The following is a 56,792-nucleotide window of genomic DNA, read 5'->3' on the forward strand; positions in this document are numbered from 1 at the left end:
CGCCGCCGTGCGCTCGATGCTCTCGGCGCACGCCTCGGTACTGCGCGACGGCACGCGGGTGACCTTGCCGGCGACCGATCTGGTTCCCGGCGACGTGGTGCTCTTGGAAGCTGGCGACCGGGTGCCGGCCGATCTGCGGCTTCTCGACACGCGTGGGCTTCGCGCCCAGGAGGCGGCCCTGACCGGTGAGTCGGTGCCGGTGGTGAAGGATACGGTGCCGGTCGCCCACAATGCATCGCTGGGAGACCGCGACTCGATGGCGTTTTCCGGCACGCTCATCACGTCAGGTCGTGGTGTTGGGCTCGTCGTCGCGACGGGCTCTCGCGCCGAGATCGGGCGGATCGGCGCGATGCTGGAGGGCATCGAGGAGATCACCACGCCGCTGCTACGACAGATCGATCGCTTCGCCCGTTGGCTGACACTCGTCATCCTCGCCGCCAGCGGTGCCGTCTTCGCCTTCGCGGTGCTGGCGCGCGGCTATGCGCCGCAGGATGCCTTTCTGGTCATGGTGGGCATGGCCGTCGCCGCGATCCCGGAAGGATTGCCGGCCGTTTTGACTATTACGCTTGCGCTCGGGGTGCAGCGTATGGCGCGACGGCACGCGATCATCCGCAAGCTGCCAGCCGTCGAGACACTGGGTGCCGTTTCCGTCATCTGCACCGACAAGACCGGTACGTTGACGCGCAACGAGATGGTGGTGCGCGCGGTCGTCATCGAAGCGGATGGCGAAGCAATCGCGGTCACCGGCGACGGCTATGCCCCCGACGGCGAATTGCGCGGCGCGGGGGTGCGATCGACCTTTGACCAGACCGATGCGCTTCGTGGCTTCGCGCGCGCCGCCTTGTTGTGCAACGACGCCCAGCTGCATCGCGGCGACGATGGCGCGTGGAGCGTCGCCGGCGACCCGATGGAGGGTGCCCTCCTCGCTCTCGCCCACAAAGCCGGTCTCGATCCCATCGCCGAGCGAGCCCGCCATCGCCGGCTCGATGACATCCCCTTCGACGCGGCGCACCGGTTCATGGCGACGCTCAATCAGGATGGCGCCGGCGGCAACACTATTACCGTCAAAGGCGCGCCGGATCATGTCATCACGCTCTGCGCGAACCAGATCGCTGGTGACGGGGTCGCGCCGCTGGAGCATGAGGCATGGTTGAAGCGGATCGACGCATTGGCCCGCGAGGGCCAGCGCGTGCTGGCCTTTGCCGTCAAATTCGTCGGCGACCAAGCAACGCTGGGCATGAACGACATGGCGGAGGGCTTCACCCTGCTCGGCATTGCCGGCTTCATCGACCCACCGCGTCCGGAAGCCATCGAAGCGGTCGCCGACTGCGCCCGCGCCGGCATCGACGTCAAGATGATCACCGGCGATCATGCGGTCACAGCGCTCGCTATCGCCGGCCAGCTCGGGCTCAATACGCGCAACGGCGTTTTGACCGGCAACCAGATCGAGGCGATGGACGACGAGGAGCTACGTCGTCGCGTCGCGGATGTCGATGTGTTCGCCAGAGCCGCGCCGGAGCACAAGCTGCGGCTCGTCGAAGCGCTGCAGGCTTGTGGCAAGGTCGTTGCCATGACCGGGGACGGGGTCAACGACGCCCCTGCCCTCAAGCGCGCGGATGTCGGCGTCGCGATGGGGATCAAGGGCACCGAAGCCGCCAAGGAGGCCGCGCGGGTGGTGCTGGCCGACGATAATTTCGCCTCGATCGTTGCCGCCGTGCGCGAGGGGCGCACGATCTACGACAACATCCGCAAGGTCATCGCCTGGACGCTGCCGACCAATGGCGGCGAGTCGCTGGTGATCGTCGGGGCGATCCTTCTGGGCTTCGTGCTGCCGGTTTCGCCCGTACAGATCCTGTGGATCAACATGGTGACGGCCGTCGCGCTCGGCCTGACCCTGTCCTTCGAGCCAGCCGAGCCGGCGGTGATGGAGCGGCGGCCGAGGCCGGGCAACGCCTCGCTGCTCGACATGGAAATGGTCTGGCGGATCGTCCTGGTTTCCATCCTGTTCGCGGGCGCCGTCTTTGCTCTCTTCTTCTGGTCGATCGAACGCGGCGACGAGTTGGCCTACGCTCGAACCCTCGTTGTCAACCTGATCGTCGTCATGGAGATCTTCTATCTGTTTTCCGTGCGCTATCTGCACCTGACCTCGCTGACCTTCACCGGTGTCGTCGGCACCCCGGCGGTGCTGCTCGGCGTCGGCCTGACCGTCATCCTGCAACTGGTCTTCACCTACGCACCCTTCATGCAGGCCGTGTTCGAGACGCGCCCGATCGCACTGGCCGATGGAGCGATCGTCATCGGCATCGGCGTCGGGTTGCTGCTTCTTCTGGAAGCGGAGAAAGTGGTGCGGCGTCGCCTCTTGTGACCGCCCGACTACTGACCACCTCTTGACCTCGATCAACGCGGCAATCCCCGCGGCGTGAGCACCTATCCGACACGGACAAAACGGAAAGGGACAAGGCCATGCCAGAGAAGATGCGAGCGACAATTTTCATCGAGCCGGGCCGGATCGCGCTCGGCGAAAAGCCGATTCCGGATGTCGGCGCGAACGACGCGCTGCTGCGCATCACCACGACGACGATCTGCGGCACCGACGTTCATATCCTCAAGGGCGAATACCCTGTCGAGAAAGGCCTGACCATCGGTCACGAGCCGGTCGGAATCATCGAAAAACTCGGGTCCAACGTCAAGGGCTACCAGGAGGGACAGCGGGTCATCGCCGGCGCCATCTGTCCCAGCGGCTATTCCAACGCCTGCCTGTGCGGCCAGCACTCCCAGGATGGGCAGAGCCATCCCCATGGCTACAAGCCGATGGGCGGCTGGCGCTTCGGCAACACGATCGACGGCACCCAGGCCGAATATGTTCTGGTTCCGGACGCGATGGCCAACCTTGCGCCGGTTCCGGACGGGCTGACCGACGAACAGGTGCTGATGTGTCCGGACATCATGTCCACCGGCTTCGGCGGTGCCGAACGGGGCAACATCCAGATCGGCGACATCGTCGTCGTCTTCGCCCAAGGGCCGATCGGCCTCTGCGCGACGGCGGGCGCCAGATTGCGGGGCGCCGGCCTGATCATCGGGGTCGACACGGTTCCCGAACGCCTCGACATCGCCAAGAAACTCGGCGCCGACGTCGTCATCGACTTCAAGACGGCCGATCCCGTCGACGAGATCATGAAGATCACCGGCGGACGCGGCGTCGACGTTGCGATCGAGGCGCTCGGCACGCAGAAGACCTTCGAAAGCTGTCTGCGCGTTCTGCGGCCGGGCGGCACGTTGTCCAGCCTCGGCGTCTATTCCTCCGATCTCACCATCCCGCTCGGTGCGTTCCACGCCGGGCTAGGTGACAACACCATCGTCACCTCGCTGTGTCCCGGCGGAAAGGATCGCATGCGCCGCCTGATGAACGTGATCGAATCCGACCGCGTAGACCTCGGCGCGTTGGTCACCCACCGCTACGGCCTCGACCAGATCGAGGAGGCTTACGAGCTGTTCGCCAACCAGCGCGACGGCGTGCTCAAGGTTGCGATCACGCCATGAGCTGGCGGGCCGATCAGGGCGCAAGCTTCAACGCGTCGCTCGGATCCAGCCGCTCGGAAGCGAGGCCGAGTTGGAGTAGCGGACCAAAGAGACCTTGACCTCACCGGCCGGGGTCCCCTACCCGGTCGGACATCGGCAGAGCAGAGGATCCCTGATGAAAAATCGCGCGCTCATTCTAACGATCGTTCTCGTGGTCACGGCCCTTGCCATCTGGTGGCGTCTCGACGGTCGCGGCGCGGACGAGGCCGGCCTGGGGGCGGCGCTGGCGGACGTGACCGTGCCGGAACTGAGCGCCGTCGAAACGAGGGGCGAGGCGCTTTTCAATACGAACTGCGCAACCTGCCACGGAACCAGCGCCGCAGGAAAAAGCGGCACGGCCCCTCCCCTTGTCCATAAGATCTACGAACCTAACCATCACGCCGACGCGGCTTTCCAACTGGCCGTGCAGAACGGCGTGCGTGATCATCACTGGGGCTTCGGCAGTATGCCGCCGATCGAAGGGATATCGCCGAAGAGCGTCAGCCAGATCGCCGCCTATGTCCGCGCGCTACAACGCGCCAACGGGATCGAATAATCCCGAAGCGGCCAGAATTCGCGAAATTCACGATTCATTGATGTGCTTGGATAGGGAATACTTAAGCAGGTACTGTTACCGTGCGGCGCATGAGGCTGTTGTTCCTTATCCTAATCGTGACGATATTGGCGGCGACGCCTAAAGGCATCGCGGTCGCCGTGGCCGGGAATGCCGCCCATGGCGGCTCGATCGTCGCGAATGTTTTGTCGGCAACGGCTGATGACGGCGACGGTGTCGCCGCGGCCGCGGATTGCTGCGACAACGAAATCAGGGCTTGGCACGGGGCGCCCCACTGTCCCTTGGATTGCGGGGCCACCCTGTCCGCAATCACTGCTGTGATCCCTGGCGACGGACGGGAAAGCCTTTTCGTCCCCGTCTTCTCTGGCGCTTCAGGAAGCCGTACTGGCTTATTCCGTCCTCCGATCAGCTGACGTCCCCGCTTCGGACATCCACTGCGGTGTTCCGCTCCCTTCGACGACTAGATGATCAGGATGACGAAAATGCTCTCAAGACGTGCTCTTCTTCTGGCTGGCTTTGGCGGCTTGCTGACGTCCGCGATGCCGGCTCTGGCCCACGGTCCCCGCAAGGCATTCCAGCTCAATCCGAAATACCTGCCCCAAACCGTGAAGTTCGGTGGCTACCAAGCGGGCACGATCGTGGTCGATCCGCGCAACCATTTTCTCTACCTGGTTCTCGGCGATGGTCTGGCGCGACGCTACGGCGTCGGTGTCGGCAAGGCGGGACGCGCCTTCAAGGGATCTGCGCGGATCGGACGCAAGGCCAAGTGGCCGAGTTGGACGCCGACCAAGAACATGATCCGCCGCGAGCCGGGGAAGTATGCACGCTATGCCAGCGGCGTTCCCGGTGGACCGAGAAACCCGCTTGGCGCCCGCGCGCTCTATCTCTATCGCGGCAAGCGCGACACCTATTACAGGATCCACGGCACGACCGAGCCCTGGTCGATCGGACGGTCCGTCTCCAATGGCTGCATCCGGATGATCAACGATCACGTGATCGATCTCTATAACCGGGTTCCGGTCGGCGCACGGGTGGTCGTTATCTAACCGAGCCCGATTGTCGGCGGCCACGCGGCTGGAAAAGAGGTCGCCCGCATCCGGCGGAGTGCCGGGCGGGCCGCCACCGCGCGACGGCAAGAAGGCGACGCCGCCAAGGAAGCGGATGTTGCCTCGGCCGTCGTGTCGGGAGACGAACGGCGCGCTTGGAAGGTCGGCCATCCTGTTTCGGTCAGGCACCGGACAGGGTCGCCGGCGAGCGTCGGAATGCGCTCATCGTCTTGTCGCGATTCTTGACGTGCCCAGGAGATTGCGCCGGGTCAGCTCGACGACCAGCAGCGGCACGACAATCCATTGAAGCAGCGGCGAGAGACCGGTTCCGAATGGCGGCACCAGCGGCATCAGCTCGGAATAGGACCAGCGGTTGGATATTTCGACGTAATAGAATTCGAGCCCGACAGTGATGGCGAGGCCGACGGCCAGGAAGACCAGCAGCTGCCATGCCTTCTTGTCGATTATCCAATGTCGCGTGCGCGCCGCGAGCGACGTGATCCAGAAGGCGGCCAGGGCGATACCCACATCGCCGATGGTGGCGTAGGTGCATATCTTCACGCCCTCCCAGTGCCGAAGGTTCGCCATTCCTTCGAATGTCGGAATCTGCAGGAACTCCCAAATGAAATGGAAGGCGAAGGAGAACAGGGCGAGCGAGACCTCCGGAACCGCCCACAGCCCCTGCCTCGTGTCCCGCTGCTGCGGCTCTGACGTGATCATTCGGTCCCCTTGATCGGGTCGCTGGCGGTGCGGCCATGTGGGCCGCCGGTTCGAATGGCCCCGCGCCGGCTACCCTGATACGCTAAACTTGTGTCGTAAACTGCCCCATCATCCCGGCGTCTTCATGTTCCAAAATATGACAGTGGAAGACGAACGGCAGTCCCTCGCTGGTTTCGGCGTCAATGGAAACCGCGAGTTCGGCCTCCCCGTTCACCAGGACTGTGTCCTTCCATCCCCGTTCCTCGGGGCGTGGTTCGCGGCCGCCGTTCCTCAAGACCTGGAACTTCGCGCCATGGACGTGGAACGGATGCGCCATCTGGTTGGCAACGACGGTCCAATGCTCCTGTGCGCCGACCGGGGTTGAAAAATCGACGCGGTCGATCTCGTAAGGTTTGCCGTTGATGGTCATCACCGGGGAGCCGCCGAGCAGACCGCGCACCATGTTCATCGGCCCCATGCCTTCGTCAAGGAGGAAACGACGCCGCGCGCCGGTTGCCGCGATGGAAACCATGGAACCCGGCAGGCGCTCCGGCATCGTGGTGACGGCGGCTTCCTGGCTGTCGTCGGGCACAAGCGTCAGGAGGACTGCGCTCCCGTCATCACTGCCCATCATGCCGCCCATGCCTCCCATCATGCCGCCCATGCCCATGGATGACTGCGATGCCGCCATAAGGCGGTCTTCGCCAAGCCTCAGGTCGACCAGTAGTTCAACGCGTTCGCCGGGTGCGAGCAAGACCCTGCTCACTTCTACCGGCGCATCGAGCAGGCCTTGATCGACACCGATCAGCACGAGCGGCCGGCCGCTTTCGAGCGACAGATCGAAGGGACTCGAAGTCGCCGCATTGATTAAACGCAGCCGCGCCAGACCGCGCGGCGCCTTGGCAATCGGTCGAAGCTGGCCGTTGACGAGGATCGCGTCGCCGCGAAAGCCGTGCATGATGTCCATCATGCCCGGCTCGTAGATCGCCCTGCCCGAACTATCGAAACGCTTGTCCTGCAGGATTAACACAAAATCGTCGACGCCGTAGGTCCTGGGAAGTTCGATGCCGGCCTCGTCGTCGTCCTGGAGGATCACGGCACCGGCCAACCCGGCATAGACGTCGGGTGCGGTGCGGCCGTGAACATGGGTGTGATACCAGTGCGTTGCCGCCGGTTGGTTGACCGGCAGCTCGACCTCACGGCCAGCGCCTGGAGCGGTTTCGGTGCCCGGGCCGCCATCCGCCGAGCTGGGGACTGTCAGGCCATGCCAATGGAGGGTGATCGGTACATTGACGCCGTTCTCGATTCGAACCGGGATGTTCGTTCCGCGCCGCAGCAGAACCGTCGGCCCGAGATAGGTCTGATTGAACCCCATGGTCGATGACGGAGCGCCGCCGGCGAAAACCGTCGTCCCGGCTGTGGCCTCGAGACGGATCGGGCCGGACCGCGCGTCCAGTAGTGGCGGAAGGCTAAGTTCCTCCCCGTCCATCCGTTCCGCGGCCACCTGGGCATTGGCAGCCGACACCAAGCCGGAAGTTGCCATCCAGGCGAGAAGCGAGGAGCCGCTCATCAAAAGTTCACGTCGGTTCATATCAAATCCTTCTCAGCGCGGGGCCGTCCGCTGATTTGCAGGATCGGCATCGCACCTGAAGGAACTGCCGCCGCGCAGCGAGCCTTTGCGAGAACCGAATTCGAGGAAGTGCTGGCGTCACAGTGCGGCGTGCCGCTTCCTGTGCGCACAGAATACATCATACAGGCTCGCCATGATCGCGCGAACTTCGTCGCTTGCGAGAGAGTAGAAGATCGTCTGAGCGTCACGTCGGGTGGTGACCAATCCACCAGCCCGAAGCTTTGCCAGATGCTGCGACAAAGCGGATTGGCTGAGGCCGACCTCGGATACGAGGACTCCGACCGACGCTTCGTCCTCGGCGAGCTTGCAAAGAATGCGTAGCCGATGGGCGTTGCCCATGAGTGCGAGAATGGCCGCCACGCCGGCGGCACGCGCATCCAACTTGGACATATTAGATTTGACTACTTTAGACATGATTCATATATGGGCTTCCTAGGGCCACCAGTAAAGAGTCGATTGTCAAAGGGAACCGCGCGATGCCACCGACCATGACCGAGTTCACCCCCTGGGCCTCCTTATTCGGAGGCGGGCTGATCGGCTTGTCAGCGGTCATGGTCATGGCATTCTTCGGCCGCGTCGCGGGCATTTCCGGGATAACTGTCGGCGCCTTGCCATCCATCCGCTCTGATTGGAGCTGGCGCTTGGCGTTCTTGATCGGCCTAGTGGCCGCGCCGCTCCTGCTCGTCTTGCTCACGGGTGAGCCGGTCGTACAAACCGTTTCCGACAATCTGGGCGTGATGATCCTGGCCGGGCTGCTGGTCGGCTTCGGGACGATCTGGGGCTCTGGTTGCACTAGCGGCCATGGTGTCTGCGGTCTGGCGCGGCTGTCGACGCGATCGCTTGTTGCGGTCGCGACCTTCATGACGACCGCGTTCCTCACGGTCCTTTTCCTCCGGCACATACTCGGGTGACGAACATGCGATTTGTATTGGGACTTGTGTCGGGCCTCGTCTTCGGTCTGGGTCTGGTGATTTCCGGCATGTCGAATCCCGCGAAGGTTCTCAACTTCCTGGATGTATTCGGCTCATGGGACCCGAGCCTTGCCTTCGTCATGGGCGGCGCATCCCTGACCACCTTCGTCGGCTACCGGCTGATCTGGCGGCGTGAAAGGCCTTTGATGATGCCGCGTTTCGAGATTCCGACGCGCGCGGATATCGATGCGCCGCTTTTGACAGGCGCGGCGATATTCGGGATCGGCTGGGGAATCGGCGGCTTCTGCCCCGGCCCCGCCTGGACAGCCTTGCCGCTGGCTGCCCCGGGCACGCTTGCTTTCCTGCCGGCGATGGTGATCGGCATGCTGGCCGGCTTATGGATCTCATTGCGGCTGAGGGCCAAAAAGCCAAGATTTGCGACCTGACTTCACGCTGTAGCGCCGCAGACGTGTCTGGTAATTTTTGAACGAGCGGTCAAATCTCGGCGCGTACCGATATTGGCGTTAAGCGGCGGCAAACGAAGCGCGCCGCCGCGCCGCGCCTCACTTCGCGCTGTCGACTGGGGTCTTCAGATAGGCGATCAGATCCGTCATATCCGCGTCCGTCATCGACCACCGCGGCATCACTGGATCGAGGCGCTCGCCGCCGGGATCGATGCCGTCGGTGATGGCCCGTCGCAGCGTGTCGTCGGTATAGTCGTCATGATCGCCATGACTCTCGGTCGCGCCTTCCGTTCCGGCAGCCTCATCGTGCTCACCGAATAAAGCGGCGGCTGTCAGCGGTGGCGCCGACTGCCAGAAACGTGGCATCAGCCGCCCGCCACCCCGGTCCGCACCATGGCAGGCGACGCATCCGCCGCCGGACATCATCATATGCATGCTTCCGCCCTGAGGCGCGATCGGCTGGCCCGAAGCACTGGTCGCGGTGAAATAAATTCGCTCGCCATTGCTTCGAAATTCGGACGGCCAAGCGCCGCGATCGGTCAAAGGGCCAGAGCCGAATAGCCGCACGCCCGCCAGCACGACAAGCAAAACCATTGCGATGCCGACTACTCTGACGATGCGCGACGATAAGGACCGATGTTGTCGAAGCATTTGGTGTCATTCTCCCGCATCAAAACCGCGTGACTGGCATCGGCATGTCTTATCCCTGGCGGACTGCCCCAGCAACGCTCCCGTTGCTCGGACTGACGATTATCACTTGAAATGGCCTGGCGGTCGATCATTCCGCTCGAATGGCGCAGGGGGCGACAAATCTGCCGCTGGGGCGTATGCTGATCAACGGTGCAGGTCGCGGTTTCGCGTGACCCAGTTGCGTACGCAAAACGGCAGCACCATGAACCGCGGCCATACCAGACCTGATTCAGGAGGAATGGTCATGGCCAATTTTCATGTTCTCGAAGGCGGCGAGAAAACCGTCGCTCGTCCCGTCGTGCGTCAGATTGAGATCGCGGACGTCTTCGATGCACTGCGTCGCGGATTCGACGATTTCTGGGAAAAACCCTCGCATTACGTGTTTTTGTGCCTGATCTACCCGGTGATGGGTTTGATCCTGATCACTTGGTCCTCGGGCGGCAATGCACTGCAGCTCATCTATCCGCTGATGTCCGGTTTCGCCCTCCTCGGTCCCTTGGCGGCGATTGGCCTTTACGAAATCAGTCGGCGGCGGGAACTCGGTCTCGATACGTCCTGGCTGCATGCGCTCGAGGTGCGCAACTCCCCCGCCATTCCGGCGATCATTGCCGTCGGTCTGTTGCTCCTCGGTCTGTTCATCGCCTGGATTTTCACGGCGCAGGCGCTCTATCAGTGGCTCTACGGTTCGGCGGAACCAGCCTCCATCACCGCTTTCATCTATGACGTCCTGACGACGGGCCGCGGGTGGGCCCTGATCATCCTCGGCAACTTCCTCGGTCTGCTGTTCGCCCTGGTCGTCCTCAGCACCACCGTCGTCGCATTTCCGCTGCTTCTCGATCGGGACGTGGGGGCCTATGCGGCCATTCAAACATCGGCGGAAGTCATGCTCGCCAACCCGGTCCCAACCATGCTGTGGGGATTGATCGTCGCGGCCGGCCTGCTCATCGGTTCGCTACCGCTTCTCGTCGGCCTGGCGATCGTCATCCCGGTTCTCGGGCATGCGACATGGCACCTTTACCGCAAGGCTGTTGTGCCGCCAGTTGCCGATGCCGAGAAGCGGGTCGCACCTCGCTGAGCTGTGCTCTGGAGCAGACCGGCGCGCCAGGCGCCGGTCTTCGGCAATGGGATAAGAGCCTTACGGGCCAACGCCGAAAAATGTTATGCGCGTCAGCAGCGTGTACTCGGATTCAAAAACCATCATCGCGGTAAACACGAGCACCGCCAGCGGCGGCAGCAGGATCGCATAGGTCAATGCCAACCGCTCCCAAGCGATGTGCATGAAGACGGCGACGATCAGCCCCGCCTTGAGCATCATGAACAGCAGGATCAGCGACCATCTGAGATAGCCCTGAAGGCCGGCGTAATCGACGAGATACGAAAACGCGCTGAGCACGAATAGGCTACCCCACACCACCAGATAGAGTCTGATGGGATGCTGCTGATGTCCTTCGGCGGCAGGCGCTTCCGCCGGAATGGGGTCGTGGGCATCGCCCGCCACTTCAGGATGGCCCCGGTTGTCCACTGTGATGTCGGTCATGTCCGCTCCTCACCAGAGATAGAAAAATGCAAAGATGAACACCCACACCAGATCGACGAAGTGCCAATAGAGCCCCATGATCTCGACGCTCTCGTACTGGCCTTTCCGGCTGGTGAAAAAGCCGCGCCGCCCGGTATCGTAATCGCCGCGCCAGACCTTGCGCGCGACGATCAGCAGAAAGATCACGCCAAAAGTGACGTGGGTGCCGTGGAAACCGGTGATCATGAAGAAGCTCGCGCCGAACTGCTCGGCGCCCCAGGGGTTGCCCCACGGACGGACGCCCTCCGAAATCAGCTTCGTCCACTCGAAGACCTGCATACCGACGAAGGTCGCGCCGAGCGCAGCAGTAAGAAGCAACAGGGCGGCGGTCTTCTTTCGCTGGCGCTGGTAGCCGCAATTGACCGCCATCGCCATGGTGCCGCTCGATGAGATCAGCACGAAGGTCATGATGGCGATCAGGATCAGCGGCAGATGCGCCCCCCCAATCTCGAGAGCGAACACTTCGCTCGCATTGGGCCATGGCACTCGCGTCGACATACGGGCGGTCATGTAGGACAAGAGGAACGTTCCGAAAATAAAGGTGTCGCTGACGAGGAAGATCCACATCATGGCCTTCCCCCAAGAGACGCCCTTGAAGGAGCGTTGATCGGAGGCCCAGTCCGCCAAAACGCCCCGCCATCCTATAGGCCGGTGCTGTGCCCGGCTCGCGTTCGTCAGAATGGTCTCGGTCATCCGCCCGGCCCTCCTAAATCAACAACTGGCGGCAAACGGCAATGAAATCAGCCGCCCAACCTGCCAGGAGAACGAATACGGCCAGCCAGATGACAAGCAGGAAGTGCCAGTACATGGCGCAGAGTTCGATGTTGAGGCGAAGCCGCTCCGGTCGATCCCTGCCCCATGCTCCCGCGGCCGTCCGGCCGAGAGCGACCAAGCCGCCAATGATGTGGAGCCCATGCAATCCGGTGATCAGGTAGAAGAAGCTGTTGGCGGGATTGCCAGCCAGAACATATCCGTCGGCAACCAACTGCCGCCACGCGATGAGTTGCCCGATCAGGAAAATAACGGCGGCGAGACCGCCGACCATCAATCCAAGGCGCATGAGATCGCGTTGGTCACTGCGAGCGGCGATCAGCGAAAATTGCAGCGCGACGCTGCTGAGGACCAGTACACCGGTGTTGAGCCACAATAGGCCGGGCATCGGCAATGGACGCCAATCCGACAGCTCCATGCGCATGAAATAGGCGCTGGCGAACAGCGCAAACAAAGCACCGATGACGGCGAGGAAAACGCCCAATCCGATCTTGGCTGTCGGAAGGGTGGATCGGTCGGAACCCTCAAATCCGCCAAGCGGACCTTGCTCGAGCCAGGGTTTGGCCGTCATTCGTTGGTGAGACAGCCACCAAGCGGCGAATCCGGCCATGACCAAGAGAAAGACCAGAATGACGCTCATCGCGGCGCCTCGGCGAGACCCAGGGCACCGGGATCGTTCTGTGCCAGAAAATCCTGCTCGGCGTTCGGAACGCTGTAATCGTAGGCCCAGCGATAGACCACCGGCAGATGCTTGCCCCAATTGCCGTGCGGTGGCGGCGTCTCGGGCGTCTGCCACTCCAAAGTGGTGGCCCGCCAAGGGTTGCCGCCAGCGTCCCGGCCGTTGCGAATGCTCCAGATCAGGTTGAAGAGGAAGACGATCTGGGCGAAGCCGACGATGAAGGCCATGACGCTGATGAAGGCGTTCAAGGTTTGGACCGAGTCGGGAATGAAGGCTGTTTCCCCCAATTCGGGATAACGCCGCGGGACGCCCACCAACCCCACGTAATGCATCGGAAAGAAGATCAGATAGGCACCGAGGAAGGTGACCCAGAAGTGGAACTGGCCGAGCACCTCGTTCAGCATTCGCCCGGTGACCTTCGGATACCAGTGGTAGATCGCCCCAAAGATCACCAGGATCGGCGCAACCCCCATGACCATGTGGAAATGCGCCACCACGAACATCGTGTCGGACAGCGGCACGTCAACGACCACATTGCCCAGGAACAGTCCCGTCAGGCCACCGTTCAGGAAGGTGACGATGAAGGCCAGGGCGAACAGCATCGGCAGGGTCAGATGAATGTCGCCCCGCCACAGGGTCAGCACCCAATTATACACTTTGAGGGCGGTAGGAACGGCGATGATCAGCGTCGTGGTGGCGAAGAAGAAACCGAAATACGGGTTCATGCCGCTGACATACATATGATGGGCCCAGACGACGAAGCTGAGCGCCCCGATGATGACGATCGCCCAGACCATCATGCGATAGCCGAAGATGTTCTTGCGCGCGTGCGTCGAGATCAGGTCGGAGACGATGCCGAAGGCCGGCAGCGCGACGATGTAGACCTCGGGATGACCGAAGAACCAGAACAGGTGCTGGAACAGGATCGGGCTACCGCCGCCATAGCTGAGTTGCTCGCCCATCTCGACCAGCGCGGGCATGAAGAAACTGGTGCCGAGCACCCGGTCGAACAGCATCATCACCGAGGCGACGAAGAGCGCCGGAAAGGCGAACAAAGCCATTACCGTGGCGGTGAAGATGCCCCACACCGTCAACGGCATCCGCATCAAGGTCATGCCTCTGGCGCGGCCCTGGAGGACGGTCACGACATAGTTCAGGCCGCCCATGGTGAAGCCGATGATGAACAGGATCAGCGAGACCAGCATCAGAATGATGCCGGCGCCCTGACCGCCCGGCGTGCCGCCGAGGATGGCCTGCGGCGGATAGAGCGTCCAGCCGGCGCCGGTCGGACCGCCGGGTGCGAAGAAACTGACGACCAGCACGAGCACGGCGAGGAGATAGATCCAGTAGCTCAGCATATTGGCGTAGGGAAAGACCATATCCCGCGCGCCGACCATCAACGGAATCAAGTAGTTGCCAAATCCACCGAGGAACAGCGCGGTCAACAGATACACCACCATGATCATGCCGTGCATGGTGACGAACTGGTAGTAGGCTTCCGGCGTGATGAAGTCGAAGGTGCCGGGAAAGCCGAGTTGCAGCCGCATCAGCCATGACAGCACCAGGGCGACGAGCCCGATGGCGAGAGCTGTGGACGAATATTGGATGGCGATGATCTTGGCGTCCTGCGAAAAGACGTATTTCGTCAACCAGCTTTTCGGGTGGTACAGTTCGACATCCGCGACTTCGGCGGGCGGGATCGCTTCGCCGCCGCCTGACGTGACATCGACCATCGCTCTGCCTCCCTGTTCCGTCCGGCGCACCCTGTTGTCCTGCCCCGGGTTGCTGGCACGCTTACGTCGGCGTTGCCCCCGCCCTGCTCATCATTTGACCTCGTCCACCGAGCTGACCTGCTCGGGCGTCGACAATTGCGCGAAGGTCGACTGCTCCTGCAGCCAGGCAACGTAGTCCTCTTGGGTGTCGACCACGGTGATGCCGCGCATGAAGCCGTGTCCGATGCCGCAGAGTTCGGCGCAAAGGATTTCGAAGCTGCCGGTTCGCGTTGGGGTGAACCAGAAATAGGTGACGCTGCCTGGGACCATATCCATCTTGGCCCGGAACTCCGGGACGTAGAAATCATGCAGCACGTCGATGGAGCGCAGCAGCATCTTGACCGGCTTGCCGATCGGCAGATGCAAATCGGCAGCCTCGATCACGACGTCGTCCTGGCCGGCCGGATCGTCGGGATCGATTCCCAAGGGGTTGTCCGGCCCGATCTTGCGGCTATCGGACGTGCCCAACTGACCGTCCTTGCCAGGCAGGCGGAAGCTCCACTGCCACTGCTGTCCGACGACCTCGACTTCGGTCGCGTCATCGGGAACAGTGACGAATTGCCCCCACACCACCAGCCCCGGCGCCAGCATCGCCGCAACGCCCAGCGCGGTCGCGGCCGTGAGCCAGGTCTCGAGCTTTTTGTTTTCCGGCTCGTACGCGGCCCTGGATCCCTCCTTGTGGCGGAAGCGAAAGACGCAATAGGCCATGAACAGGACGACGGCGACGAAAACGAAGCCCGTAATCCAGAAAGTGACGATGATGGTTGTGTCGATATAGCCCCAATTTGAGGCAATAGGTGTCCACCACCATGGGCTCAGAAGGTGAAACAGCACCGAGCCGACAGCGACGAGAACGAGCACGAGCGCAATGGCCATGGTACCCCTCCCCACCTCGCACTGGCCTGAGAGGTCCAGCGAGATGACGACTGCATGATAGCGTGATTCCGGGAGGAATTTCCAGAGCCACGATAATAATCGTCAAGTTGACGCGGTTTCCCCTTCGGAAGTTTCGCGAGCTTCCGTTGGACGCCCGTGGGAGCGGCGTTCCAGCGCGGTGGCGCTTCGCAGTGCACAAAAATTCATCGGGCAAAAAATATGACCACCGTCTGTTGCCAGCCGATATTTTATGCGTAAACTAATTTTCGTGTGGGGCGGAAGTTCCGATGTCCACTGATTTCCGGCGCGGATCGTCAACGCTTGCGCCGGCCCGATCTCCGGTTGGGGACGGACCATTGTTAGCGACCTTTTTAAATGGAGATCAAGAGATGAGTTCGATCCGCACCGCCACTATCGCCCTTATGACTGCGGCCACCTTGGCCGGGGCGGCAATGGCGCAGACCGCCGACGACGGAAAACTGAAGATCGGCCTGATGTTCACTTTGAGCGGGCCCGCCGCGGTGCTCGGAGAGCAGGGCCGTGACGGCTTCCTGCTTGCGGTCGAGAAGATGGGCGGCAGGCTCGGCGGCCTGGAGACAGAGATCACCACCGTCGACGACGAGCTGAAGCCCGATATCGCCGCCAACAAAGCGCGCGAACTGGTTGAGCGCGACGATGTCGACTTCGTCGTCGGCCCGATCTTTTCCAACATCCTGATGGCGATTAACAAGCCGGTAACAGACGGTGGCGCCTTCCTGATCAGCCCGAATGCCGGCACCTCGAATTTCGCCGGGGCCGAGTGCAACAAGAATTTCTTCGTCACCTCCTACCAGAACGATCAGGTCCACGAGGTTCTCGGCAAATATGCTCAGGACAAGGGCTACAAGCGCCTGTTCCTCCTGGCCCCGAACTATCAGGCGGGCAAAGATTCGCTGGCCGGATTCAAGCATTCCTACAAGGGCGAGGTGGTCAACGAGATCTACACGCCGCTCGGCCAGCTCGATTTCTCGGCCGAGCTCGCGCAGATCGCCGCCGAGCAGCCGGACGCCGTCTTCACCTTCATGCCGGGCGGCATGGGCGTGAACCTCGTCAAGCAGTATCGGCAGGCCGGGCTCGACAACATTCCGTTCCTGTCCGCCTTCACCGTCGATGAGACCACCCTGCCCGCCCAGCAGGATGCGGCCGTCGGCTTCTACGGCGGCGCCAACTGGGCGCCGGACATGGACAATGAGCAGTCCAAGGCCTTCGTCGCGGCCTATGAGGAAAAATACGGCAGCGTTCCAGGCACCTACGCCATGCAGGCCTACGATGCTGCGCAGCTGATTGACAGCGCGGTCAAGGCCGCCGGCAAGCTCGACGACAAGGATGCTTTGCGTTCAGCGCTTGAGGCAGCCGACTTCCAGTCGCTGCGTGGCGATTTCAAGCTCGGTAACAACCACTACCCGATCCAGGACTTCTATCTGGTCAAGGTGGCCAAGCGCGACGACGGCAAATACCAGACGCAGATCGCCGAGAAGATCTTCGACGACTACCAGGACAACTACGCCGCCGAATGCAAGATGCAGTAGCGGCCCGCTCGGCGCCGGCCGGGCGAAAAACCCCGGCCGGCGCCGAGCGGGTGTTCGATTTTTGACGTCGAGCGCCGCCGTTCTGGACTGGCGGTGCCGAGATGGCATCATGGCCGCTTGCCGAGATGAACGAGCCGCCGAAGGGCACGGATGTTCAACCTCTTTCTTCTCCAGGCGCTGAACGGGNTGGCCGCTTGCCGAGATGAACGAGCCGCCGAAGGGCACGGATGTTCAACCTCTTTCTTCTCCAGGCGCTGAACGGGATCCAACTCGGCATCCTCTTGTTCCTCGTCGCCGCCGGGCTGACCCTGATCTTCGGGGTCATGGACCTGATCAATCTGGCGCACGGCGTCTTGTACATGGTCGGCGCCTATCTGGCTGCGACCTTCACCGCCTTCACCGGTGACTTCTTCCTCGGGCTGGCCCTCGCTCTTCCGGCGACGCTCGCCTTCGGCATCGTTCTGGAATTCCTGATCTTTCGGCGACTCTACGACCGCGATCACCTCGATCAGGTGCTCGCTACTTTCGGGCTCATCCTGATCCTCAATGAGGGGGTGAAGATGATCTGGGGCGCGGCACCGATGAGCGTGCCGATCCCCGATATCCTTTCTGGCTCGATGCCGCTCATCGGCAACATGCGCTATCCGTTCTTCCGGGTTGCGATCATCGCCTCCGGTCTCGTCACTGCCCTTGGCCTTTATCTGATGGTCAATCACACGCGGATCGGCATGCTGCTCAGGGCCGGCGCCACCAACGGACCGATGGTCTCGGCGCTCGGCGTCGACATCGGCCGGCTGTTCATGATCGTCTTCGGCCTCGGGGCAATGCTGGCGGGCTTTGCCGGCGCCATGGTCGCACCGATCCTTTCCGTCGAGCCCGGCATGGGCGACAGCGTCCTGATCCTGACCTTCGTCGTCATTGTCATTGGCGGCGTCGGGTCGGTCCGTGGCGCTTTCGTAGCAGCCATCCTCGTCGGTCTGGTCGACACGCTCGGCCGCACCTTCGGGCCGATCCTGTTGCGCAGCCTGATGGACCCGTCGGCCGCTTCGCAGACCGGCCGAACCCTGGCGCCGATGCTGATCTACATCCTGATGGCGGCGGTCTTGTTCTTCAGGCCCTCCGGGCTGTTTCCGACCAAAGGGACCGTCCAATGACCTCGGGCCTGTCGGACGCTGCTGTCTCCAATTCGCAGATCGACGTCGGAGCCGTTCGTCGCCCGCTCCTCGGCCGTCACGGCTCCAGTGTCGCGGCCGCAGTGATTTTCGCCGGTCTCGGGCTCCTGCCGCTGCTGGCATGGGCCCTCGACGATCCGTTTCTGCTCGTTACTGCCACCCGCCTGACGATCTTCGCGATCGCAGCGCTCTCGCTCGACCTCGTACTCGGCTACGGCGCGATGGTGTCCTTCGGCCATGCGGCCTTCATCGGGCTCGGAGCCTATGCCGTCGCGATCCTGGCGGCGAACGGCATCGAGGACATTTTGCTTCAGACGCTCGCCGCTATCCTGGTTTCAGCGCTCTTCGCCCTGATCACCGGGGCGATCTCGTTGCGGACCAAGGGCGTCTATTTCATCATGATCACCCTCGCCTTCGGCCAAATGGCGTATTTCTTCATGGTCTCGCTGTCGGCCTATGGCGGCGATGATGGCATCACCCTCGCCAACCGCTCGACGCTGTTCGGTACGGACTTGTTGGAGAGCGATCACGTCCTCTTCTACGGTGCGCTCGGTTTCCTCGTCGCCGCCTTTGTCGGCCTGAGAGCGCTGGTCGCCTCACGCTTCGGCAGGGTGCTGCGGGGAACCCGCGACAATCGGCTTCGCATGCAGGCGATCGGCTTTGCCCCGTTCCCGTACCAACTGACCGCCTATGTCATCGCGGGTGCGATTGCCGGCGTCGCTGGCGTCTTCCTCGCCAATCAGGCCGAGTTCGTCTCCCCCGCCTACATGACGTGGCAACGCTCGGGCGAGCTGATCGTCATGGTCGTCTTCGGCGGCATGGGAACCCTCGTCGGCGCGATCGCCGGGGCGATCGCGTTTCTGCTGCTGGAGGATTGGCTGGCGCAGTTTTCCGAACACTGGAAGCTCTGGCTCGGAATTCTCCTCGTGCTCCTCGTCCTCTTCACCCGCGGCGGCATCGCCGGTTTCGTTTCCCGTCTATCCGAGGGCGCGCGGTCATGACGACGCCGTTGCTCGATGTCCGCAATCTCCGAAAATCCTATGGTGCGCTCGCTGTTACCGATGATGTCAGCCTCGATGTCGCACCCGGCGAACTCCATGCAATCATCGGACCGAACGGGGCCGGCAAGACGACGCTGATCCATCAGCTCTCGGGAAACCTCCGCGGTAATTCCGGCACCGTCCACTTCGCCGGCGAGGACATCACCCGGCTCGGCATGGCCGAGCGGGTGCACCGTGGTCTTGCGCGGTCATTCCAGATTACCTCGATCCTCGACGGTTTCACCGTCTTGGAGAACGCCGCGATGGCCGTCCAGGCGCGGTCGGGCTCGAGCTTCCGCTTCTTCACGCCGGCGGCGCGCGAAACCCGGCTCAACGACGAGGCGATGGCGGCGCTGGCACGCGTCCGTCTGAATGACCGCGCGGACCGCCGCGCCGGCAGCCTGTCGCACGGCGAAAAGCGTCAACTCGAGATCGCGATCGCCTTGGCCACCGGGGCGCGATTGCTGCTGCTGGACGAACCGCTCGCGGGAACGGGCCACGAAGAATCCGCCGTGCTCGTCGCGCTGATGCGGGAGCTGAAGTCCACGCACACCGTCGTTCTCGTCGAACACGACATGGAGGCGGTGTTCGCTCTCGCCGACCGGGTGAGCGTTCTCGTCTATGGGCGGCTGATCGCCACCGGCACCCCGGAGGAGGTGCGCCTGGACCCCGAAGTGCGCAGTGCCTACCTCGGCGAAGAGGAGGCCGCCTGATGTTGGCGATAGAAGGTCTCGAAAGCGGCTATGGCGACTCCCGCATTCTGTTCGGGATCGATCTCACCGTCGCTGCGGGCGAGGTCGTCACGCTGCTCGGCCGCAACGGCATGGGCAAGACCACGACCGTCAGATCCCTGTTCGGGCTCTTGAAGCCGCGCGGCGGCCGAATTCTCATCGACGGCGCCGACGTCACCGGGCGCCCGCCCCACGTCATTGCCAAGCACGGCCTTGGCCTGGTGCCGGAAGGCCGGCAGATCTTTCCGACGCTCTCGGTCGAAGAGAACCTCGTGGCTACCCATCGCGCCGGCACGGGGCCCGCCGAATGGACTCTGACCAAAATTTACCGGCTGTTCCCACGCCTTCAGGAACGCCGGCGCAATATGGGCAATCAGCTGTCCGGGGGCGAACAGCAGATGCTGGCGATCGGCCGCGCGCTGATGACCAATCCCCGCCTCGTCGTCCTCGACGAGGCCACCGAAGGGCTGGCTCCGCTCATTCGCGAGGAGATATGGACCTGCCTCGCCGCCATCAAGGAGGCCGGGGCGGCGATCCTCGTCATCGACAAGAACGTCGATGCGCTCGCCCGTTTTGCCGACCGACACGTCGTCATCGAAAAGGGTCGCGTCGCCTGGACCGGAACGACGGATGAACTCAGGTCGACGCCGGAGATCAAGGACCGGTTTCTGCATGTTTGACACTGACCAACTCGCAACGTCGAAGGGAGATATTCGATGACGATCATGACCGCCGGGGTGACCAAGGCCGACGAAGGCATCGACGGCATCCGCTGGAACATCCTTGGCCAGACCTACATCCCGAAACACCACTGCGAGAGTTCGCTGTCCTGGCACGCGACGTTTCCCGTCGGCACCTTCGTGCCGCCGCACATCCATCCGACCCAGGACGAGTTCATCTACATGTTTCAGGGTCGGTTGGACCTGGTCCTCGACGGCCAGGAGACCTTCGCCCAGCCGGGTGACACGATCCGCCTGCCACGCGACATACCGCACGGTATCTTCAATCGCAGCGATGCCGACGTGAAGTGTCTGTTCTGGGTTTCGCCGGCGCGTCGGCTCTACGATCTCTTCTGGGCGCTACACAATCTGGGGCCGGCGGCCGATCCGGCCGAGGTCGTCGCCATCTCCGCCAAGCACGAGGTGGATTTCCTGCCGCCGCCGGATGCCGAGTGATCCACACGGCCCCAGGACTGGAGGACAGACCATGAAAGTGATCATCGTCGGGGCCGGCATCGGCGGTCTGACCACCGCGCTGATGCTGCACAAGCGCGGCATTCGGGCCGAGGTCTACGAGCAATCTCCCGAGGTTCGCGAAGTGGGGGTCGGCATCAACACCCTCCCCCATGCAATCCGGGAACTCGCCGAGGTCGGGCTGCTGCCGGCGCTCGACAAGGTCGGCATCCGCACCCGCGAGCTGGTCTACTATAATCGCCAGGGCCAGGAGGTCTGGCGCGAGCCGCGCGGCACGGACGCCGGCCATCCGGTGCCGCAGTTCTCGATCCATCGCGGACGGCTGCAGAAGGTCATCCACGACGCCGTGATCGAGCGGCTCGGGCAGGAGTCAGTGAAGACCGGGCTGAGCCTTTCCGGGTTCATGCAGGACGAAGGCGGCGTGACTGCGCATTTCACCGACGCGGTGAAGGGCGACGCCGGGACGACGGTGCGGGGAGATATCCTCGTTTGCGCCGACGGCATCCATTCGGCCGGCCGGCGTCACTTCTACCCTGACGAGGGAGCACCATGCTGGAACGGCGTCCTGATGTGGCGCGGCGCGGCCGAGTGGACATCATGGGGCGACGGTCGGACGATGGTGATCGGCGGCGGCATGGGCGCCAAATTCGTGCTCTATCCCATCGCCGAACTCGGCGACGGCAAGCAGCTGATGAACTGGGTCGTCAACGTCAAGATGGCCGACGGCAAGACCTCGCCGCCGCCGAAGGAAAGCTGGTCGCGACCGGCGTTGCGCTCGCTGGTGCTGCCCTACGCCAAGCGCTTCACCATTCCCGATTTCGATGTCGCCGCGCTCGTCGAGGCGACGCCGCAGGCTTTCGAATATCCGATGTGCGACCGCGATCCCCTGCCCCGCTGGACCTTCGGGCGGGTTACGCTACTCGGCGACGCGGCCCATCCGATGTATCCGGTCGGCTCCAATGGCGCCTCGCAGGCAATCCTCGACGCCCGCTCCCTTGCCGACGCCCTGCACCGCGCCGAGCACCCCTGCCAGGCCCTGTGGGAATACGAACGGGAGCGGCTGCCGACGACCGCCGAGGTGGTGCGACTCAACCGCAAGGGCGGCCCCGAGCGGGTCATCGACGAAGTCGAGAAGCTGGCGCCCGGTGGCTTCGATCAGGTCGATTCCGTGCTGAGCCGCGCCGAACGCCAGGCAATCGTCAGCGGCTATGCGGGAAAAGCCGGCTTCGCCGCTCAACCCGGCGGTCAGGCGGAGCGCAGAGCCGCCAACGCCTGAGACGTGTTGTCCCGTGACAGGACGGGCCATGCAGGATGCCGATTGCAAGTCCGATTTATTAGTTTAATATTAAAATAGTTTCCGGATGCAGGATGATCCCGTGACCATCGAACGACGGCCCCGACATATCCTCGTTACCGGCGCCTCCCGCGGCATCGGGCGGGCGATCGCCGAGCGCTTTGTCGCTTCTGGCGATACGGTGACAGTGCTCGCACGCTCTCAAGATGGCGCCGAACAGGTCCGCGCCGAACTTGGAGCCGCGGCCGCGGTCGCGGCGGACGTCACCAATGCCACCGCCTTGGAAGAGGCGCTCGACACCGCCGCCACACGCTCTGGCCCCATCAACATCCTGGTCAATAACGCCGGCGGGGCCGAGACCGCACCGATCTCCCGGCTCGATGTCGACCAGCTACGCCGGATGATGGCGCTGAATGTCGAGCCGGTGCTGACCGCCATACGCTCGGTACTACCGGCCATGAAGGAGCGCGGCTTCGGCCGGATCGTCACGATTGCCTCGACCGCCGGGCTCAAGGGCTATTCCTATGTCGGGGCTTATTGCGCCGCCAAACACGCTGTTGTCGGGCTCACCAGGGCGCTGGCGCTGGAACTCGCGCCGACGGGCATAACCGTCAACGCCGTCTGTCCGGGCTACACGGACACCGACCTCGTGTCGGGGTCGCTCGATCGGCTGGAGCAGAAGACCGGGCGCGTCCGCGCCGACCTTCTCGCTGAATTCACCAGCGCCAATCCTCTCGGTCGACTGATCCGTCCCGACGAGGTGGCGGATTGTGTGCATTGGCTGGCTGGCGCCGGCGCCTCGGCAATCACCGGACAGGCGATCGCGGTCGCGGGAGGTGAGCTGTGAGCAACGCCCGACGCGAGACGGTCGATCCTATCGATGCAGAATCCAAGGTGCGCGAAAGTCCGCAGCACCACCGCGCCGAATTGCGCCTCTGGTTGCGCTTGCTGACCTGCACCAATTTGGTCGAGGCCAAGATCCGCAAACGGCTGCGCGAAGAGTTCGACACCACCCTTCCGCGCTTCGATTTGATGGCGCAGCTCGAGCGTTCGCCGGACGGCATTCTCTTGGGCGAGCTGTCCCGCCGGATGATGGTCTCCAACGGCAATGTGACGGGGCTGGTCGATCGTCTCGTCCAGGAAGATCTCATCGAACGTCAGGTCTCCGAGATCGATCGCCGTGCGGTCCGTGTCCGCCTGACAGCCAAGGGGCGATCGGTTTTCGCGACGATGGCGGAGGCGCACGGCAACTGGATCGCCGAGATGCTCGGGGAACTTGCTCCGGCCGAGCAGGAGGCGCTCTGGAACCAGTTGGGCGATCTCAAGGCCTCCGTGCGCAAGGCCAGCAATAGCGCACGGACGCCGACCGTCCGCGGAGAGAAGTCATGAAGTACCAGAACGCCATCGCCGCGCCGCTCGCCGATTTCGCGCCGGAGCATTTTCGATTATCGATCGATGGCGGGATCGCGACCGTGATGTTGAACCGGCCGGAGCGGAAAAACCCGCTGACCTTCGAGAGCTACGCCGAGCTGCGCGACACCTTCCACGCGTTGCGCTTCGACGACACGGTGACCGCCGTCGTGCTCACCGGCGCCGGCGGCAATTTTTCCAGCGGCGGCGACGTTTTCGAGATCATCGAGCCGCTGACCAAAATGAGTGCCTCTCAGCTCCATGCCTTCACGACGATGACCGGCGATCTGGTCAAGGAGATGCGGGCCTGTCCGCAACCGGTGATCAGCGCGGTCGAGGGCGTTTGCGCTGGCGCCGGCGCGATCATGGCCATGGCGTCCGATATGCGGGTCGGAGCGGCTGGCGCGAAGGTCGCCTTCCTGTTCAATCGCGTCGGACTTGCGGGCTGCGATATGGGCGCCTGCGCGATCCTGCCACGCATCGTCGGCCAGGGCCGCGCCTCGGAATTGCTCTACACCGGCCGCTTCATGAGTGCCGCAGAGGGCGAGCGCTGGGGGTTCTTCAACCGCCTCACCGACAAGGGTGGCGCGCTCGATGCCGCCATGGAGATGGCAAAGGCGCTGAGCGAAGGGCCCACCTACGCCAATTCGGTCACCAAGCGGATGCTGCAGATGGAATGGGCGATGGGCGTCGACGAGGCCATCGACGCGGAGGCGATCGCCCAGGCGCTGTGCATGAAGACCGGCGACTTCCGCCGGGCCTTCGAGGCCTTCGCCGAAAAGCGTCAGCCGGTCTTCGAGGGAAACTGAGACGATGGCGGACAAGAGCTTCCTCGCCTGGCCATTCTTCGAAGAGCGCCACCGCCGGCTGGCGGACGAAGCCGAGCGCTGGGCCGCAGACAACGTGCCCGCTCTCGCCGATCATCACGACATAGACGGCAGTTGCCGCCGGCTGGTCGAGGCGATGGGCGCGGCTGGTTTCCTCGCTCATGCCGCGCCCGAGGACGAGCGGTTCGACGTCCGCAGCCTGTGCATCCTGCGCGAGACTTTCGCGCGTCACGACGGCCTGGCCGATTTCGCCTTCGCCATGCAGGGGCTCGGCACCGGGGCCCTGACCCTCTCCGGGTCCGACGAGCTGAAGCGGCGGATTCTTCCGGGCGTGCGCGCCGGCGAGACCATTGCCGCCTTCGCCCTGACCGAGCCCGAGGCGGGGTCGGACGTCGCCCAGATTGCGCTGAAGGCCACGCCCGCCGGCAACGACATGCTCCGGCTCGATGGCGAGAAGATCTGGATTTCCAATGGCGGCATCGCCGATCATTACGTGGTCTTCGCGCGGACCGGCGAAGCGCCAGGCGCGAAGGGGCTGTCGGCGTTTTTCGTGCCGGCCGACACGCCGGGCCTCGTGATCGCCGAGCGGCTAGAGACCATCGCGCCGCATCCGCTGGCACGCCTGACATTCGACGACTGCTGTATCCCAACGACGAACCGCATCGGCAATGGCGGTGACGGCTTCAAGATCGCCATGGCGACGCTCGATGTGTTCCGCTCCACCGTCGGCGCCGCCTGGACCCGCGACGCCGGCGCGCCGCGGATCACGCGCGAAGCCGCGATGGCCAAGATGGTGGCGACCGAAAACGCCCAGGAGGTCATCGACCGTGCCGTGCAGATCCACGGCGCCGAAGGGGTGCGTTCCGGCTCGGTTCCTGAGACGCTCTATCGCGAGATCCGCGCGCTGCGAATCTACGAAGGCGCCACGGAGGTCCAGAAACTCATCATCGCCCGCCAACTCCTGTCGCAAGTTGCTTGAGGAGACGCCATGACCGACACGTGCCACGTCGACACCTTCGTCCTCGATAATTTGCCGCCGGCTCACCTGATGCCGGACTTCATCAATCTCGACCGGCTCGGCTACCCGGCGCAACTGAACGCCACGGTCGAACTCGTCGACCGCCACGTTGCCGAGGGTCGCGGTGAGCGCATCGCGGTGATTGGCCCGGACGTGTCCTGGACCTATGCCGAACTTGCCCGGTTGATCGATCGGATGGCCAATGTGCTGGTCGGTAAGCTTGGCCTCGTCCCCGGCAACCGGGTGCTGCTGCGCTCGGCCAACAATCCGACGCTGGTGGCGCTGTATATGGCGGTCATCAAGGCCGGCGGTGTGGTCGTTGCGACGATGCCGCTCTTGCGGGCAAAGGAACTCGTCAAGATTATCGGCAAGGCCGAGATCGGCTTGGCTTTCTGCGATGCGTCGCTCGTCGACGAGATGGCGAAGGCCGCCGCAGCGTCGCCTGTGCTCGACCGCGTCGTGACGTGGTCCGGGACCGCCGGCGGAGAGTTGGGAGACCTGCTCGAAAACGTCTCCGACCGATTCGACCCGCCGGCGACACGGGCGGGCGATCCCTGCCTTCTCGGCTTCACATCCGGAACCACAGGCCTTCCCAAGGCGACGATCCACTATCACCGGGACCTTCTCGTCATCTGCGACTGCTATGCGAAAGAGGTGCTGCGGGCGAATGCGGACGACGTCTTCATCGGCTCTCCACCGCTCGCCTTCACCTTCGGCCTCGGCGGCCTTGTCCTGTTCCCGTTCCGGATCGGTGCGGCGGCCGTGCTGATCGAAAAGGCCGCACCGCCGGATCTCGCCAAGGCGATCGGCGATTATCGTGCGACCGTCTGCTTCACCGCGCCGACCGCCTATCGCGCGATCGCGGCCAAGAGCGAGGAGTTCGATCTCTCGTCCTTGCGCAAATGCGTCTCGGCCGGCGAGACATTGCCACCTCCGACCTATGAAGTTTGGCTGGAGGCGACCGGGCTCAAGCTGATGGACGGGATCGGCGCGACAGAGATGCTGCATATCTTCATTGCCGCGCGCGAAGACGAGATCCGGCAGGGCGCCACCGGCAGACCGGTGCCGGGCTACGAGGCGCGGGTGATCGACGCCGACGGAAAGCGCTGCCCGACCGGTACGCCCGGGCATCTCGCCGTGCGCGGTCCGGTCGGCTGCCGGTACCTCGCCGACGACCGTCAGGCCGCGTATGTCCAAAGCGGCTGGAACATCACCGGCGACACCTATGTCGTGGACGTGGACGGCTATTTCTGGTTCCAGGCGCGCAACGACGACATGATCGTATCCTCCGGCTACAACATCGCCGGGCCGGAGGTCGAAGCCTCTCTCCTCGCCCATCCGGCCGTCGCGGAAGCCGGTGTCGTCGGCGCCCCGGACGCGGATCGCGGCTGTATCGTGAAAGCCTATGTGCTGCTGGCGGACGGCCAAGCCGGGGATGCGGCCTTGGCCAAGGCGCTGCAGGACCATGTGAAACAGGACCTGGCGCCCTATAAATATCCCCGATCGATCGTCTTCGTCGAGGCGCTGCCAAAGACCGAATCGGGCAAACTGCAACGCTTCGCACTGCGCCAGCAGGCGGAACGGGAAGCCAGCCAGGGAGAAATGGCGTGAATCTAACCCGTCCGATCGTCGGTGAAGCCGCGACATCCGATCGCCCGACCGCCAAGGGCAGCCTCACCGCTTTGCAACCGGCGGGTTGGCCGACACCAAAAGGCTATGCCAACGGCGTGATGGGACGGGGCAACATGGTCCTGACCGGCGGGCTGATCGGCTGGGACGAGAGCGAGAAATTCCCCGAGAGCTTCGTCGCCCAGGTCGAACAGACGCTGAAGAACGTGCTCGCCGTTGTGGCGGAAGCTGGTGGCGGACCTGAGCACATCGCCCGGCTGACATGGTATGTCAGGAGCATTGCCACCTACCGCGCTTCGCTGGCCGAACTCGGCCCCGTCTATCGCCGGATCATGGGGCGCCACTTCCCGGCGATGGCGCTGGTCGAGGTCTCCGATCTGGTCGAGCCGAAGGCGCTGGTCGAGATCGAAGCCACTGCCATCGTGCCGGACTGATCGGGATCGCGACGCGCCATGGTGCAATCTTCATGGCGGCAGGATGCCGCCCCTCTGACCGACTTCGACGCAGCCTATGCCAATAGTGCCGCGATCGCCGGATCGCAGTCCTATCCGCCGCGATGGGCGGCCGCGGCCGCGGCCTTCCGGGAGCATCTCGCCTCGGCCGGACGCGCCCGGCTCGATCGCGCCTATGGCCCAGCGCCCCGCAACCGATACGATCTGTTTCTCCCGGACGGTGCTCCGCTCGGTCTCGTCGTCTTCGTCCATGGCGGCTACTGGAAAGCCTTCGACAAATCGCTCTGGTCGCATCTGGCCGAAGGGGCGCTGCAACGCGACTATGCGGTCGCAATGCCGAGCTATACGCTCTGCCCCGACGCGACGATCCGCACGATCACGCGCGAAATCGGCGCGTTCCTCGATCACGTCGCCGGCGAGATTCCCGGGCCGATCCGCCTCTCCGGTCATTCCGCCGGCGGCCACCTCGTCTCGCGCATGCTCTGCACCGACGCGCCGATCGCGCGCGCCACGGCAGACCGCATCGATCGGACGGTTTCGATCAGCGGCGTTCACGACCTTCGCCCGCTGCTCGCGACCGGCATGAACGACATTCTCCAACTCGACCTCGCTGAGGCGCGCGCCGAGAGCCCGGCGCTTCTCGAGCCGCGTGCGAATATCGATATCACCTGTCTCGTCGGTGGCGCCGAACTGGGCGAATTTCGCCGTCAGAACGCGCTGCTCGCCAATGTCTGGCATGGTTTCGGCGTGCTGACGCGAGCAGTCGAACGGCCGGGAAAGCATCATTTCGATGTCATCGACGAACTCCGTGATCCGGCGAGCGAACTCGTCGCGATCTTGACGGGTGCCCCGAACTCCTGAAACCGTCGTATCCAGACAAACGAACCACCGCCGCCCGCCCCGGCAGGAGCCTTCATGAAACCGATCTTCGTCCAGTTCAAATGCCAGCCCGGCATGGCCTACAAAGTCGCCGACAGCCTCATCCAGGACATCGAGGAAATTTCGGAGGTGTTCTCCACGTCCGGCCATTACGACCTGATCGCCAAATTCTATCTCAGCGATGACCAGGACATCGGCCACTTCGTCACCGAGCGTCTCCAGGTGACCGAGGGCGTCGCCGACACGTTTACGCTGGTCGCCTTCAAGGCGTTCGGCTGAAGTCGATCGCGCGGCCCGCCCCCTACTCCGCCGCCTCGCGCCGATCCGGAGGCGACTGACCATCGCCGGAATCATGCGGTCGTGGCCTCGCCTTGCGCCGGGTTTCAATGTCCTGCTCGCGCTTTTTCGCCAGTTCGCGATGCGCCTGGTCACATCCGGCAAGATACTGCTTCGGCCAGTGCTGGTTGCGCGCGTCGTACCAGGCGGCGGCCTCGCGGGTGAAATACGGGTTCCACAGATGCGGACGGCCGAGCGCGACGAGATCGGCGCGCCGCGTGTGCAGGATGGTGTTGACCTGCGCCGGCTCGGTGATCGCGCCGACGGCCATCACCGCCAGCTTCGGCACGTTGCGGATCGCCTCGGCGAACTGCACCTGGAACATCCGGCCATAGATCGGAGTCTGGTCGGCGACCGTCTGCCCGGCTGAAACGTCGATGAGGTCGCAGCCGACCTCGGCGAAGGCTTTGGAGATCGCGACGCTGTCGCCTTCGTCGATACCCCCTTCCTGCCAGTCGGTCGCGGAAATGCGCACCGACATCGGCTTTTCCGCCGGCCAGACTGCGCGCATCGCCTCGAACACCTCCAGCGGATAGCGCAGCCGGTTCTCGATCGCACCGCCATATTCATCGTCGCGCGTGTTGGTCAGCGGCGAGAGGAATGAGGCGAGCAGGTAGCCATGGGCGCAATGAAGCTCGACCATGTCGAAGCCGGCCCGCTCCGCCCGCTCCGTCGCCTGGACGAAATCGTCCCTAATCCGGTCCATTGTGGCGCGGTCGAGTTCCGCCGGAACCTGGCTGACACCCTCGAAATAGGGAATCGGCGAGGCCGAATAGATTTGCCAGTTCTTCGCCGCGTCCGCCAGCGGCCGGTCCATCTTCTCCCAGCCGAGCTGGGTCGAGCCCTTGCGACCGGCATGGCCGAGCTGCATCACCATCTTGGTCGTGGTGTTGGCGTGGACAAAGTCGACGATCCGCTTCCACTCGGCCTCGTGGCGATCGGTCCACAGCCCGGTGCAGCCCGGGGTAATCCGCGCGTCGGCCGACGGACAGGTCATCTCGGTAAAGACAAGGCCCGGCGCGCCGAGCGCGTGCGAGGTGTAGTGGACGAAGTGCCAGTCGGTCGGATTGCCATTGGCGTCGGCCGAATATTGCGCCATCGGCGACATCACCACGCGGTTCTGAACCTCCATGTCGCGAAGCCGGAATTTGGTGAACATGGGCGTTGGCCGACTGTCGCGGTAATCGTCGCCGGTCTCGCGATAAAGCTGCTCGTAGAAGGCGGTGTCGACCTGCTCGACGAAGCGAGGATCGCGGACGATCAGATTGTCGTAGGTGATCGACTTCGCCCGGCACATGACGACCATCGAGAACTGCTCCGGGCTCATGTCCCAGGAGCGGTTCATATGCTCGAACCAGGCGAGCGACACGTCGGCATTGTGCTGGATGATCTGGCAGGGCGTGCGCCGCTCCGCGTCATAGGTCGCGAACGCCGCCTCGACGCTCGTTTCGCCGTGTTCGACGACCGCATCGGACAGGGAGATCGCGCATTCCATGGCGAGCTTGGTGCCCGAGCCAATCGAAAAATGCGCCGAGGCCTTGGCATCGCCGAGCAGCACGATGTTCTCGTGCGACCAGCGATGGCAAAAAATGCGGGGAAACCGGCGCCATTGCGAACGGTTGAGCAACAGACCGTGCCCCTCCAGCTCGTCCTCGTAGAGCGCTTCGAGCCTGGCGCGGGAATCCTCCTCGTCGGTCTCCGAAAAGCCGAGGCCCTGAAAGCAGGCCTCATCCATCTCGAACACCCAGGTCGAGCGACCCGGCTCGTACTGGTAGCAATGGGCGCAGACGATGCCGTGCTCGGTTTCGCGGAAGAAATAGTTGAACTCGTCCATCGGCCGGGTCGAGCCCATCCAGCAGAAGCGGTTCGACTTGATCGTCACCTCGGGCTGGAAGGCCTCACGAAAATGCTCGCGAATGCGCGAGTTCACGCCATCGGCGGCGACGACGATGTCGGAATCGGTGAAGCGGGTGGCGATCTCCTCCGGTAGAACGGCCTCGGAAAAGTGCAGGTCCACCCCCTCCTCCCGGCAGCGCTGCTGCAAAATGGCGAGAAGCTTCATCCGTGAGATGCCGGCAAAGCCGTTGCCGGCGCAGCGCATCTCGGCGCCCTGCTTGTGGATCGCGACGTCGTCCCAATAGGCGAATTCGGTGCGGATGCGATCGAAGGATTCGCGGTCACGCGACAGAAACTCGTGCAGCGTCTCGTCGGAGAATACGACACCGAAGCCAAACGTGTCGTCGGCGCGGTTCTGCTCGTAGATTTCGACCGACCAGTCCGGCTGCCGCTTCTTGGTCAGGAGGGCGAAATAGAGGCCCCCAGGACCGCCACCGACCACGGTGATACGCATGGGCTCTCTCCTGTCGGGTCGAACGGGTCATCGCACAAGATATTTTATAGTTAAACTATCTCTTTGCAAGTCCGGACTTCGGCGCGCCACCTCCCCACGGTCGGGACTCATCGCAACGGACGTAGTGCCGACCCGCCATGCCTATCTGCCCGGCTTCGATCGTCGCTTATCAAGTGATCAATCGGAATCGCGTCCGGCTTGCGGCGCGTAGGCGGCGGCATCGACAATCGCATCGCGGCCGTCGAGGAACAATCGGCTCACCCGTGGTTCCGATCGGGCGAGTATCCGCCCTCTTCGCACCACCGCCAGTCGATGCGCCTTGAGGCGGATGGCCTCGATCGGGTCCGCCGCCTGCAGGACGAGGAAATCGGCGTGGTTGCCGACAGCGAGGCCATAACCGTCGAGCCCCATGACCCGAGCGGAATTGACGGTGACCGCGTCGAAGCAGGCGCGCATCGCCTCGCGCGAGGTCATCTGGCCGACGTGGATGGCCATGTGCGCGACCTCGAGCATGTCGCCGGAGCCGAGCGCGTACCAGGGGTCCATCACGCAGTCGTGGCCGAAGGCGACGTTGATCCCGGCGGCCATCAGTTCCGGCACGCGGGTCATGCCACGGCGCTTGGGATAGCTGTCATGGCGGCCCTGCAACGTGATGTTGATCAGCGGGTTCGGGATGACATGCATTCCAGCTTCGTGGATCAAGGGGATCAGCTTCGAGACGTAATAATTGTCCATCGAATGCATGGAGGTGAGGTGAGAGCCGGCGACCCGGCCCTGAAGCCCGTGCCGGATAGTTTCAGCCGCCAGGGTCTCGACATGGCGGGACAGGGGGTCGTCGGATTCGTCGCAATGCATGTCGACGGGAAGGCCCCGCTCGGCGGCGATCCGGCAGAGCGCCGCGACCGAGGCGGCCCCCTCCGCCATCGTTCGCTCGAAATGCGGAATGCCGCCGACGATATCGACGCCCATGTCCAGAGCGCGGGCGAGCGCGTCGGCGGCGCCGGGCGCGCGCAGATAGCCATCCTGCGGAAACGCCACGAGTTGCAGGTCGAGATAAGGTTTGACCCGGTCCCTGACCTCGAGCAGCGCTTCGACAGTGACGAGACGCGGGTCGCTGACGTCGACATGGCTGCGGATGGCGAGCAGGCCTTGCGCGACGGCGAGATCGCAGTAGCGCAGCGCTCGCTCGACCAGAGCCTCGCGGGTCAGGAGCGGCTTCAACTCGCCCCACAGCGCGATGCCCTCCAGCAGCGTTCCGGACTGGTTCATCCGGGGGAGACCCAGCGACAGTGTGGCGTCCATGTGGAAATGCGGATCGACGAAGGGCGGCGAGACCAAACGATTGGAGGCGTCGATCGTCGCGGCGGCTTCGGCACCGATGCCGCGTTCGACAGCGGCGATCCGGCCGTCGCGAACCGCGATGTCGATCCCGTTGCGGCCATCGGGCAGATTGGCGTTGGTGACCACGAGGTCGAACATCGGATCGCTCCAGCGCGCGGGGATTCAGTTTTGGCGACCCCCGTTGCGTCGTATGCAAGGCGTTTGCACCGAAGTGGCGCCGCCGCAATTCCCACGCGACGGCGTTCTCGGTCCGGGAGCAGACGGCTAGATCGTCAAGACGGTCGCGCCGGTCGTCTTTCGCCCTTCGAGATCGCGGTGCGCCTGGGCCGCCTCGGACACCGGATAGGTCTGGCCGATGGTGATCTTTACCACGCCCGATTCGATGACGTCGAACAGCGCCTTGGCCGAGGCGTCGAGTTCCTCGCGATTGGTGTTGTAGCCGAACAGGCTCGGTCGGGTCGCGTAGAGCGATCCCTTCTGGTTGAGAATGCCGAGGTCGATATCTGGCAGTTTGCCGGAGGACTGGCCGAAGGCGACCCACAGGCCGCGATTCTTCAGGCAATCGAGGCTTCCCGGAAAGGTGTCCTTGCCGACCGAATCGTAGACGACGTCGCATTTGCGTCCGTCGGTGATCTCCCTCACTCGTTCGACGAAATCCTCCTCGCGGTAGTTGATCACATGGTCGCAGCCGTTCTCGCGGGCCAGCTTGCACTTTTCCGGCGTGCCGGCTGTTCCGATCACGGTCGCGCCGAGATGCTTGGCCCATTGTCCGGCGATCAGGCCGACACCGCCGGCTGCGGCGTGGAACAGAAGGACCGTGTCCGGCCCTACCTTGAAGGTCCGCCGCAGAAGATATTCCGCCGTCATGCCCTTCAGCATGATCGCCGCGGCGGTCTTGAAGTCGATCGAGTCGGGCAGCTTCACGGCCTTGTCCGCCTCGGTCACGAGCCGTTCGGCATAGCTGCCGGTGACGCCGTTATAGGCGACGCGGTCACCCACCTGGAAGCGGTCGACCCCCTCCCCGACTTCGGAGACGACGCCCGCACCCTCCTTGCCGAGAACGAAGGGCATCGTCGGTGACTTGTAGACCCCGGTGCGGAAATAGACGTCGATGAAGTTGAGGCCGGCCGCCTTCTGATCGACCAGAATCTGGCCGGGACCCGGCCGACCCGGATCGTGATCCTCCCACTTCAGGACCTCCGGGCCACCCACTTCGTGAACGACAATTGCCTTGCTCATGCTTCACTCCCGTTATTCCCAGATCACGATGAAATCGAAACCTTCGATCCGGTTTCGTCGTCATCGAGTCCATAAACTCAGCGCGGAATGCGGGTGGAAAACCGGTTCCCACTTTTCCTCATTCCGCGCTAATCGTGCGAAACGCCCCGCAGGCGGTCGACCATCTGGAGGACGCCGCCGATGGCGAACAGATAGAGGCCGGAGGCGACAAGTCCCCATTTGATCCACCACAGCGGCGCGAAGTCGGAAAACAGCGCGGCGAGCCCCAGAACGGACCAGATCGCGAAGACGCCGAGATTGACGCCACGCAACCGCTCGACGCGCACCGGATGCAGGAATTTGATTGGCAGGAAAGTTGCCGCGGAGCAGAAGACCACGAACGCGAATGCGGTCCACTCGTTCGGCTGAATGGCGAAAAACGTGAAGACGACCATGTTCCAGGCGACCGGAAATCCGCGAAAGAAATTGTCCTTCGTCTTCATGCGGAGGTCCGCATAATAGATCGCGCTGGAGATGACGATCAGCGCCGCGGCGACGAACGACCATGGCCGGCCGATCATGCCCGATAGATAGAGAGCGACGGCGGGGATCATGACGAAGGTCGCATAGTCGATGATCGAATCAAGGAGATCCCCCGACCAATTGGGTAGCACCCGCTTGATCTCGATCCGCCGGGCCAGCGGTCCATCGATCCCGTCGACGAACAGCGCGAAGCCCAACCAACCGAACATCGCTACCCAGCGCTGCTCCGCCGCCGCAATGACCGACATGAACGCGAGGAAGGCACCGCTGGCGGTCAAAAGATGCACGCCGAAGGCGCGCCATTTATCGAAGGCGGTGACTTCGTCTGCCATAAATCCCCACGCTGCGCTGTCGCTTTTCGCCGCCCCTCGGCCAACGACCATTGCCATCCGCTGTAACCGGCGTATGTCGGGATTCCAAGCGAAACGAGCGACACCGCTCGCGGTTTCCGACCATTTCACCGGATAAACGGCGGGAGATTGTGCAAGTGGCCACAGAGCGTAGAGAGATCGCCGTCGTCGGAGGCGGATTGGCGGGAACCGCCACCGCGCTGGCTTTTGCCGCCGCCGGCTTCGACACCGTGCTGATCGCGCCGAAGTCGACGCCGGATGGGCGCAGCACCGCGCTTTTGGGCGATTCTGTCGCCTTTTTGTCCAGTCTGGGCGTAATGGATCGGCTCGGCGCAAAAGCGGCACCCTTGGCGGTGATGCGGCTCATCGACGACACCAAGCGCCTGTTTCGCGCGCCGGTCGTGGAGTTCCGCGCCAGCGAAATCGGCCTGGCCTCATTCGGCTACAATGTTCTCAACGCCGATCTCCAGGCGGCGCTCAGCGAGGGCGTCGCGGAGGCGACGGAGTTGGAGGTTCGGGAGACGGCAGCACGGGGCTTCACGATCGAAGGCGACCGGGCCGTGGTGACGCTCGAGGATGGGGGGTCCTATTGCGTCGAGCTGGTCGTGGCCGCCGACGGGCGCCGCTCGCCAATGCGCGAGGCGGCCGGAATCGGCGTCCGGCAATGGACCTATCCGCAGAGCGCCATCGTCTTCAACTTTCGCCATCGCATCGATCATCATTCCGTCTCGACGGAATTCCATACGCGGGCCGGCCCGTTCACGCAGGTGCCGCTGCCCGGCCGGCGTTCATCCCTCGTGTGGGTCGAGGAGCCCGAGCTGGCAGAACTCTATGTCGACCTGAAGCCGGACCGGCTCGCGCGCATGGTCGAGGACAAGATGCATTCGATTCTCGGTTCGGTCGAAATCGAGGAGCCCATCCAGCGCTTTCCCCTGTCCGGGGCATCGGTCGACCGGATGACCGGCGAGCGTCTGGCTCTCGTGGGAGAAGCGGGTCATGCCTTTCCGCCGATCGGGGCACAGGGGCTCAATCTGGGCTTGCGGGACTGTGAGGCGATCGTCCGGTTCGCCTCCGAAAGCCGCGACGATCCCGGCCAGAGGGCGACGCTGTCGCGTTACGAAGCGGCCCGCCGGGTGGACGTCCGCTCGCGCACCGTCGGCGTCGATCTTCTCAACCGCTCGCTTCTCGCCGACTTCCTGCCCACGCAGTTCGCGCGGACCGCCGGGTTGGCCGCGATGCGGAGCGTTCCGTTTCTGCGCCAGTTCGCCATGCGGGAGGGTTTGTCGCCCGGCGCAGGACTGACCGGAGTTTCCCGATCACTACGCGAAGGGATCGGCCGGAACGATCCCTGATGAGATCAGGAAGAGCAACAGCGTGACCGAGGCGACGGAGCACACCGTGGTCACTAGTACCGACGCCGAGGCGCGCTCCACCCACACGCCGTATTGCTGCGCGATGACGAAGACGTTGGTCGCCGTCGGCAGGCTGGCGAGTAGAATCGCGCTCTTCACCCAGACCGGATCGAAGTTCCCGAAAAGCCCCAGCAGCAGCCACACGGCAAGCGGATGCAGCACGAGCTTGATCGGCACGATATAGCCAAGTTCCACCGGCACCCGTTTCAATGGCCGCAGCGCCAGCGTCACGCCCATCGCGAACAGCGCGCAGGGCGCCGCCGCGTTGGCGAGAAGCTGGAGGAAGCGGTCCACAGGCTCCGGGGGCGTGGCCCCGACGATGGCGGCGGCGACCCCCAGGACGGTCGCGATGATGAACGGGTGCGTGACGATCTTGACCACCACGCCGAGCGCGATTTTCGCGGGCGATCCCTTGCGATCGCCGCCCAGCGCCATCATCAGCGGCGCCATGGTGAAATGCAGGGTGTTGTCGAAACAAAAGATCAGCGCCACCGGAACCGCGGCTTCCGGGCCGATGGCGACAAGGGCCAGTCCCGGACCCATATAGCCGATATTGCCGTAGGCTCCGGCGAGCCCCTGAATCGTCGCAACGGGAATGTCGCCCCGCGTTCTCGCCAACGCCACCGCGAAGCCCAGGGCGAAGATGACGAAAGTTGCCAGCGTCGTCGCGGCGATAAAGCCGCCGCTGGCGAGCTTTTCGACCGGGGTTTTCGACAAAAGCTGGAAGAACAGCGCCGGGAGCGCGATATAGATGATGAAGACGTTGAGCCAGGCGAGCCCGTCCACCGGATGGCGGACGATCCGACCGGTGGCGAAGCCGAGCGCGATCAGGCCGAAGAACGGCGAGATCAGGCCGACGATCGCGATCAACGGGCAGTCCGGGGTGTGAGAGAAAGCGTCATCGGTGGGCGGTTCGTCGGCGGCAGAGACGGACGCGCTTGCGTTGTCGCTTCCAGATTGGCTATTGCCGGTCCCTTAAGGGAGTCGTGAATTTGATGCAAACTGCCCGCTTCTTCATTGGACAAGTCGTCTGCCATCGCATGTATCCGTTCCGCGGTGTCATTTTCGACGTGGATCCAGAGTTCGACAATACCGAAGAATGGTATAACTCGATCCCAGAGGACGTGCGTCCGCGCAAGGACCAGCCATTCTATCATCTCTTCGCCGAGAACGCGGAGAGCGAATATATCGCCTATGTCTCGGAGCAAAACCTCCTGCCCGATGAGACCGGGGTCCCGGTTCGCCATCCTCAGATCGGCGAGATCTTCGATGGCCCCATCGATGGTTCGTACCAACTGAAAGGTGCCCACCGCAATTGAACCTGCCGCGGTCGCAAGACGGCGTGCCGCGCGCGGACAAGCAAACGGCGGCTGACGCCGCCGTTTGATCCTTCGGAAAATGGTCCCGCCGAGCCAGGTCTTGCTTATTGCGCGGCGGGCTTGGCCTCGCCGGTGTTGTCCTTGGCCGCCTTCTGGGCATCCTCGAACTTCTTGCGCCGCTCGTCGGCTTGCTTCTGCAAGGCCTCGTTCAGCTCCTTCTGGCGCTGGGCCAGCTCCGGCTCAGCCTTGGGAGCCCCGTCGAAGGCCTGGGTGAATCCGGACAGGCTGATCGGGATCGGATTGGCCTGGCGCTGGAAGTTGATCGACGTCACCGTCATCTGCTTGCCGCGCTTCATCGAAGCAACCAGGGCATCGGTCAGTTCAGCCTCGGCGATGCAGCGGTCGGCGAAGCAAACTGAATAGTTCAGCGTCTGCGGCTTTTCGTCGTCGACCTTCATCTGAACGCCGGCGGGAATGACCCGTCCGGTCGGGACGACGGCCTGGATGACCTTCTGGTTCACCTTGCCCTTGACGTTGATCAGGTTGACCGCGGTGATCAACTGCCGCGTATCGGCGATCATCGTGTATTGGGTGTTGCAGATTTCGTTTTCACCCTGGGTCGAGCAGACCTTGAACCATTCGGCGGGAATCGCCTGGGCTTGTGCGGGGTTGGCAGCCCGCGCCTGGCCGGCGGCGGGCTTGGCGTCCTGGGCGATCGCCCCTGAAACGCCGACGGCAAGCGTCGCAAGTCCGACCAGCCCGGCGGCGAGCATCGTGGTGGAAGCGTTCGACAAACGGTGCGTCACAGGCTTCAAATCCTCTCGGCATAAACAAAATCGGGAAACAGTGTTCCTTAGCGGCCCACGCCCTGTTTCGCAAATGCGGCCGTTTGAAGGCCTCGATTGCGCTGCACCCGCCGTTGTCGCGGTAGGCAAGACAGGGCTTTGCCGTTAGAATCGCGGAACGCAAACAACCATCGGGAGCTCGTCCATCCGCATGCAGATCCTTTTTTCAGCCAAGCGCCGCGCGAGCTTCCTGGCGCCTGTCGTCGTGACTCTTCTCGCGGCGTTCACCGTGCCCGGTACGGCCGAGCCTCAGCATGCGATCGCCATGCAGGGTGAGCCGGCCCTGCTCGCGAATTTCGAGCGTCTGCCCTTTGTGAACCCGGACGCGCCACAGGGCGGCACGATGCGTTACGGCGTCTTCGGGACCTTCGACAATCTCAACCCGGTGATCGTGCGCGGCGCGCTGACCACGGCGCGGGGCATCTGGTTCGACAAGGAATTCGGCAATCTGGTCTTCGAGCCTATGATGCAGCGCTCGGCGGACGAACCCTTCACCATGTACGGGCTGCTTGCCGAAACCGTCGAGACCGACGCCGAGCGCAGCTTCGTGGAATTCCAGCTCAATCCGGCGGCGAAATTTTCCGATGGCGAGCCCGTCCGGCCGGAGGACGTGCTGTTCACGGTCGAGATGCTGCGCGAGCATGGCCGGCCGATGTACGCCAACTGGCTGCGGCCGGCGGTCAAGATCGAGAAGGCTGGCGCAAACGGCGTTCGCTTCACCTTCGACGCGACCGCCGACCGCGAAACTCCTCTCCTCATTTCAGGGCTGCCGGTGCTTCCCGAGCACGCCTTCGATCGCGACACGTTTGAGCGGACGACATTGGAGCCGGTGACCGGCTCGGGGCCGTATCTGATCGACAAGGTCGAGCCCGGCCAGCGCATCACCTACAAGAAGAACCCGGATTATTGGGGCCGCGACCTGCCCATCAAGCAAGGCGTCGACAACTACGACACCATCGTCATCGAGTATTTTCGCGATTCCAACGCCCAGTTCGAGGCGTTCAAGAAGGGGCTGTCCTACGTCTATATCGAGGGCGATCCGAACCATTGGCGCACGGCCTATGATTTTCCCGCGGTGACGAACGGCGACGTCGTCAAGGAGACCTTCACCTCCGGCGCACCGTCGAACATGCTCGCCTTCGTGTTCAACACCCGCCGGCCGGTTTTCGAGGATCGAGCGGTCCGGAAGGCGCTGTCGATGCTGTTCGACTTCGAATGGGCCAACCGCAATCTTTATTACGACGCCTACAAACGGACGGGGAGCTTCTTCCAGAATTCCGAGCTGTCCAGTGCCGGCAATCCGGCATCCGAGGCCGAAAAGGCGCTGCTTGCGGACTATGCCAATCAGATTGATCCGGATGTCATGGATGGGACCTATGCGCCCCCGGTGACCGATGGCAGCGGCAGCGATCGCAAGGTGCTGCAGGCGGCGGCCAAGGCTTTCCAGGAAGCCGGCTACCGCTTCGAGGGGCGCTCGCTCGTCAGTCCCGACGGCAAGCCGCTGTCGTTCGAGATTCTGGTGCAATCGCCGGAACAGGAGCGGATCGGCCTCGCCTATAAGCGGACCCTCGACCGAATCGGCGTCCAGACGACGATCCGGCAGGTCGACGACGCCCAGTATCAGGCGCGCAAGTCAGCCTACGACTTCGACATGATCATCGCGACCTACAGCGCCTCGCTGTCGCCAGGCGCCGAGCAGGTCTATCGCTGGGGATCGATCTCGAAGGACGCCAACGGAACGTTCAATTTCGCAGGTGTCGCCGACCCGGCCCTCGACAAGCTGATTAACGAGATCGTCTCGGCACGCAGCCGCGAGGCCTTCGTCGACGCGGTGCGCGCCTATGACCGCGTGCTGATTTCGGGCCACTATGTCGTGCCGCTGTTCCACCTGCCGGAGCAGTGGCTGGCCCGCTGGAAGTTCATTGAGCACCCCGACACGACGCCGCTTTATGGCTATCAGCTGCCGACGTTCTGGAAGGCGCCGGACGCAAAATAACGCGCCCTCGGGCGACGAGCGGCCGCTATCACTCGTCGCCTGACGGCCGAGGCGTCGTCGGCGTCTTCTTCGCTGTATCTGCGGCCGGCGACACGGCGGTGTCGACCGGGTCGCTGGCACCGGGTGGCGCGTCGGTCCGGGTATCCGGCACTGTCGTCTGTGCTAGAGTGGCCGGAACCACTACGGCCAACTGCATCGGCAAGAGCCGTCCGACCTTGTCGGACAGGCCGATGATGGTCTTGGCGAGAAGCTTGCCGACCTTTCCCTCCACCGTGCAGACCAGCGTATCGAGGTCGCCGTTCGCCATCCGCTCGCCCCTGCAGGACACTGCGTCGTCGAGCCGGACCTTGTCGGGCGACAGGCCGACATAGTCGAGAACCGCGCCATTGGTGCTCGGTTGGCACCCCATCCGGAAATCCAGGACGACATCGGTCGGCGTCGATGCGAAACGCGTCACCCGATGGCGGTTCTGATCCCATCGAAGGTTCGTGTCGATCGGAATGAAGGCGGGAATCGGCAAACCGACGAGCGATGAAACCGTGCGCAGATCGAACTGGAGCGGCTGGCAAATGTCAGCGGCGTTCAACCGGTCCTCGATCGCGACCAGCGTTGCGAAATCCGCATCGACGAGGCCGTCAGCTCCGACATCCTGGGCATGCGCGTTAGAAGCGATCGCAAGGGACACAGCGATCGCGGCGAAAAGACGCTGCCTGACGGCGGACCGGGAAAGCGAGAGACGATATTTGATCATCCGTGCGCCTTCGCCCGCCCAGACGGCCAAATTGTGGAAGGGGCATCAGGGGGATACGGCCCTTTCCGCCTTTCCGTCACGCAGCCTTTTTCTGTACCTCGTCCGCGAAGCGCGCCAGTTGGGTCGCCACCGTCGCCGCGCCGTTGAGCCGCTTGTCCGCCGTCGGCCAGTCGCGGATGAGGACGACCGACTGATCGGCGCGGATCTTCGCCGACGCGCCCTGCTCGGCGATGTAGCGGACGAGCGCGCCGGGGTTGGGGAAGGTCTTCTCCCGGAAGGTGATGACGATGCCCTTCGGCCCGGCGTCGAGCTTCTCGATATTGGCCTTGCGGCACAGGGACTTGATGAACACCACCTTGAGGAGATGTTCGACTTCGGCCGGCAGCGGCCCGAAGCGATCGATGAGCTCGGCGCCGAAGGCGTCGATCTCCCGTGCGTCTGAGAGGTCCGCCAGCCGCCGGTAGAGCGTCATGCGAAGCTGCAGATCGGGCACGTAGCCCTCCGGGATCATCACCGCGGTGCCCAGCGCGATCTGCGGCGACCACTGGCCATCGCTCTCCAGCTCTTCGCCCTTCATCTCCGCGACCGCCTCTTCCAGCATCTGCTGGTAGAGTTCGAAGCCAACCTCCTTGACGTGGCCGGACTGCTCGTCGCCGAGCAGATTGCCGGCGCCGCGCTGGTCGAGGTCGTGGGAGGCCAGCTGGAAGCCCGCGCCGAGCGTATCGAGCGATTGCAGCACTTTGAGCCGCCGGTCGGCGCCCTTGGTCGGCGTCTTGTTCGCCGGAATGGTGAGCAACGCGTAGGCGCGCACCTTGGAGCGGCCGACACGACCGCGAAGCTGGTAAAGCTGCGACAGGCCGAACATGTCGGCCCGGTGGACGATCATGGTGTTGGCCGATGGGATGTCGAGACCGGATTCGACGATCGTCGTCGACAGCAGCACGTCGTATTGCCCCTCGTAAAAGGCGTTCATGATGTCGTCGAGTTCACCCGCCGCCATCTGGCCGTGGGCGGTCGCCACTTTCAGCTCCGGCACGTCCGAATCGAGAAACGCCTTCACGTCGGCCAGATCGGAGACGCGCGGGCAGACATAGAAGCTCTGCCCGCCGCGATAGCGCTCGCGCAGCAAGGTCTCGCGCACCACCAGCGGATCGAAGGGCGATACGAAGGTGCGGACCGCCATGCGGTCGACCGGCGCCGTGGTGATCAGCGACAGCTCGCGAACGCCGGTCAGCGCCAGTTGCAGGGTGCGGGGGATCGGCGTCGCCGACAGCGTCAGCACGTGAACGTCGGATTTCAGTTCCTTGAGCCGCTCCTTGTGCTTGACGCCGAAATGCTGCTCCTCGTCGATGATCAGCAACCCCAGATTCTTGAAGCTGATGGCCTTGCCGAGCAGCGCGTGGGTGCCGACGACGATGTCGACGGTGCCTTCGGTGACGCCCTTCTTGGTCGCTGCGAGTTCCTTCGACGTCACCAGCCGCGAGGCCTGTGCGACATTCAACGGCAGGCCGCGGAAGCGCTCCGCGAAGGTCTTGAAGTGCTGGCGGGCCAGCAAAGTGGTCGGCACGACGACGGCGACCTGCAGGCCGTTCATCGCCGCGATGAACGCCGAGCGCATCGCCACCTCGGTCTTGCCGAAGCCGACGTCGCCGCAGATCAGCCGGTCCATCGGCCGCCCGAGCGCCAGATCGTCGGCCACCGCGTCGATGGCGTTCATTTGGTCCTCGGTTTCCTCATAAGGGAACCGGGCGGCGAATTCGTCAGTGAGCCCTTCCGGCGGCAGCAGCTTCGGCGCGCCGCGCATCTGCCGCGCGGCGGCGATGCGGATCAGCCCGTCCGCCATGTCGAGCAAGCGCTTCTTCAGCTTGGCCTTGCGCGCCTGCCAGGCGCCGCCGCCGAGCTTGTCGAGCATCGCCTCCGAGCCCTCGCCGCCATAGCGCGACAACAGCTCGATGTTTTCCACCGGCAGGAACAGGCGGTCCTCGCCGGCATAGCGCAGTTCCAGGCAATCATGCGGCGCGCCCGCCGCCTCGATGGTCTTCAGGCCGACAAAGCGGCCGATGCCATGATCGACGTGAACGACGATATCGCCCTCGTCGAGGCCGGAGACCTCGGCGATGAAATTCTTGGCGCGCTTTTTGCGGCCCCGCCGCACCAGTCGGTCGCCGAGAATGTCCTGTTCGCCGACGACGGCGAGATGGGGGGTCTCGAAGCCCGCCTCAATGCCGAGGACGGCGGTCACGACGAGGTTCTTGGGGGCTTCGTTCAGCTTCTTGAGGTTGTCGACGGGCTTCAGGCCTTCGAGCCCGTGTTCCTCGACGACCTGGCTGAGGCGCTCTCGCGAGCCCTCGCTCCAGGCCGCTAGCAGCACGCGTTTGCCGTCGGCGCGCAGCCGGCCAATATGGTCGACCGCCGCCTGAAAGACGTTGACGTCGCCGCTTGCGCGCTCGGCCGCGAAATTGCGGCCTCGGCTGATCTCGAGATTGAAGACGACATGATTGGCGGCGTCGCTCGCGCCATAGGCCGACAGGCGGATCGGGTCAGCACTGGCCAGACCGCCCGCCAGTTCGTCCTCCGACAGATAAAGATCGTCCGGATCGACCGGATGGTAGGGAATGGACTCCCCGCTGGCCTCGCCGGCATTGCGTTTGCGTGACTCGTAATGATCGCCAATCGTCTCGCGTCGCTCGCCGACCGCTTCGAGCGCCAGGTGGTCGAGAACCATCGGAAAGCCGTGGCAATAGTCGAACAGCGTGTCGAGCTTTTCGTAGAACAGCGGTAACCAGTGCTCCATCCCGGAGAAACGCTTGCCCTCGCTGATCGAGCTGTAGAGCGCGTCGTTGCGCTGTGCGGCGCCGAAGCGCTTGACGTAATTGGTACGGAAGCGGCTGACCGTCTCCTCGCGCAAGGTGATCTCGGAGACCGGCGTGAGTTCGAAGCTCTGCAATTGCCGGGTCGTGCGCTGGGTCGCGGGGTCGAAGCCGCGGATCGTCTCCAGCGTATCGCCGAAGAAGTCGAGGCGCACCGGCTCCTCCTCGCCCGGCGCGAAGAGATCGAGAATGCCGCCGCGCACCGCGAATTCGCCGCGCTCGCGCACGGTGGCGACCCGATCGAAACCGCCGCGCTGGAGGGCGCGCACGATGTCTTCCATGGCGATGCGGTTGCCGGCCTTGGCCGCGATCGTTTCCTCGCCGAGAACAGCGGCCGGCGGCATCTTCTGCAACAGCGCGTTCGCCGTCGTGAGAATCAGCGCGCGGTGCGGTTCGCGGCGCAACGCCCCGAGCGCGGCCATCGCCGATAGGCGGCGCGCCGCCACCTCGCCCGAGGGTCCGACCCGGTCGTAGGGCAGGCAATCCCAGCCCGGCAGCGTCAGCACCGGAAGCTCGGGCGCCACGAATTTGAGCGCGTCCTCGAGTTCGCCAATCCGGTTGCCGTCGCGCATGACGTAGACCACCGGCTTCTTCGCGCCGCGAAGGCGTGCGATGTCGGCGAGCAGGAACGCCTCGTAGCCGTCGAGGACGTTGCCGATCTCAAGGCCCGCGCCTTTCATCAGCGCTCTTTTCAACGGCTCAGGCAGACTCATGGCCGAGGCTCCTCCTCCACGACGTGAAAGTCCCGAATCCGCCGGAACACGCTGGTGTCGAAATTCGCCGGCGTTGCCGTTTCCCCGGTCAGCCACTGAAAAAGATCGCGGTCGGGCGCTTCCATCAATTGCTCGTAGTCGTGGAGCTCGGCGTCGGTCAGACGGTCGATCTCGGCGTCGGCGAAACGGCCGAGCACCAGATCCATCTCGCGGATGCCCCGATGCCAGGACCGGAACAACGCCTTGCGGCGGCGGACGTCGAGATCGCTCGAAGAGCGCTGCATACCAGTCATATCGAACCTGTCGTGTGAGTGAGGCTTCTATATAGGGCTGGACCGGCCCTGTCAGCCTTGCCATCGGCCCATATCCGACTAAACCTCGCCCACGATGCGCCCTTCGATCCTCGACCCGCTGTTTGCCCCCGTGACGACGCTGGAAGGCGTGGGACCGAAGGTCGCAGCCCAGTTCCAGACGCTGCTGGTCGGAGCCGGCGAGACCGTGCGCGTCCGCGACCTCCTGTTCCACCTTCCGACCGGCCTGATCGACCGGCGCAAGCGCGCCGAAATCGCGACCGCACCGGAGGGCGGGATCGTGACGCTGACGGTTCGCATCGACCGCCACCAGACGCCCGGACGGGCGGCGAAATCGGCGCCATACAAGGTGTTCGCCCAGGACGCGACCGGCGAGATCGCCCTCACCTATTTCCGCGGTCAATCCGGCTGGCTAGAAAAGCTCCTACCAATCGGCGAGACGATGATCGTGTCCGGCCGGGTGGAGTGGTTCAACGGCCGCCCGTCGATGGTGCATCCCGACTTCGTGGCGTCGGTCGACGAAGCCGAATCGCTATCCCTGGTCGAGCCGGTCTATCCGATGACCGCCGGGCTCTCGCCCAAGATCCTGCGCAAGGCGATAGGCCAGGCAGTGGAGCGCCTGCCGACGATCCGGGAGTGGATCGATCCGTCGATCGTCGCCAAGCACGGCTTCCCGGACTTCGGAGCCGCGCTGAAGCGCCTGCACGATCCGTCCGACGAACGTGATCTGGCGCCCGAGGGCGCCGCCTTCAGCCGGCTCGCCTATGACGAGTTCCTGGCCAGCCAATTGGCTCTCGCGCTGTCGCGGCAACGCATGAAGAAGGCGCGCGGCCGCCCGCTCACCGGCTCCGGCGCCCTGGCGGCGCGGCTTCGGGCGACGCTTCCCTTCGTTCTCACCGACGCCCAGCAAGGTGTCATCGCCGAGATCCTCGCCGACATGGCGGACGAGGACCGGATGCTGCGCCTGCTGCAGGGGGATGTCGGCGCCGGCAAGACGGTGGTGGCGCTGATGGCGATGGCGACGGCGGCTGAGGCCGGGGCGCAATCGGCGCTGCTTGCCCCGACCGAAATTCTGGCGCGCCAGCATTTCGATAGCCTCTCGAAGCTTTGCGAGGCGGTCGGACTGAAGATCACCCTGCTGACCGGCCGCGATACCGGCAAGGCGCGGGCCGCCAAGCTCGCGGCCATCGCTTCGGGCGAGGCGCAGATCGTCGTCGGAACCCACGCGCTGTTTCAGGAGGGGGTCGAGTACCGCGACCTCGGCCTCGTCGTCGTCGACGAGCAACACCGCTTCGGCGTCCACCAACGGCTGAGCCTGACCGGCAAGGGGCGCGCGGCCGATCTGCTGGTGATGACCGCGACGCCGATCCCGCGTACCCTCGTCCTTGCCGCCTTCGGCGACATGGACGTCTCGCGGCTGGAAGGCAAACCCGCCGGGCGCAAGCCGATCACCACCGTTGCCGTTCCGATGGAGCGGCTGGACGAGATCGTCGATCGCGCCGGGCGGGCGATGGCGGCGGGCGACCGGCTCTATTGGGTCTGTCCGCTGGTCGAGGAATCGGAAAAGAGCGACCTGATGGCGGCCGAAGAGCGGTTTCGCCAGCTCAAGGGTCTGTTCAGGGACATGGTCGGGCTCGTCCACGGCCGGATGAGCGGCGAGGAGAAGGACGCCGCGATGGCCGCCTTCAAGGCCGGGCGCACGAAACTCGTCGTCGCGACGACGGTGATCGAAGTCGGGGTCGACGTTCCCGACGCATCGATCATCGTCATCGAGCACGCCGAGCGCTTCGGCCTGTCGCAACTGCACCAGTTGCGCGGCCGGGTCGGGCGCGGCGAGAAGGCTTCGTCCTGCGTGCTTTTATACCGCGCGCCGCTCGGCGAGACGGCTGCGGCCCGCATCGCGGTGATGCGCGAAACCGAAGATGGATTCCGCATCGCCGAGGAGGATCTAAAGCTGCGCGGCGAAGGCGATCTCCTCGGCACCCAGCAGTCGGGCATGCCGTTCTTCCGAATCGCCTCGATGGAACATCACGCCCATCTGATGGAGATCGCCCGCGATGATGCGCGGTTGATCCTCGCGACCGACGGCGATCTGAAATCTGAGCGCGGCGAAGCGCTCCGCACGCTGCTCTATCTGTTCGGCAAGGACGAGGCGGTGCGGCTGCTGCGCTCCGGCTGACGCCAGCACTCTTGTGGCTACTCGGCCGGCTCGATCGGCCGCTCGGTCCGCTTCTCGCGCGCGGCGACCACGCGCGAGGCTTTCGCCATGCTGACCGGCTTGTGCTGGCGCACCACCTCATCAGGCGAAACCAGCCCTGCCGAAATGACCAGCCGCAACGCCGCCTCTATGCTCATATCGAGCACCCGCACGTCCTCCCGTGGCACGAAGAGCAGGAAGCCCGACGTGGGGTTGGGTGTCGGTGGCAAGAAGACGGCGAGCATTTCCTCGCCCTGGTCGGAAAGCACCGTCGCGATCTCGCCGCGGGCGGTCGTCGCGACGAAGACGAGACACCAGACGCCCTTGCGCGGATATTCCATCAGCGCCGCGGTCTTGAACGACGACGACCGGTCGGCGAGGACCGTCTCGAAAATCTGCTTGAGCGCTGTGTAGACGGAGCGCACCAACGGCGTTCGGCTGAGCAGGTGCTCGCCCCACCGGACCACCGTCCGGCCGATGAAATTGGCGGTCAGAAAGCCAACCAAGGTGATCAGCACCAGCGCCACGATCAGGCCAAAACCCGGGACGGCAAAGGGCAGATAGGAATCGGGAAGATATTGGACCGGGATATAGGGCTTCACCCAGCCATCGACCCAGCCCATGAACGACCAAGTGATCCAAGCCGTGATCGCCAGCGGCGCGCAGACGATGAACCCGGTCAGAAAATAATTACGCAGACGAGCCATTATCGCCAAAAATCCCCAGCGCCGGTACGGCGCCCTGCTAAGGCGCCGCAGACGCCAAGCGATTGAAACATCGCGATCCGACACTGCAATTGCAAGATGATTTTCGCAATTGCGAAGACGACGGCTCGGCTTATTCGACGGTGACCGACTTCGCCAGATTGCGTGGCTGGTCGACATCCGTGCCCATCTGGATGGCGGTGTGATAGGCGAGCAGTTGCAGGGGGATCGCGTAGACGATCGGGGTCAGGATTTCCGGCATGTCCGGCAGGACGATCATCTCGGCGCCCTCCACCGCGCCGCTGGCCGCGCCTTTGACGTCGGTGATCAGGATGATCTCGCCGCCGCGCGCCGCGACCTCCTGCATGTTGGAGACCGTCTTTTCGAAACTCCGGTCGTGGGGTGCGATGACGACGACCGGCATCGTCTCGTCGATCAAGGCGATCGGCCCATGCTTCAACTCGCCGGCGGCATAGCCTTCGGCGTGGATGTAGCTGATCTCCTTGAGCTTCAGCGCACCTTCCATTGCCAGCGGGAAGGAGAAGCCCCGTCCGAGGAACAGTGCGTGCCGCTTTGTCGCCATGTTCCGCGACAGCACCTCGATCCGGTCTTCGAGCTGGATCGCCTCGTTGGTCAGCCGCGGCGCTTCGGCCAGAATGCGGGTGAGTTCAAGTTCCCGCTCGGGCGAAATCACCCCCCGGTCGACGCCTGCCTTGATGGCCAACGCGGCGAGCGCCATCAGCTGACAGGTGAAGGCCTTGGTCGACGCGACGCCGATCTCGGGGCCTGCCAGCGTCGGCAGCACGAAATCGGATTCCCGCGCGATCGTCGATTCCAGGACATTGACCACCGCTGCGGTTTGCAGCCCCTCCGCCTTCGCGTAGCGGAGCGAGGCGAGCGTGTCCGCGGTTTCGCCGGATTGCGAGACGAACAGCGCCAGATCGACGTCGTCGAGCGGGCTTTCGCGGTAGCGAAATTCCGACGCCACATCGAGGTCGCAGGGAATGCGAGCATAACGCTCGAAGTAGTAGCGGCCGACCAGCGCCGCGTAGTAGCCGGTGCCGCAGGCCGACAGCGCCATTCGATTGACCTTGGAGAAATCGAGCGACTGTCCGTTCGGAATCCGCGTCCGGCCGGTCGTCATATCGACGAAAGCGCCGAGGGTGTGGGACAGCACCTCCGGCTGCTCGTAGATTTCCTTCTGCATGAAATGCCGATGGTTGCCCTTGTCGACATAGAACGCCTTGCCGGCAGAGTGCCGGATTTCGCGGGTCACCGGCCGGGCGTGCGCGTCGAAGATATCCACCCCGTCATGGGTCAGGACGACGAAATCGCCCTCTTCCAGATAACGGACCGTGTCGGTGAACGGCGACAGCGCGATGGCGTCCGAGCCGAGGAACATTTCGCCCTCGCCCTCGCCAACCGCAAGCGGGCTGCCGCGGCGGGCGCCGATCAGGATGTCCTCGTTGCCGTTGAACAGGAAGCCGAGCGAGAAGGCGCCTTCCAGACGGCCCAGCACGGCATGGACGGCATCCTTGGGCGACAGGCCGCGTTTGAGCTCGCGCGTCACCAGATGGGCGATCGTCTCGGTGTCGGTCTGGCTCTCGAAGGTCACGCCCTCGGCTTCGAGCTCGGCCTTGAGGTCGCGGTAGTTCTCGATAATGCCGTTGTGGACGACGGCGAGCGCCTCGGTCGCATGCGGATGGGCATTCGGCTCGGTCGCCGCGCCATGGGTCGCCCAGCGGGTGTGGCCGATGCCGATCGTGCCGTTGAGCGGCGCGTCGTCGAGACGCTTGGCCAGGTTCACCAACTTGCCCTCGGCACGGCGACGGGTGAGCACCCCTGCTTCGAGCGTCGCGACGCCGGCCGAGTCATAGCCCCGGTATTCCAGGCGCTTCAACGCGTCGACGAGACGATCCGCGACTGGTTCGCGACTGATAATGCCGATGATTCCGCACATGGGATGGTCCTTGGATATGTCGCTCGAACGAAGCGGCGGGACGACGAGATGGACGAGATTCTAGCGTCCACGGCCGCTTGCCGGGATTCACGTTTGGTGTCGCGAGATTACGCCGGGTCGGGCTGTTTGGCGCTTTTGGCGGCTTTCGCCGCCGCATTGCGTTCGGTGATCTGGCGGCCGCGATCGGGCTTGGTCACCTGCCGTCCGCGTGCGATCGCCAGTGCTCCGTCCGGCACATCGTCCGTCACCACGCTTCCCGTCCCGACATAGGCGCCGTCGCCCACCCGCACCGGTGCGACGAGCGCGGAGTTCGATCCGATGAAGGCGCCTTTGCCGATTTCGGTCAGATGCTTCAGCGCGCCGTCGTAATTGCAGGTGATCGTGCCCGCGCCGATATTGGCTTTCGCACCCACGGTCGCATCGCCCACATAGCTGAGATGATTGACCTTGGCGCCGGCGGCGAACTGGGCGTTCTTTACCTCGCAGAAATTGCCCACCTTGGTGTTTTCCGCGAGCCGCGTGCCGGGGCGCAAGCGCGCGAACGGTCCGATCGAGGCCCCCTCGCCCACCGTCGCGCCCTCGATATGGGAGAAGGCGTGGATCACGGCGCCGGTGGCCACGGTCACGCCCGGACCGAACACGACATTCGGTTCCACGAAGGCGTCGGCGGCGATCTCAGTGTCATGGGCAAAGAACACGCTCGTCGGATCCATGAGCGTCACCCCGTCGAGCATCGCCTGGCGTCGCCGCGCGGTCTGCCAGAGGGTTTCGACGGCGGCGAGTTCCAGCCGCGAGTTGACGCCGAGAACCTCGTCGGCATCGGCTTCGACGGCCTTGACGCTGCGGCCGGCGCGGCGGGCGATCTCGACCAGATCAGTCAGGTAATATTCGCCCTTGGCATTGTCGTTGCCGATCGCGTCGAGCATATCGAGCGCACGGTCTCCGGCGAACGCCATGACGCCGGCATTGCAGAAGTCGACGGCGCGTTCGGCCTCGCTGGCGTCCTTCTCTTCGCGGATTGCGACAAGTTCGCCGCCCTCTTCGATCAGCCGGCCGTAGCCGATCGGATCGGTGGGCCGAAAGCCGACGACGCAAATTTCGGCCCCTTCGGCGAGTGCGGCTCGGGCTCGCGAAAGCGTATCCGGCCGGATCAGCGGCGTATCGCCGAACAAGACGAGGACATCGTCGCAGCCTTCGGCGATAGCGGCACGCGCGGCCAACACCGCGTGGGCCGTGCCCAGCCGCTCGGTCTGCGGATAGGTCGCGACCTCGGCGATATCCTGGCGCACGGCCGCCGCGACGGTCTCGCCGTCACGCCCAACGACGACGGCGACGCGGTTCGAGCCGGCATCTCGTGCCGCACGGGCGACGTGCCGGATCATCTCCAGCCCCGCCACCGCGTGCAGCACCTTGGATTGGGACGATTTCATTCGGGTGCCTTCGCCGGCAGCCAGAATGATCGACAGGCAGCTTCTCGCCATCGGCAACTCGCAAAAATCACATCAAGACGGCGAGGCCATAGCACAGGCCGGCCGAAAAAGGATGTGTCGGCCGCCTCGATCAGCCGATGGTCTGGAACACCGGAAAATTCTCCAGCAGCCAGAACGACATCGTCTGCATGCTGCCGGTCAGGAACAGGAGGCCGGTAACGACCAAAAGGCCTCCCATCACCTTCTCCACCGTGGCGAGATGCGCCTTGAAGCCGTTCATCCAGCGGAAGAAGGCTCCGGAGAACGTTGCCGCGAGAATGAACGGAATGCCGAGGCCGGCCGAGTAGAAGGTGAGCATCAGCGCGCCCTCCCCGACCGTGCCCTTGGCGCCGGCCAGACCGAGGATCGCTCCGAGTACCGGCCCGATGCACGGCGTCCAGCCAAAGGCGAAGGCCAGCCCCATCAGATAGGCGCCGACGACGCTGCGCGGCTTGTCGGGCGCCGTCAGCCGCGCTTCCCTCGACAGGAAGGACAGCCGGAAGACGCCGAGGAAATTCAGACCCATGATGATGATCGCGATGCCGGCGACGATACCGAGCCAATCGAGATTTTGTCGAAGAACCTGTCCGATCGTGCTGGCGCCGGCGCCGAGCGCCACGAATACCGTGGAAAAGCCGAGCACGAAGACGAGCGAAGTCACGATCAGCCGCGTATAGCGGGCCGAGCCGAGCTGCGGCCCGGCGCGCAATTCGTCGGCGGAGACGCCCGCCATGTAGCACAGATAGGGTGGCACCAGCGGCAGGACGCAGGGCGACAGGAACGAAAGCGCTCCCGCAAAGATAGCTGTCGGGTAGGAAAGTTCGGCGAGCAAGGCATGCCTCGGTTCTATCGCATTGATCCGATTCGCGGGTCGCCCGACACCGGCCCGGCTTCACTGCGCGCGAAACCGCCGTTTGAGGGCGACGATCTGGGACGCGGACCGTCGGCCGAGTCTTAATTGCCCGAGCGCCGCGCGGCAAATCGCAAATCCGTCACCGGGAGCGGCGATTTCCGGTTGACCGGCATATGCCGCCTTTCTATGTTCCGCCCGTTCTCGCCGGGTCGCTCGCGCCCCGGCGGTTCGAGCGCGTAGCTCAGTTGGTAGAGCAACGGACTTTTAATCTGTAGGTCCAGGGTTCGAATCCCTGCGCGCTCACCAAAAATCATAATAGAATCAATACTATACAGCACGTTGCAACTGACTTTGCTCGATTTTGGCCGAAAGTTCCATAAGGGTTCCATGGTGAGGCTTAAGAAAAAGGTCGCTCGACTGTTTCGATGAGGCCGTCCCGTGTTGTAGCCATTACCCTTGATTTACAGGGGTTTCCCGATAATATGGACAGCTCCACGCGACATAGGAGACATATTTGTCAGGTGTAGTGGAAGACGCGGAGCGGAAACGGGAGTGGGACGATTACCGGGGCTTCTTGGAGGAGCTCGTGGAAAGCGGCGACATTGACGAACAGCCTGCCGAGGGCATTACAAAGCTGGTTATCAGCAAGGGCCTAGATTCGCTTAGCGAAAGGCAGCGTTACGTTTTTAAAAGGGACGTGCAAGATAAGTTTCCGCAGCCGCGTTGCGAGCAATGCGAGGAACTAATCCCGTGGTCTGAAGCGTATGAGCACGTGCACTCCCCGGGCAAATGCTCAAGCTGTCAGCATAGCTTTGACAGGTTCATGGAAGAACGCTGAGCCGGGGCAGCACGGTGCCGTCGCGCATTGTCCCGTTTAATTTGTCAGTTCCGAGTTAGAGCGTTTTCGGGAAAAGTCCGGTCAGGCATCGTAACCTGCGTGGGCGAAGAAGTTTTCGCATTCCTTGGGCTCGAAGCGATCGATCGCGAGGGACACGGCGTCCCACAATTCTGGAATGGATCGGGCGGCGACCTTTCGCAAGAAGGCCTTCAGCTTGGCGAAGGCCATCTCGATCGGATTGAAGTCGGGCGAGTAGGGCGGAAGATAGCGAAGGCATGCACCGGCCGCCTCTATGATCTCGCGGACACCTGCCACCTTGTGAGCCGGTAGGTTGTCCATCACGACGACGTCGCCGGGCCGGAGCGTCGGCACGAGGACGCGGCGCAGATAAACCAGGAATGCTTCGCCATCCATCGCGCCATCCAGGAGCCAGGGAGCGACGATCCCGTCAAGGCGCAAGCCCGCCGTGAAGGTCGTGGACTTCCAGTGGCCGTGAGGCACGGCCGCCCGGCAGCGCTCGCCGCGCGGAGCGCGACCACGAAGCCGTGCCATCTTGGTATTGAGGCCGCTTTCGTCGATGAAGATCAGGCGGCTCGGGTCGAGATCGAGCTGTCCGTCGAACCATTGTTCTCGCGCCGCCAGGACGTCCGGACGCTGTTGTTCGGCCGCGTGCGCCGTCTTTTTTTGTACGTAATGCTGCGCTTTGCGAAGAACTCGTGGACCGTCGTCAGGCTGGCTTTGACGCCGCGCTCGGTCGCAAGATGCTCGGCGATCTCGGCCAGGGTGATGTCCCGTTCATCGGTATCCACCAAGGCGAGAATGAACGCCTCGTGCGCATCCAGCTTGGAAATCTTCGGCTTGCCCTGCCGGCCCGGCTCCAGCCTGCCGCTCGAACGCCAATCGCGATACCACGCGCCAGACGTCGAAATTCCGATCGAAAACCGGCGCGCCGCTTCCCGGGTCGACAGACCTTCGTCTATTGCCGCGACGACACGCTTTCGCAAATCCAGGCTGTAGGCTCGCGCCATGCCACTGCTCCTTCCACAAATCACTTCGATCAGGGAATCAGAACAAGCCGTTCAACGCAAACCCGCGACTCCGATTAAGACAAAACGGCTCTAGGTTGCAAGGCATACACCGGAGCGTGTCGATACGTATGGCCTCTGGTATCAGCCCGTCGCAGCCGACGCATCGCACCAAGTCCACCAGCTTGCCGCCTTGGAGACGCTCGCGCCGCCCGCTGGAAGGTGCCACTGCAGAATTTCGTGTCGCTCTTTCTCGCGTCGGGCCTGCCACGCTGCATGGCTTGCCTTCCAAGTCGCGTAGGAATCCTCGTCCATCGTTGCCGATCAAGCTTCGCCGCCTTGGCGCAGACAAGACCGCGGTGACGTCTTTGACGCCGGAGCGACATGGCCTTTGATCGAACGTTCGCCTCCGTTTTTCCCACAGGGGTGCAACGTGCGCGGCAGTGCTGATAACCTGCGGCGGTGGGCGGCATTGCTTGTCGAATTCACGCCTCGGTCTATCGCCATCGGGACCGAATTTTCCTGGCGGCCGGGTGCTTGCGATTAACCACGGCGCGATAATTCAGTGGATTGGTCTGCGAGCCGTTGCCTATTTAGGCAGATGAGATCGGAGTTTCGAAATGGCCAAAGACAATACCGACAATTCATCGAACGATATCGCCGACACTCTTGAAAGAGAGTTGAGCGACGAATTCGGCAAGGCTGTGTCGCAGTCATCGAAGAGTTCTTCAGTCCCCGCCAATCCGAAAGGCGCGACGCCGGTGGCGCTACCGCGTCGAATTGCAGGTGGGTTTCTCGGTGTGCGGGACGACCTCGACGAGCGCGCGCGCGAATGGCGGAACATGTCCCGCGCCATCGCGCAGCAGCGTCCTCTGTTGGAAACGCTGGAAGCGGAACGCGGCGCGCTGCTCGAGACATTGGCCAAGACGGCCGAGGAGGCAATTGCCGACGGCAAGGCGCTCGCGCTGCTCATGGAGAGCACCAAGAATGGTGACGTGACGGGAAATCTCACCGAGCGGTTCGACGCGAGCGTCAATACATTGGAGGAGTTGGCTGGAGTCTCGACCGCGCTGACCGACAATCTGTTGTCCCTACGATCGAGTTGGGAGCAATATTTCAGTTTGGTTCTCAAGGGCCAAGAGATGCAGGAGGGGCGTCGGCAGGACTGATCGGGCATAACCGATCACCGTTAACCGGCGATGCCGCTATATTTTGCCCGTCACCACACGGGCATTCAGCAAGTCGACGTTTCGCAGCGGACCATTCGACACAGATTGCGCCATTTCGGAAATTCCGTTAGGGAAGAAGTGCTTCTCACGGTGGGCACAACCTCGTCGGGAACGTAGGCAGTGTAGCGGCTCCCAACCGCTACACTGCCTCGCGCATCCGCTTCATTCGAGCATTGCTCCGGGGGCTTGGACAGGCACCGCGGGGTCCGCCTGCACGGATGTCGACCTTATCGGCGACGATGCGACGCAAGCATCCTTGTCCAAACGCCCTTCGATTTCCATTTTAATCCCATGACAAAAGAAATTCTTGAATCGCACGTCACGGGCACGATGCAGGCAGCGATCGACGATGTGATGGTATCCGCGGCAGCGCTGACCGACGCGGTGAACGCCGCCGCCGATCTCGGCGTGCGGGTGGAACTCGAGATCGTCCCGCTTGCCAGCACCAGCCACCGGAAGGTCGTGGCCCATGTCGCCCATCCCGACGAAGGCCGGCGGCCCGAAGACCTGAATTCGGCGAACGACGGCTGAAACCGGCGTCCGCTCGGCCGTTTGAGACACGCGGCATGCGCCATCACGCGGAATTGAGCGTCGACGGTTTGTCGCTGCACCGGTTCCGTTCGATCCTTTTCGCGTGACGCGAAAGGAGCAAGCAATGGCGAGTCGGCTGATCATGCTGATGGCGGCGGTGGCGCTGACGGCGATGGTTCTCGCCTTCCCTGCCCGCGCGGGCGATGCGTCAGATGTGCGGGCCGCGATATCCGGCCAGCTCGAGGCCTTCCGGTCCGACGACGGCGCCAGCGCCTATTCCTACGCCGCGCCGAACATTCAGGCGATGTTTCCCTCGCCGCAAATCTTCATGGGCATGGTCCGGTCGGGCTACGCTCCGGTCTACCGGTCCAGCAACACCGTCTTCGGCGCGCTGGAGGCTGAGGGCGCGGGGCTTCCGTCAGGAGGTCTATCTCACCGACCAGAACGGGCAGAGCTGGATTGCCAGCTATACGCTGGAACGCCAGGTGGACGGGTCGATGAAGATCACCGGCTGCGCGATCCGCAAGGGCGACGATCTCGCCGCCTGAACGGCTCAGGCGCGCGGTGGAATGTCTCCCCGCGCCCAATCGGCCTCGGTGGCCGCGGCGAAGTCGGCGAAGCGCCCGGCTTCGATCGCGTCCCGGATGCCGGCCATCAGCGACTGGTAGTAGGCAAGGTTGTTCCAGGTCAGAAGCATCGAGGCGAGCGCTTCATTGGAGCGCACCAGATGGTGCAGATAGGCGCGCGAATAGTCGCGCGAGGCCGGACAGTCCGAGGCCTCGTCGAGCGGGCGCGTGTCTTCCGCGTGGCGGGCGTTCTTGAGGTTCACCTTTCCGAAGCGGGTGAAGGCGAGCCCATGCCGGCCCGAGCGGGTCGGCATGACGCAGTCGAACATGTCGATCCCCCGCGCCACCGAGCGCAAGATGTCGTCCGGCGTGCCGACGCCCATCAGATAGCGAGGCTTGTCCGCCGGCATGACGGGAAGCGTCTCGTCGAGCGTCTGGAGCATCACCGCCTGCGGCTCACCGACCGCGAGACCGCCGACGGCATAGCCCTTCAGATCCATCGCCGCCAGCCGCTCGGCCGAGCGAATCCGCAAGTCGATGGCGTCGCCGCCTTGCACGATGCCGAACATGGCCTTGCCGGGCTGGTCGCCGAAGGCGGTGGCGCAG

At 63.8% G+C, this 56,792-nt stretch carries 54 protein-coding genes, 1 tRNA gene and 1 pseudogene (1 of these 56 running past the window's edge); 32 read left to right on the forward strand and 24 right to left on the reverse strand.

The genetic code is table 11. The annotated features are described in order from the left end of the window. The 5 genes from VQ044_RS06280 to VQ044_RS06300 form a co-directional block, all read left to right on the forward strand. On the forward strand, nucleotides 1–2,365 hold a 2,365-nt coding region (locus VQ044_RS06280), incomplete at its 5' end, for an HAD-IC family P-type ATPase (protein ID WP_331827653.1). Nucleotides 2,366–2,463: 98 nt separating this feature from the next. After that, entirely contained in the window at nucleotides 2,464–3,540 is a 1,077-nt protein-coding gene (locus tag VQ044_RS06285) for an NAD(P)-dependent alcohol dehydrogenase (RefSeq protein WP_327646080.1), read from the forward strand. A gap of 94 nt (nucleotides 3,541–3,634) precedes the next feature. Continuing rightward, nucleotides 3,635–4,114 (forward strand): c-type cytochrome, encoded by a 480-nt coding sequence (locus VQ044_RS06290; RefSeq protein WP_327646082.1) that lies wholly within the window; start codon nucleotides 3,635–3,637, stop codon nucleotides 4,112–4,114. Nucleotides 4,115–4,203: 89 nt separating this feature from the next. Next, the gene (locus tag VQ044_RS06295; RefSeq protein WP_327650876.1) at nucleotides 4,204–4,545 is read left to right on the forward strand and encodes a hypothetical protein; all 342 of its coding nucleotides are present in this window, start codon (nucleotides 4,204–4,206) and stop codon (nucleotides 4,543–4,545) included. Nucleotides 4,546–4,614: 69 nt separating this feature from the next. After that, on the forward strand, nucleotides 4,615–5,178 hold the full coding sequence (locus VQ044_RS06300; protein WP_442872865.1) for a L,D-transpeptidase: 564 nt from the start codon (nucleotides 4,615–4,617) through the stop codon (nucleotides 5,176–5,178). Nucleotides 5,179–5,400: 222 nt separating this feature from the next. Here the strand turns inward: VQ044_RS06300 and VQ044_RS06305 are convergent, their stop codons facing one another. From VQ044_RS06305 to VQ044_RS06315, 3 genes are all read right to left on the reverse strand, one after another. Next, nucleotides 5,401–5,898: a hypothetical protein gene (locus VQ044_RS06305; RefSeq protein ID WP_327646083.1), complete on the reverse strand. Its 498-nt coding sequence runs from the start codon at nucleotides 5,896–5,898 to the stop codon at nucleotides 5,401–5,403. A gap of 82 nt (nucleotides 5,899–5,980) precedes the next feature. Continuing rightward, a complete protein-coding gene (locus VQ044_RS06310; protein WP_327646085.1) occupies nucleotides 5,981–7,468 on the reverse strand; it encodes a multicopper oxidase family protein in 1,488 nt (495 codons plus the stop codon). Nucleotides 7,469–7,585: 117 nt separating this feature from the next. Further along, nucleotides 7,586–7,897, reverse strand: a complete 312-nt coding sequence (locus tag VQ044_RS06315; protein ID WP_327646086.1) for an ArsR/SmtB family transcription factor — start codon at nucleotides 7,895–7,897, stop codon at nucleotides 7,586–7,588. 86 nt (nucleotides 7,898–7,983) lie between these two features. Between VQ044_RS06315 and VQ044_RS06320 the strand changes: the two genes are divergently transcribed. Both VQ044_RS06320 and VQ044_RS06325 read left to right on the forward strand, forming a co-directional pair. Continuing rightward, on the forward strand, nucleotides 7,984–8,418 hold the full coding sequence (locus VQ044_RS06320) for a YeeE/YedE family protein (RefSeq protein WP_327646087.1): 435 nt from the start codon (nucleotides 7,984–7,986) through the stop codon (nucleotides 8,416–8,418). Between the two features lie 5 nt (nucleotides 8,419–8,423). After that, nucleotides 8,424–8,864 carry a DUF6691 family protein gene (locus VQ044_RS06325; RefSeq protein ID WP_327646089.1) on the forward strand — a complete coding sequence of 147 codons (441 nt, stop codon included), beginning with the start codon at nucleotides 8,424–8,426 and terminating at the stop codon, nucleotides 8,862–8,864. Nucleotides 8,865–8,981: 117 nt separating this feature from the next. On the opposite strand, the gene VQ044_RS06330 is transcribed toward VQ044_RS06325, so the two are convergent. Further along, nucleotides 8,982–9,317 (reverse strand): c-type cytochrome, encoded by a 336-nt coding sequence (locus VQ044_RS06330; RefSeq protein ID WP_327646091.1) that lies wholly within the window; start codon nucleotides 9,315–9,317, stop codon nucleotides 8,982–8,984. Between the two features lie 499 nt (nucleotides 9,318–9,816). Here VQ044_RS06330 and VQ044_RS06335 point away from each other — a divergent pair, with 499 nt between their 5' ends. Further along, nucleotides 9,817–10,647, forward strand: coding sequence for a DUF2189 domain-containing protein (locus VQ044_RS06335; protein ID WP_327622172.1), 831 nt, complete (start codon nucleotides 9,817–9,819; stop codon nucleotides 10,645–10,647). Nucleotides 10,648–10,707: 60 nt separating this feature from the next. Here the strand turns inward: VQ044_RS06335 and VQ044_RS06340 are convergent, their stop codons facing one another. From VQ044_RS06340 to VQ044_RS06360, 5 genes are all read right to left on the reverse strand, one after another. Then, on the reverse strand, nucleotides 10,708–11,109 hold the full coding sequence (locus VQ044_RS06340) for a cytochrome C oxidase subunit IV family protein (protein WP_327622171.1): 402 nt from the start codon (nucleotides 11,107–11,109) through the stop codon (nucleotides 10,708–10,710). Between the two features lie 9 nt (nucleotides 11,110–11,118). Next, on the reverse strand, nucleotides 11,119–11,841 hold the full coding sequence (locus VQ044_RS06345) for a heme-copper oxidase subunit III family protein (protein ID WP_327646093.1): 723 nt from the start codon (nucleotides 11,839–11,841) through the stop codon (nucleotides 11,119–11,121). Between the two features lie 13 nt (nucleotides 11,842–11,854). Next, nucleotides 11,855–12,559, reverse strand: a complete 705-nt coding sequence (locus VQ044_RS06350; protein WP_327646094.1) for a cytochrome c oxidase subunit 3 — start codon at nucleotides 12,557–12,559, stop codon at nucleotides 11,855–11,857. Next, nucleotides 12,556–14,331, reverse strand: a complete 1,776-nt coding sequence (gene ctaD, locus VQ044_RS06355) for a cytochrome c oxidase subunit I (RefSeq protein ID WP_327646096.1) — start codon at nucleotides 14,329–14,331, stop codon at nucleotides 12,556–12,558. The genes VQ044_RS06350 and ctaD overlap by 4 nt, the downstream gene beginning before the upstream one ends. Nucleotides 14,332–14,421: 90 nt before the next feature. Further along, nucleotides 14,422–15,246, reverse strand: coding sequence for a cytochrome c oxidase subunit II (locus VQ044_RS06360; protein WP_327646097.1), 825 nt, complete (start codon nucleotides 15,244–15,246; stop codon nucleotides 14,422–14,424). A gap of 389 nt (nucleotides 15,247–15,635) precedes the next feature. Here VQ044_RS06360 and VQ044_RS06365 point away from each other — a divergent pair, with 389 nt between their 5' ends. From VQ044_RS06365 to VQ044_RS06435, 15 genes are all read left to right on the forward strand, one after another. After that, nucleotides 15,636–16,814: an ABC transporter substrate-binding protein gene (locus VQ044_RS06365; protein ID WP_442872866.1), complete on the forward strand. Its 1,179-nt coding sequence runs from the start codon at nucleotides 15,636–15,638 to the stop codon at nucleotides 16,812–16,814. Nucleotides 16,815–17,041: 227 nt separating this feature from the next. Next, nucleotides 17,042–17,968 (forward strand): branched-chain amino acid ABC transporter permease, encoded by a 927-nt coding sequence (locus VQ044_RS06370; RefSeq protein ID WP_327622166.1) that lies wholly within the window; start codon nucleotides 17,042–17,044, stop codon nucleotides 17,966–17,968. Then, on the forward strand, nucleotides 17,965–18,987 hold the full coding sequence (locus tag VQ044_RS06375) for a branched-chain amino acid ABC transporter permease (protein ID WP_327646099.1): 1,023 nt from the start codon (nucleotides 17,965–17,967) through the stop codon (nucleotides 18,985–18,987). The genes VQ044_RS06370 and VQ044_RS06375 overlap by 4 nt, the downstream gene beginning before the upstream one ends. Next, nucleotides 18,984–19,739, forward strand: coding sequence for an ABC transporter ATP-binding protein (locus tag VQ044_RS06380; protein ID WP_327646101.1), 756 nt, complete (start codon nucleotides 18,984–18,986; stop codon nucleotides 19,737–19,739). Before VQ044_RS06375 ends, VQ044_RS06380 begins: the two co-directional genes overlap by 4 nt. Continuing rightward, complete coding sequence (locus VQ044_RS06385) at nucleotides 19,739–20,437, forward strand: ABC transporter ATP-binding protein (RefSeq protein ID WP_327646103.1); 699 nt, start codon at nucleotides 19,739–19,741, stop codon at nucleotides 20,435–20,437. The genes VQ044_RS06380 and VQ044_RS06385 overlap by 1 nt, the downstream gene beginning before the upstream one ends. Nucleotides 20,438–20,473: 36 nt before the next feature. Further along, nucleotides 20,474–20,932: a cupin domain-containing protein gene (locus tag VQ044_RS06390; protein WP_327646104.1), complete on the forward strand. Its 459-nt coding sequence runs from the start codon at nucleotides 20,474–20,476 to the stop codon at nucleotides 20,930–20,932. A gap of 31 nt (nucleotides 20,933–20,963) precedes the next feature. Further along, nucleotides 20,964–22,226, forward strand: a complete 1,263-nt coding sequence (locus VQ044_RS06395) for a flavin-dependent oxidoreductase (RefSeq protein WP_327646106.1) — start codon at nucleotides 20,964–20,966, stop codon at nucleotides 22,224–22,226. Between the two features lie 106 nt (nucleotides 22,227–22,332). After that, the gene (locus VQ044_RS06400; RefSeq protein WP_442872870.1) at nucleotides 22,333–23,091 is read left to right on the forward strand and encodes an SDR family NAD(P)-dependent oxidoreductase; all 759 of its coding nucleotides are present in this window, start codon (nucleotides 22,333–22,335) and stop codon (nucleotides 23,089–23,091) included. Next, nucleotides 23,088–23,633: a MarR family winged helix-turn-helix transcriptional regulator gene (locus VQ044_RS06405; RefSeq protein ID WP_327622159.1), complete on the forward strand. Its 546-nt coding sequence runs from the start codon at nucleotides 23,088–23,090 to the stop codon at nucleotides 23,631–23,633. Before VQ044_RS06400 ends, VQ044_RS06405 begins: the two co-directional genes overlap by 4 nt. After that, complete coding sequence (locus VQ044_RS06410) at nucleotides 23,630–24,463, forward strand: enoyl-CoA hydratase family protein (protein ID WP_327622158.1); 834 nt, start codon at nucleotides 23,630–23,632, stop codon at nucleotides 24,461–24,463. Before VQ044_RS06405 ends, VQ044_RS06410 begins: the two co-directional genes overlap by 4 nt. 4 nt (nucleotides 24,464–24,467) lie before the next feature. Beyond that, nucleotides 24,468–25,460 (forward strand): acyl-CoA dehydrogenase family protein, encoded by a 993-nt coding sequence (locus tag VQ044_RS06415; RefSeq protein ID WP_331827654.1) that lies wholly within the window; start codon nucleotides 24,468–24,470, stop codon nucleotides 25,458–25,460. Between the two features lie 9 nt (nucleotides 25,461–25,469). Continuing rightward, nucleotides 25,470–27,110, forward strand: a complete 1,641-nt coding sequence (locus tag VQ044_RS06420; protein ID WP_327646110.1) for a benzoate-CoA ligase family protein — start codon at nucleotides 25,470–25,472, stop codon at nucleotides 27,108–27,110. Between the two features lie 14 nt (nucleotides 27,111–27,124). After that, nucleotides 27,125–27,562, forward strand: a complete 438-nt coding sequence (locus tag VQ044_RS06425) for a RidA family protein (protein WP_327622272.1) — start codon at nucleotides 27,125–27,127, stop codon at nucleotides 27,560–27,562. Nucleotides 27,563–27,580: 18 nt separating this feature from the next. Further along, nucleotides 27,581–28,441, forward strand: a complete 861-nt coding sequence (locus VQ044_RS06430) for an alpha/beta hydrolase (RefSeq protein ID WP_327646111.1) — start codon at nucleotides 27,581–27,583, stop codon at nucleotides 28,439–28,441. A 54-nt stretch (nucleotides 28,442–28,495) separates the two neighbouring features. After that, nucleotides 28,496–28,738: an Lrp/AsnC family transcriptional regulator gene (locus VQ044_RS06435; RefSeq protein ID WP_327622154.1), complete on the forward strand. Its 243-nt coding sequence runs from the start codon at nucleotides 28,496–28,498 to the stop codon at nucleotides 28,736–28,738. A gap of 22 nt (nucleotides 28,739–28,760) precedes the next feature. On the opposite strand, the gene VQ044_RS06440 is transcribed toward VQ044_RS06435, so the two are convergent. The 4 genes from VQ044_RS06440 to pcsA form a co-directional block, all read right to left on the reverse strand. Continuing rightward, nucleotides 28,761–31,145: an oxidoreductase gene (locus VQ044_RS06440; protein WP_327646113.1), complete on the reverse strand. Its 2,385-nt coding sequence runs from the start codon at nucleotides 31,143–31,145 to the stop codon at nucleotides 28,761–28,763. A gap of 177 nt (nucleotides 31,146–31,322) precedes the next feature. Next, nucleotides 31,323–32,624, reverse strand: a complete 1,302-nt coding sequence (locus VQ044_RS06445) for an amidohydrolase family protein (RefSeq protein WP_327646114.1) — start codon at nucleotides 32,622–32,624, stop codon at nucleotides 31,323–31,325. Nucleotides 32,625–32,750: 126 nt separating this feature from the next. Further along, entirely contained in the window at nucleotides 32,751–33,725 is a 975-nt protein-coding gene (locus VQ044_RS06450; RefSeq protein WP_327622151.1) for a quinone oxidoreductase family protein, read from the reverse strand. A 128-nt stretch (nucleotides 33,726–33,853) separates the two neighbouring features. Further along, nucleotides 33,854–34,579, reverse strand: a complete 726-nt coding sequence (gene pcsA, locus VQ044_RS06455) for a phosphatidylcholine synthase (RefSeq protein ID WP_327622150.1) — start codon at nucleotides 34,577–34,579, stop codon at nucleotides 33,854–33,856. Between the two features lie 155 nt (nucleotides 34,580–34,734). Between pcsA and VQ044_RS06460 the strand changes: the two genes are divergently transcribed. Then, complete coding sequence (locus tag VQ044_RS06460; protein ID WP_327646115.1) at nucleotides 34,735–35,949, forward strand: UbiH/UbiF family hydroxylase; 1,215 nt, start codon at nucleotides 34,735–34,737, stop codon at nucleotides 35,947–35,949. Here the strand turns inward: VQ044_RS06460 and VQ044_RS06465 are convergent. Beyond that, entirely contained in the window at nucleotides 35,917–36,879 is a 963-nt protein-coding gene (locus tag VQ044_RS06465; protein WP_327646117.1) for an AEC family transporter, read from the reverse strand. The genes VQ044_RS06460 and VQ044_RS06465 overlap by 33 nt on opposite strands. A 125-nt stretch (nucleotides 36,880–37,004) precedes the next feature. Between VQ044_RS06465 and hspQ the strand changes: the two genes are divergently transcribed. Continuing rightward, complete coding sequence (gene hspQ / locus VQ044_RS06470; RefSeq protein ID WP_327622147.1) at nucleotides 37,005–37,328, forward strand: heat shock protein HspQ; 324 nt, start codon at nucleotides 37,005–37,007, stop codon at nucleotides 37,326–37,328. Nucleotides 37,329–37,432: 104 nt separating this feature from the next. On the opposite strand, the gene VQ044_RS06475 is transcribed toward hspQ, so the two are convergent. Next, nucleotides 37,433–38,101: an invasion associated locus B family protein gene (locus VQ044_RS06475; protein ID WP_327622271.1), complete on the reverse strand. Its 669-nt coding sequence runs from the start codon at nucleotides 38,099–38,101 to the stop codon at nucleotides 37,433–37,435. A gap of 223 nt (nucleotides 38,102–38,324) precedes the next feature. Here VQ044_RS06475 and VQ044_RS06480 point away from each other — a divergent pair, with 223 nt between their 5' ends. Then, nucleotides 38,325–40,169, forward strand: a complete 1,845-nt coding sequence (locus VQ044_RS06480; RefSeq protein ID WP_327646119.1) for an extracellular solute-binding protein — start codon at nucleotides 38,325–38,327, stop codon at nucleotides 40,167–40,169. 28 nt (nucleotides 40,170–40,197) lie between these two features. On the opposite strand, the gene VQ044_RS06485 is transcribed toward VQ044_RS06480, so the two are convergent. From VQ044_RS06485 to VQ044_RS06495, 3 genes are all read right to left on the reverse strand, one after another. Then, complete coding sequence (locus tag VQ044_RS06485; RefSeq protein ID WP_327646120.1) at nucleotides 40,198–40,920, reverse strand: hypothetical protein; 723 nt, start codon at nucleotides 40,918–40,920, stop codon at nucleotides 40,198–40,200. Between the two features lie 76 nt (nucleotides 40,921–40,996). Beyond that, entirely contained in the window at nucleotides 40,997–44,503 is a 3,507-nt protein-coding gene (gene mfd / locus VQ044_RS06490; protein ID WP_442872867.1) for a transcription-repair coupling factor, read from the reverse strand. Then, nucleotides 44,500–44,796, reverse strand: coding sequence for an FAD assembly factor SdhE (locus tag VQ044_RS06495; protein ID WP_327622143.1), 297 nt, complete (start codon nucleotides 44,794–44,796; stop codon nucleotides 44,500–44,502). The genes mfd and VQ044_RS06495 overlap by 4 nt, the downstream gene beginning before the upstream one ends. A 94-nt stretch (nucleotides 44,797–44,890) precedes the next feature. Between VQ044_RS06495 and recG the strand changes: the two genes are divergently transcribed. Next, complete coding sequence (gene recG, locus VQ044_RS06500) at nucleotides 44,891–46,993, forward strand: ATP-dependent DNA helicase RecG (protein ID WP_327646121.1); 2,103 nt, start codon at nucleotides 44,891–44,893, stop codon at nucleotides 46,991–46,993. Between the two features lie 17 nt (nucleotides 46,994–47,010). On the opposite strand, the gene VQ044_RS06505 is transcribed toward recG, so the two are convergent. From VQ044_RS06505 to VQ044_RS06520, 4 genes are all read right to left on the reverse strand, one after another. Continuing rightward, nucleotides 47,011–47,718, reverse strand: coding sequence for a DUF502 domain-containing protein (locus tag VQ044_RS06505; protein WP_327646122.1), 708 nt, complete (start codon nucleotides 47,716–47,718; stop codon nucleotides 47,011–47,013). 130 nt (nucleotides 47,719–47,848) lie between these two features. After that, nucleotides 47,849–49,675, reverse strand: coding sequence for a glutamine--fructose-6-phosphate transaminase (isomerizing) (gene glmS, locus VQ044_RS06510; protein ID WP_327646123.1), 1,827 nt, complete (start codon nucleotides 49,673–49,675; stop codon nucleotides 47,849–47,851). Nucleotides 49,676–49,782: 107 nt separating this feature from the next. After that, on the reverse strand, nucleotides 49,783–51,156 hold the full coding sequence (gene glmU, locus VQ044_RS06515) for a bifunctional UDP-N-acetylglucosamine diphosphorylase/glucosamine-1-phosphate N-acetyltransferase GlmU (RefSeq protein WP_327646124.1): 1,374 nt from the start codon (nucleotides 51,154–51,156) through the stop codon (nucleotides 49,783–49,785). Nucleotides 51,157–51,235: 79 nt separating this feature from the next. Beyond that, nucleotides 51,236–51,976, reverse strand: a complete 741-nt coding sequence (locus tag VQ044_RS06520; protein ID WP_327646125.1) for a cytochrome c biogenesis CcdA family protein — start codon at nucleotides 51,974–51,976, stop codon at nucleotides 51,236–51,238. A 251-nt stretch (nucleotides 51,977–52,227) separates the two neighbouring features. On the opposite strand from VQ044_RS06520, the gene VQ044_RS06525 reads away from it, so the two are divergent. Next, nucleotides 52,228–52,303 (forward strand) — tRNA-Lys (locus tag VQ044_RS06525). A gap of 613 nt (nucleotides 52,304–52,916) precedes the next feature. Here the strand turns inward: VQ044_RS06525 and VQ044_RS06530 are convergent. Further along, nucleotides 52,917–53,863, reverse strand: a protein-coding gene (locus VQ044_RS06530) for an IS630 family transposase (protein WP_327646127.1) whose coding sequence is annotated in 2 segments (ribosomal slippage) — nucleotides 52,917–53,515 and nucleotides 53,515–53,863 — 948 coding nt in all. Because the reading frame shifts where the segments join, the coding sequence is not laid out codon by codon here. Between the two features lie 617 nt (nucleotides 53,864–54,480). Here VQ044_RS06530 and VQ044_RS06535 point away from each other — a divergent pair. From VQ044_RS06535 to VQ044_RS06550, 4 genes and pseudogenes are all read left to right on the forward strand, one after another. Continuing rightward, nucleotides 54,481–55,029 (forward strand): hypothetical protein, encoded by a 549-nt coding sequence (locus VQ044_RS06535; RefSeq protein WP_327622136.1) that lies wholly within the window; start codon nucleotides 54,481–54,483, stop codon nucleotides 55,027–55,029. A gap of 390 nt (nucleotides 55,030–55,419) precedes the next feature. Then, nucleotides 55,420–55,620 (forward strand): hypothetical protein, encoded by a 201-nt coding sequence (locus VQ044_RS06540; protein WP_331827655.1) that lies wholly within the window; start codon nucleotides 55,420–55,422, stop codon nucleotides 55,618–55,620. Between the two features lie 172 nt (nucleotides 55,621–55,792). Continuing rightward, nucleotides 55,793–55,966 (forward strand): annotated as a pseudogene (locus VQ044_RS06545) (DUF4864 domain-containing protein); the annotation flags it as partial. 112 nt (nucleotides 55,967–56,078) lie between these two features. Beyond that, on the forward strand, nucleotides 56,079–56,168 hold the full coding sequence (locus tag VQ044_RS06550) for a hypothetical protein (RefSeq protein WP_327646196.1): 90 nt from the start codon (nucleotides 56,079–56,081) through the stop codon (nucleotides 56,166–56,168). 5 nt (nucleotides 56,169–56,173) lie between these two features. Here the strand turns inward: VQ044_RS06550 and tgt are convergent, their stop codons facing one another. Beyond that, nucleotides 56,174–56,792, reverse strand: the 3' portion of a protein-coding gene (gene tgt, locus VQ044_RS06555) for a tRNA guanosine(34) transglycosylase Tgt (RefSeq protein ID WP_327646131.1). It continues 515 nt past the right edge of the window; 619 of the gene's 1,134 nt are visible here — the last part of the coding sequence; the start codon falls outside the window, past its right edge; it ends in the stop codon at nucleotides 56,174–56,176.

The organism is Aurantimonas sp. C2-5-R2, from assembly GCF_036549495.1.
GTDB classification, from domain to species: Bacteria; Pseudomonadota; Alphaproteobacteria; order Rhizobiales; family Rhizobiaceae; genus Aurantimonas; species Aurantimonas coralicida_A.

Coding starts and splice junctions, on each gene's coding strand:
- hspQ (WP_327622147.1), top strand. CDS start 37,005: ATGCAAACTGCCCGCTTCTTCATTGGACAAGTCGTCTGCCATCGCATG.
- VQ044_RS06485 (WP_327646120.1), bottom strand. CDS start 40,920: ATGATCAAATATCGTCTCTCGCTTTCCCGGTCCGCCGTCAGGCAGCGT.
- VQ044_RS06435 (WP_327622154.1), top strand. CDS start 28,496: ATGAAACCGATCTTCGTCCAGTTCAAATGCCAGCCCGGCATGGCCTAC.
- VQ044_RS06410 (WP_327622158.1), top strand. CDS start 23,630: ATGAAGTACCAGAACGCCATCGCCGCGCCGCTCGCCGATTTCGCGCCG.
- VQ044_RS06325 (WP_327646089.1), top strand. CDS start 8,424: ATGCGATTTGTATTGGGACTTGTGTCGGGCCTCGTCTTCGGTCTGGGT.
- VQ044_RS06320 (WP_327646087.1), top strand. CDS start 7,984: ATGCCACCGACCATGACCGAGTTCACCCCCTGGGCCTCCTTATTCGGA.
- pcsA (WP_327622150.1), bottom strand. CDS start 34,579: ATGGCAGACGAAGTCACCGCCTTCGATAAATGGCGCGCCTTCGGCGTG.
- VQ044_RS06370 (WP_327622166.1), top strand. CDS start 17,042: ATGTTCAACCTCTTTCTTCTCCAGGCGCTGAACGGGATCCAACTCGGC.
- VQ044_RS06440 (WP_327646113.1), bottom strand. CDS start 31,145: ATGCGTATCACCGTGGTCGGTGGCGGTCCTGGGGGCCTCTATTTCGCC.
- recG (WP_327646121.1), top strand. CDS start 44,891: ATGCGCCCTTCGATCCTCGACCCGCTGTTTGCCCCCGTGACGACGCTG.
- VQ044_RS06445 (WP_327646114.1), bottom strand. CDS start 32,624: ATGTTCGACCTCGTGGTCACCAACGCCAATCTGCCCGATGGCCGCAAC.
- VQ044_RS06365 (WP_442872866.1), top strand. CDS start 15,636: ATGAGTTCGATCCGCACCGCCACTATCGCCCTTATGACTGCGGCCACC.
- VQ044_RS06345 (WP_327646093.1), bottom strand. CDS start 11,841: ATGACCGAGACCATTCTGACGAACGCGAGCCGGGCACAGCACCGGCCT.
- VQ044_RS06285 (WP_327646080.1), top strand. CDS start 2,464: ATGCCAGAGAAGATGCGAGCGACAATTTTCATCGAGCCGGGCCGGATC.
- VQ044_RS06395 (WP_327646106.1), top strand. CDS start 20,964: ATGAAAGTGATCATCGTCGGGGCCGGCATCGGCGGTCTGACCACCGCG.
- VQ044_RS06340 (WP_327622171.1), bottom strand. CDS start 11,109: ATGACCGACATCACAGTGGACAACCGGGGCCATCCTGAAGTGGCGGGC.
- ctaD (WP_327646096.1), bottom strand. CDS start 14,331: ATGGTCGATGTCACGTCAGGCGGCGGCGAAGCGATCCCGCCCGCCGAA.
- glmU (WP_327646124.1), bottom strand. CDS start 51,156: ATGGCGAGAAGCTGCCTGTCGATCATTCTGGCTGCCGGCGAAGGCACC.
- VQ044_RS06330 (WP_327646091.1), bottom strand. CDS start 9,317: ATGCATATGATGATGTCCGGCGGCGGATGCGTCGCCTGCCATGGTGCG.
- VQ044_RS06420 (WP_327646110.1), top strand. CDS start 25,470: ATGACCGACACGTGCCACGTCGACACCTTCGTCCTCGATAATTTGCCG.
- VQ044_RS06305 (WP_327646083.1), bottom strand. CDS start 5,898: ATGATCACGTCAGAGCCGCAGCAGCGGGACACGAGGCAGGGGCTGTGG.
- VQ044_RS06295 (WP_327650876.1), top strand. CDS start 4,204: ATGAGGCTGTTGTTCCTTATCCTAATCGTGACGATATTGGCGGCGACG.
- glmS (WP_327646123.1), bottom strand. CDS start 49,675: ATGTGCGGAATCATCGGCATTATCAGTCGCGAACCAGTCGCGGATCGT.
- VQ044_RS06540 (WP_331827655.1), top strand. CDS start 55,420: ATGCAGGCAGCGATCGACGATGTGATGGTATCCGCGGCAGCGCTGACC.
- VQ044_RS06535 (WP_327622136.1), top strand. CDS start 54,481: ATGGCCAAAGACAATACCGACAATTCATCGAACGATATCGCCGACACT.
- VQ044_RS06385 (WP_327646103.1), top strand. CDS start 19,739: ATGTTGGCGATAGAAGGTCTCGAAAGCGGCTATGGCGACTCCCGCATT.
- VQ044_RS06390 (WP_327646104.1), top strand. CDS start 20,474: ATGACGATCATGACCGCCGGGGTGACCAAGGCCGACGAAGGCATCGAC.
- VQ044_RS06505 (WP_327646122.1), bottom strand. CDS start 47,718: ATGGCTCGTCTGCGTAATTATTTTCTGACCGGGTTCATCGTCTGCGCG.
- VQ044_RS06360 (WP_327646097.1), bottom strand. CDS start 15,246: ATGGCCATTGCGCTCGTGCTCGTTCTCGTCGCTGTCGGCTCGGTGCTG.
- VQ044_RS06335 (WP_327622172.1), top strand. CDS start 9,817: ATGGCCAATTTTCATGTTCTCGAAGGCGGCGAGAAAACCGTCGCTCGT.
- VQ044_RS06315 (WP_327646086.1), bottom strand. CDS start 7,897: ATGTCCAAGTTGGATGCGCGTGCCGCCGGCGTGGCGGCCATTCTCGCA.
- mfd (WP_442872867.1), bottom strand. CDS start 44,503: ATGAGTCTGCCTGAGCCGTTGAAAAGAGCGCTGATGAAAGGCGCGGGC.
- VQ044_RS06415 (WP_331827654.1), top strand. CDS start 24,468: ATGGCGGACAAGAGCTTCCTCGCCTGGCCATTCTTCGAAGAGCGCCAC.
- VQ044_RS06475 (WP_327622271.1), bottom strand. CDS start 38,101: ATGCTCGCCGCCGGGCTGGTCGGACTTGCGACGCTTGCCGTCGGCGTT.
- VQ044_RS06380 (WP_327646101.1), top strand. CDS start 18,984: ATGACGACGCCGTTGCTCGATGTCCGCAATCTCCGAAAATCCTATGGT.
- VQ044_RS06495 (WP_327622143.1), bottom strand. CDS start 44,796: ATGACTGGTATGCAGCGCTCTTCGAGCGATCTCGACGTCCGCCGCCGC.
- VQ044_RS06480 (WP_327646119.1), top strand. CDS start 38,325: ATGCAGATCCTTTTTTCAGCCAAGCGCCGCGCGAGCTTCCTGGCGCCT.
- VQ044_RS06350 (WP_327646094.1), bottom strand. CDS start 12,559: ATGAGCGTCATTCTGGTCTTTCTCTTGGTCATGGCCGGATTCGCCGCT.
- VQ044_RS06430 (WP_327646111.1), top strand. CDS start 27,581: ATGGTGCAATCTTCATGGCGGCAGGATGCCGCCCCTCTGACCGACTTC.
- VQ044_RS06310 (WP_327646085.1), bottom strand. CDS start 7,468: ATGAACCGACGTGAACTTTTGATGAGCGGCTCCTCGCTTCTCGCCTGG.
- VQ044_RS06450 (WP_327622151.1), bottom strand. CDS start 33,725: ATGAGCAAGGCAATTGTCGTTCACGAAGTGGGTGGCCCGGAGGTCCTG.
- VQ044_RS06300 (WP_442872865.1), top strand. CDS start 4,615: ATGCTCTCAAGACGTGCTCTTCTTCTGGCTGGCTTTGGCGGCTTGCTG.
- VQ044_RS06375 (WP_327646099.1), top strand. CDS start 17,965: ATGACCTCGGGCCTGTCGGACGCTGCTGTCTCCAATTCGCAGATCGAC.